The organism is Bacteroides fluxus YIT 12057 (assembly GCF_000195635.1).
GTDB classification, from domain to species: Bacteria; Bacteroidota; Bacteroidia; order Bacteroidales; family Bacteroidaceae; genus Bacteroides; species Bacteroides fluxus.
Window position 1 is genome coordinate 57,672 of sequence record NZ_GL882611.1, and the last position, 57,671, is coordinate 115,342.

The following is a 57,671-nucleotide window of genomic DNA, read 5'->3' on the forward strand; positions in this document are numbered from 1 at the left end:
CCGTTTCGGCATCAACCTGCATCTGGAGTATTATGACGATGATGTGCTGAGTGGCATTATCCGCCGTTCGGCAAGCATCCTTGATGTGCCTTGCTCTGCCCGTGCGGCGGCAGAGATTGCGGGACGCAGCCGTGGTACGCCGCGTATTGCCAATGCGTTGCTGCGCCGTGTGCGCGACTTTGCCCAGGTGAAAGGTTCGGGGAGCATCGACACGGAAATCGCGCAGTTTGCCCTTGAAGCTCTGAATATAGACAAGTACGGTCTGGACGAGATAGACAATAAGATACTCTGTACCATCATCGACAAGTTCAAAGGTGGTCCGGTGGGATTGACTACCATTGCCACAGCTTTGGGCGAAGATGCAGGTACGATAGAGGAAGTCTATGAACCGTTCCTGATAAAAGAAGGTTTCCTGAAACGCACTCCCCGTGGACGTGAAGTGACGGAACTGGCTTATAAGCATCTGGGAAAAAGTTTGTATAGCAGCCAGCGCACGCTGTTTGGTGACGAATAAAAGACTCGAGGAATGAGTAACTTGAAATCATTGGCAAAAGAAACGGCCATCTACGGGCTGAGCAGTATCGTGGGGAGATTCCTCAACTACCTGCTGGTACCGGTATATACCATCGCCTTGTCCGCACAGTCGGGAGGTTATGGAGTTGTGACAAACATTTATGCATGGGTAGCTCTGCTGCTTGTGCTGTTGACGTGCGGCATGGAGACGGGGTTCTTCCGTTTTGCCAATAAGGGAGAGGACGATCCGATGCGGGTCTATTCCACCACGCTTCTCAGCATCAGTATCGGTGCATTCACATTCCTTGCCTTGGGATTGTTGTTCCTCCAGCCTGTAGCCGACTGGCTGGAGTATGGCGAACATCCCTGGTACGTAGGCATGATGATGATTGTGGTGGCGATGGACGCCATTCAGAGCATTCCCTTCGCTTACCTGCGCTACAAGAAACGGCCTGTCAAGTTTGCGGCACTCAAACTGCTGTTCATCTTTCTGAACATTACCTTGAATTTGATTTATTATGTCTGGATGAAAGGAGACGATGTGGCATACGCTTTCCTTTTCAACCTGGTATGTACTTCCACCATTATGCTTTGCATGATACCGGAACTGCGTGGCTTTGCTTACGTACTGGACCGGAAGCTGCTGAAGCGGATGCTTGCCTACAGCCTGCCGTTGCTGGTACTGGGCCTTGCAGGCATTCTGAACCAGGTTGCGGACAAGATAATCTTCCCCTTTGTCTATCCCGACGAGGCTGAGGCTACCGTGCAGCTCGGCATTTACGGGGCTGCGAGTAAGATTGCCATGGTGATGGCGATGCTTACGCAGGCTTTCCGTTATGCCTACGAGCCTTTTGTCTTCGGCAAGAGCCGCGACAAGGACAACAGGCAGGTATATGCACAGGCCATGAAGTTCTTTATCATTTTTACATTGCTGGCTTTCCTGGCGGTCATGTTCTACATGGATATCCTGCGGTATATCATCGGCAGGGACTATTGGCCGGGCTTGCGCGTTGTACCTATTGTGATGGCGGCTGAAATCTTTATGGGCATTTACTTCAACCTTTCTTTCTGGTATAAGCTGATAGACGAAACCCGTTGGGGAGCCTATTTCTCCTTGATAGGCTGTACGATATTGGTGGTGATGAATGTGCTTCTCATCCCTAAGTATAGCTATATGGCATGCGCCTGGGCAGGTTTCTGCGGGTATGGCGTTGCTATGTTGCTGTCTTATTTCGTAGGGCAGAAGAAGTATCCCATCCAGTATGACTTGAAGTCCATCGGCGCATACGTGCTGTTGGCGGCAGCGCTCTATGTAGCTGCGGAATATGTGCCCATAGACAATGTCTGCCTTCGAATGGTGTACCGCACCGTCTTGTTGCTGGTCTTTGTGGCTTATATTGTGAAGTGCGATTTGCCGCTTGGAAATATTCCTATAGTAGGCAGATTGTTTAGGAAGTAAAGAAAAATAAAACAGGAGAGTCCTCTTTTGAATAAATATTATAAGCACTATTATCGTAAATACGTATGAGTAAATGTTTAAAAATATCTCAATGGCTTAAGAGTGGAGAGTATCAAATAGAAATAGATGCTCTTCTAACTAATATTATTCGTAAGTCAGAATTGGCAGAAAGTGAGGCTGAGACTTCCGCTATTTTTGAAAATGAAATCTATTACTTCATGCGTAGCAAATTTGCGGTAGATTTACACTTTCAAAAAGAGACTCCCGTTGAAGGTGTTGTACATACCTTTGGTAACTCGTTACAACGGACGAGCGGTAAAGGGAGGATGGATGCTGTTGTAAACAATCTTGTTATAGAATACAAACATTACAGTAAGCTGTTTAAGAGTAAAGACAAAGACAGGAAGAAGGCTTTTAAACAAGTCAGTGATTATCTGTATGCTCTTTATGACTTGAAAAAAGAGAAATATGATGCTATTTTGACCGATGGATTATCTGTCTCTTATTTTTCTTTTGTAGGTGATACTGTACAGCATACTGCTTTGCGGACAATTACAACAGAGGATATAGATACCATTGTTAAAGCAATACTGAATAATAAGTCTAAAAAGTTCGAACCTAAAAACATTGTTCGCGATTTCTCCATCTCTTCCTTGTCATCTTCTGTAACAAGGGATATTGCAAATATTCTTTTCGCGGAACTTGAAGGAAAAATCACAGAACGCTCTATCATGCTTTATGAGGAATGGAAGAATCTGATGCATCTGTCTGTGGATGATAATGGTAAAAGTGGAGACATCGATAAAAGAAGAGCTGACTTGTCTGCTGTATTTTCTTCTACAATCAATGATGTTGATAGGGAATATAAAGCGATATATGCTTTACAAACCACTTATGCTATCATTGTGAAACTGATAGCTTGTAAGGTGCTGGACCGGTTGAATTATAATGCAGAAGCAGATGTCTATCACGATTTACTTTCACTTGATTCCGGTAAGATGCGGAGTTTTTTCCAGAGAATGGAAGACGGGTATTCTTATTCTAATATGGGCGTTCGCAACTTTTTGGAGGGAGATTTCTTTTCTTGGTATGCTGATGAAGCTCAGTGGGGAGACAAGCTTTATGATGCGCTGTTGAAGTTGATGGTAAATATAGACTATTATTCCTCATTCTCTCTAAATGTCCGATATGCACCTATAGATGTGTTCAAGGATTTATATATGAGTATTATTCCACAGTCCATCCGCCATTCTATGGGGGAATATTTCACACCGGAATGGCTGGCAGACAGTGTTGTGGAGAAAGCAATCGGGTATGTGGGTAATTCCCGCTGGAAAGCCATTGACCCTTGTTGTGGCTCAGGTATTTTCATCATAACTTTGATAAAAAAACTGGTGGGAGATATCTCTTTAGGAGAACTTACCCGGAAGAATAAGGAACTTTTGCTTGAAGAAATCATAAATAGGGTATATGGCATTGACATAAATCCGCTTTCGGTCTTGTCTGCCAGGATAAGCTATTATCTGGCTATTCACCAATTGGGCGATGTGAAGGATGTGGAGATACCTGTCTATTTGGGTGATTCCGCCATTACTCCGGTTATGCTGCAGATTGATGGGATAGCGTGTTACTCTTATTCAGTGAATAACTTGAAATGTGGTAGTTTTGATGTGGTACTTCCCAAACGTTTTGTAGAAGAACCAAAATTCGGGGAGGTTATGAATAGGCTTCAGGCGTTGGTGAAGGCTGAAAGTACATCAGTGTTGACTCACGTGCTTCTTAACGAATTCACCGAGGAAGAACGCAAATCCAAGAAAATAGTATCGTATATAGAGGCTTTGTCCGAAAGTCTGGTCTATTTGCATAAGAACAAGTGGGATGGTATTTGGATCAGGATTGTGACAAATTTCATGTCCATTGCAAGGTTAACCTCGTTTGATATGATTGTGGGTAATCCACCTTGGGTGAAATGGGAGCATTTGCCTGCTGCATACACACGAAAAATAAAAGAATTTTGTGATATAAGACATATCTTTTGTAATGATGGCGGCTTGTTTGGTGGGGCACAACTGAACATTTGTGCTCTTATTGCCAATGTGTCAGCTGCAAATTGGTTAAATCAGAACGGCGTTCTTGCTTTGCTTATGCCCGATAGTATAATGTCCCAGAATTCTTATGAAGAGTTTCGGAATTTCTATGTGGATTATGCGCGGAAGAGACGTTTGTGGTTACGCTCATTGGATAGATGGATGTCTCCTTTGCGTCCATTTAAGGTTGGAAAGAAATCGGTAATGCAAGATTTCAATACTTATTATTATACTGCCAAAGAGATGGATTATTTGGAAGGTGTACCCATACGGATGATTGGCAAGGGGGTGAAATATAGTGATGTGGGTATTTCCGGATGCAGTAACTTTGCGGATGCTTCCCGTTTCTTGACTATTGAGAACGGAATGGCAAAGCAACTTTCTTGCCAATCTACGGCTTTCACATACATTTCCGATAAATTCGATTTTAGTGAAATCATAGGTGAAACTTCTTACCAGTATAGAACGGGGGTAGAGTCTACTCCTTTTGAGGTGTTCAAACTGATCGGTGAAGGGGAGTCGGATAAGGAAGGGCACTATCGTTTCAAGAACAAGACTTTGAAAACCTCTAAATACAAAGTAGATGATATGCCTAAAGACGGGTGGGATCTTCCGGTGGAATATATATACCCTATGGTGGAAGGTCCTGCTATCCGTCCGTTTCAATATACTTGTGGGAATAATTTCCATATCGTACCTTATGATAGTGGGGATTAAAAAAAGCCGGTTTCCATGGAGAAGCTGTTGGAACGAAATGCTGCGCTTGCCCTCTATTTTGCTAATCATAAACATATTCTGGATATGCAGTCCGAAAAGAGCAAAGTGATGCACTGTGGGGATGAGTTTTATGCCTTGTCTAAGATAGGTCCTTATACTTTTGCGCCTTATATGGTGGCTGCGCGTGACAATTCCAAGTTTTGTGCCAGTGTGATTAGCCCTACGCAGACTCCTTGGGGAGAATGGAAACATTCCATTTGCGTGAAGCATACTATTATAATTAGCCAAGACATTAGCGGTAATAACATTACGGAAGATGAAGCTCATTATGTCAATGGTATTTTAAATAGTAGCATTGTGCGTGAATATATTCATAGTACGTTCAAAACGAATGGATTCAGTTTGAATAAAGCTCATCTGTGCATCCCGAAATATGAAATGGGCAATGTCAGATGTATGAGGATATCTCAGCTTTCTAAAGAGGCAACCGGAAACGAAGCTAAGAGGGAAGATATAATAGCATTGCTTACGAAAGAATATGTACGACTCTGCAGAGAAACCAAAAAGAGTAGAATCATTTAAAGATACATCACTATGGATATTGAAAATTCCTCTCGAAACTTTTCCGCCGTCAAGACCTTCTTGAAAGAGTATCTTGATTTGCGTAAGGATAAAGACAACGAGCTTGAGACAGTGGACTCCATCAAGAAGGGAGTCGAATTCAAAGGGGCCAACCTGTGGATTTTGATATTTGCCATATTCATGGCCTCGTTGGGTTTGAATGTCAATTCAACGGCCGTGATTATCGGCGCCATGCTTATTTCTCCTCTGATGGGGCCTATCATGGGAGTGGGGCTGTCAGTGGGGCTGAATGACTTCGAACTGATGAAGCGCTCACTGAAAAGCTTTCTGATAACGACTCTTTTCAGTGTGACTACAGCTACCGTATTCTTTCTCGTGAGTCCCGTTGCCGAAGGACAGTCGGAATTGCTGGCACGTACGTCCCCCACAATCTACGATGTATTTATCGCTTTGATGGGTGGTTTGGCGGGAGTAACGGCACTCTCCACAAAGGAGAAAGGCAATGTGATTCCCGGCGTTGCCATTGCTACGGCTCTGATGCCGCCTCTGTGCACGGCGGGCTATGGCCTGGCTACGGGTAATCTGATCTATTTCCTCGGTGCATTCTACCTCTATTTCATCAATTCGGTGTTTATCAGCCTGGCTACCTTTGTGGGAGTGCGTGTGATGCATTTCCAGCGCAAGGAGTTTGTCGATAAGAACCGGGAGAAGAAAGTGCGTAAATACATTGTTCTGATAGCGGTTATCACCATGTGTCCTGCCGTGTATCTCACTGTCGGTATCATTCAGGATACTTTTTTTGAAAGCGCCGCCAACCGTTTTGTCAACGAGCAACTTTCTTTTGAAAATACGCAGGTGCTCGACAAGAAGATACAGCATGAAGGCAATCACCACGAGATACGCGTGGTATTGATAGGGCAGGAGGTCCCCGAGGCTTCTATTGCCATTGCACGCAGCAAAATGAAAGATTATAAACTGGACAACACCAAACTGATAGTCCTTCAGGGAATGAACAATGAAGCGGTAGATATATCTTCTATCCGTGCCATGGTGATGGAGGATTTCTACAAGAACAGTGAACAACGCCTGGTAGAGCAGAAACAGAAGATATCGGATCTGGAAAGCAGTCTGGAAAGGTATAAATCTTTCGATGAATTGGGCAAAACCATCATACCGGAACTGAAAGTGCTTTACCCTTCGGTGAAGACGGTCTCCATTTCCCATGCCATTGAATTGACTGTCGATTCGGTACGGGTAGATACCGTGACCCTTGCCGTGCTGAAATTTGGCAAGCATCCGGATGTGCACGAGAAACAAAAAATTACTGAATGGCTCAAGGCACGTACAGGTGCCAAGAAATTGAGGCTGATTACTGAATAATATAAAGAACGGACCGGAATGAGACTGAGACTTACGCTAATAGCGGCCTGCTGCCTTTTTACACTGGCAGGACGGGCAGATGAAGGGATGTGGATGTTGGGCAACCTGAATAAACAGACCCGGGAGACAATGAAAGAAATGGGTTTGCAGATGCCTGCAAGCAAGTTGTATAGTTCCAAACGCCCTTCTCTGAAAGATGCCGTGGTCAGCTTCGGCGGCTTTTGTTCCGGAGTCGTGGTGTCGGAGGACGGATTGGTGTTTACGAATCATCATTGCGGGTTCAGCAGCATACAGCAGCATTCCACCGTAGAGCATGATTATCTGAAGGACGGCTTTGTGGCGCACAGCAGGAGTGAGGAGTTGCCGAATCCGGAACTTTATGTACGCTTCCTGTTGCGTCAGGAAGATGTGACCAAACGGGTACTGGATATCGTGAAACCCGGTATGGATGAGACAGAACGTTCCAATGCGATAGATTCGGTGATGCTGGTTATCGGTGAAGAGGTTTCCCATAAGGATTCCACGCTGACAGGCATCGTAGATGCGTATTATGGCGGCAATGAATTCTGGCTTTCTGTCTATCGCGATTACAATGATGTCCGTCTGGTGTTTGCCCCGCCTTCCTCGGTGGGCAAGTTCGGTTGGGACACGGATAACTGGGAATGGCCGCGCCATACGGGGGATTTCAGCGTTTTCCGTATTTATGCCGACAGGCATAACCGTCCTGCCGATTACTCTCCTGACAATGTGCCCTATCATCCCGAATATGTGGCGCCGGTTTCACTCGATGGTTATCATGAAGGCTCTTTCTGCATGACCTTGGGATATCCCGGCAGTACGGAACGTTATCTGTCTTCTTTTGGCATTGAGGAAATGATGAATAATTCCAACCAGGCACAAATCGATATACGTGGCGTGAAGCAGGCCATTTGGAAACGTGAAATGGACAGCCGGGACAGCATTCGCATCAAATATGCTTCCAAATACGATGAAAGCTCCAATTATTGGAAGAACAGCATCGGTGTGAACCGTGCCGTCCGCAAGCTTCATGTACTGGACAAGAAACGCGCCATGGAGCAGGAACTCCGCCGCTGGATTCAGCAGACACCCGGAGAGCGTGAGCGGCTTCTGCATCTTTTCTCCGATCTGGAACTGAACTACAAGAACCGCCGTGAGGAAAATCATGCGCAGGCCTACTTTGTCGAGTCATTTCTGAATGGTCCTGAACTGATACAACTGTCATTGTCCATTCTGAATTTCGATTTCGAAGGGGAGGAAAAGACGGTTATCGCCAATTTGAAAGCCATCATTGAGAAATATGCCAACCTCGACCTGGACATTGACAAGGAGGTTTTCACCGCCTTGCTGAAAGAGTATCGCTCACGGGTAGAGGCCCAATATCTTCCGGAGCTTTATCAGACCATCGATACGTTGTACGACGGCAATGAACGTTCGTATGTGGATAGCCTTTATGCCCGTTCGGAACTGACTACTCCCCGTGGACTGAAGCGCTTCCTGGAGCAGGACAGTACGTATCATATCTACGATGACCCTGCCATTACTTTGGGCATTGACTTGATAACCAAGTTGTTTGAAATGAATATTCGGATGCAGCAGGCATCCGGTGAGATTATCCGTAACGAACGTCTGCTGAATGCTGCTGTACGGCGGATGTATGCTTCCCGTAATTTCTATCCGGATGCCAATTCTACCATGCGTCTCAGTTTTGGTACGGTATGCGGATACACTCCGTTTGACGGGGCGGAATATGATTACTATACAACTACCAAAGGTATTCTGGAAAAAGTGAAAACCCATGCCGGTGATGTGGATTTTGAGGTACAGCCGGAACTGCTGTCTCTTCTTTCGTCCGGTGATTTCGGAAAATATGCCGGTGAAAAGGGGGAGATGAACGTTTGTTTCATCTCAAACAATGATATTACCGGCGGGAATTCCGGCAGTGCCATGTTCAATGACAAAGGAGAACTTTTAGGACTGGCTTTCGACGGCAATTGGGAGGCCATGAGCAGTGACATTCTCTATGAACCGAAGATGCAGCGCACCATCGGGGTGGATGTGCGCTACATGTTGTTCATGATTGAGAAGTATGGAAAAGCGGGGAATCTGATTGAGGAATTGAAGATGAAGACTGCGCCAAGATGAGCTTCCAGGCACGGATTACACGGATTTTATTAGTTGATCCGTGCCCCGGATGCGGTCATCGAATGCCGACAGTGCCGCTTTTGCCCCTTCACCCATGGCAATGACAATCTGTTTATAGGGAACATTTGAAACGTCTCCTGCGGCATATACTCCCGGAAGTGCGGTACGGCAGAAGGCATCTATCTTGATTTCACCTATCGGTGTCACGTCCAATACATTGCGGAAAGGAGCGCTGTTGGCTGCCAGGCCAATCTGTACAAAAATACCGTCCAGAGGATAATCGCGTTCCTCACCGGTGAGGCGGTTCATGACGCGGATAGACGTTACTTTTTCCCCGTTTCCATCGACTTTTATGGTCTGTGACGAGGTGAAGATTTCTACATTCGGCAGGCTTCTTGCCTTCTCTTGCAGCACTTGGTCGGCTTTCAGCGTATCGGCAAACTCAAACACAGTCACCTTCTTGCAGATGCCTGCCAAGTCGATGGCAGCTTCAATCCCCGAGTTGCCTCCACCGATGACCGCCACATGCTTGCCTTGATAGAACGGTCCGTCGCAATGCGGGCAAAAGGCTACACCACGCCCTATGTATTCCGCTTCGCCCTCTACGTTCAGTTTGCGCCAACTGGCGCCTGTGGCAATGATTACCGAGGGAGCTGTAAATGTTTCTCCGCCGGCGGTGAAGATTTTCTTTTCTTTGCCTTGAAGCTCTGCTTTCTCTATCTTGCGGTTTTCAAAGATTTCTACCGGATAGTGCCCTATATGGTTTCTGAGTGCACCGGCAAGTTGTGAACCTGTTGTTTGCGGTATGGAAATAAGGTTTTCGATACCCACGGTTTCCTTTACCTGCCCACCTATCTTTTCGGCGATGATGCCCACGCGCAGCCCTTTGCGGGCAGAATAAATGGCTGCTGAAGCTCCTGCCGGACCTCCGCCAAGAACCAAAGTGTCAAATTCCCTTTGAACGGGTTCGGCATCTTCCTGCGGCAGGCTGCCGAAGGTCTCTTCCAGCTTCTGTAGAAGTTCTCCCAAAGAGCCGCGCCCTACGTGAAATTGTTTTCCGTTGGCATAAACGGACGGTACGGCTTGTATTTTGAGGGTGTCTGCTTCTTCCTGGAAGATGGCTCCGTCTATGGTGTCATGTGTGATTTGGGGATTCAGCAATGCCATGATATTGAGTGCCTGCACTATGTCCGGACAGTTGGTACAAGTCAGCGATACATAGGTTTGCAGGTGTATGGGCCCTTTTAATGCCTTGATACGGCGGCTGATGGCTTCATCCGGTAGATTTTTGCCCTTTCCATCGGCATTCAGCACGGCAAGGAGCAGGGAAGTGAACTCGTGGCCGCCTGGAATCGCCCGGAATTTAATTCCGGTTTCCTTGTTTTCTTTCAGGAGGGTAAACTCCAGTTCGGGTTCACCGGTTTCTGTCAATTGGCAGGACAGTTGCCCGGAACAACTTGCCACATCATTCAGGAATCCGATAAGTTCTTGAGCTTGCTCCTGCTTGGGATTGTAGGTAATGTGGAAGGTATAGCGGGCTTCCAAATGCTGGAATACGCTCCGCACCTGGTCTAATATATTGGTTTCTAACATGTGGATGGGTTTTAGATAAGTTTCTTGTATGAAAAACTCCCGTCCCCACGAATGGAAACGGGAGTTCCCTGCTGTGGGGATTAGATTTTGCCTACGAGATCAATACTCGGCTTCAGGGTTGCGCTGCCTTTCTTCCATTTGGCGGGGCAAACCTCACCGTCGTGTGTAGCTACGAATTGTGCAGCCTCTACCTTGCGCAACAGTTCGTCTGCGTTACGTCCGATGTTGTTGTCCTGGATTTCGGCAATCTTGATTTTACCTTCGGGATTTACGAGGAATGTGCCGCGATAGGCCATGCCTTCGTCTTCAATCATCACGCCGAACGCACGGCTCAATACACCTGTCGGGTCCGCCAGCATCGGGTATTTGATCTTACGGATGCTTTCGGAAGCATCATGCCATGCCTTGTGTACGAAATGTGAGTCTGTACTTACAGAATATACTTCTACACCCATTGCCTGGAACTGGTCATATTTCTCGGCGATGTCCACCAATTCGGTAGGACATACAAAGGTAAAGTCTGCCGGATAAAAGAAGAAGATGGCCCATTTGCCTTTTACATCTTCGTTGGATACTGTCTTGAAACTTCCGTTCTGGAAAGCCTGAACTTTGAATTCAGGGAGTTGAGAGTTGATAATTGGCTCCATAATTTTACTTTTTAATAGGTTTAGCTTTTTGTTATTTCTTGCTTTCTCTGCTTGCAAAAATATAGCATTTTTTCCCGGTAGAACAAGAAATCCTATTGAAAAGTTTTATGAGCTGATAGACGAAATCTATACAAGTACCTGTGTTGGCTTCACAGCCAGCATTTCCCGGGGTATTGCGGCTTGTATCTCCTGTGTCAATGCCTGCAGCAGAGTGAAGCGGACAAAGTTCCGGTTCGTCAGCATGACAATCTGCCGGGTAGGGCAAGGTATGGCAAAAGGGCGTACCAGTTCTTTCTGTGTTTCATTGAGCTGCAAAATGGCCAGTTCCGGGATAAAAGTCACTCCTTTGCCGCTCTCTACCATGCGCATGAAAGTTTCCATGCTGCCCAGATGATAGGCGAGCTGGCTTGCGCGTGCGGTCTTCAATTGACAGAAGCGCACCAGTTGGTCGCGGAAGCAATGCCCTTCATCCAATAGCCAAAGCTGTTCATTGGTTAAATCGGAGGTACGGATGACTGTATTTCCTGAAAGGGCATCTTCGCGGGAGACATAGGCGAAGAATTGTTCATAGAACAGGGAGGTTTGAAGGAACTCTTCCATACCTGCAAGGCTTGCCACGATACCTGCGTCTATTTCTCCGTCCTGCAGGGATTTCTTGATATCATTTGTCTTCATCTCGATTACCCTGATATCCAGTTGCGGATATTTTTTCATTAATTGCGGGAAAAACCGTGGCAGGAGATACGGGGCAATGGTGGGGAGTATTCCTAATGTGAATGAGCCGGTGAGCGAATGTTTCTCTTCCTCTATAATGTTTTTTATACGATTGGCCTGAACCAATACATTTTGGGCTTGTTCTATGATGCGGATACCGATAGGGGTGGGGCAGACGGGTTGTTGGCTGCGGTCAAAAATCTTGGTGTCCAGCTCTTCTTCCAGTTTCTGTATCATGGCGCTCAAGGTGGGCTGAGTCACGCGGCAATATTCTGCGGCTTTGGCGAAATGGCGGAACCGGTTGACTGCAAGGATGTATTCCAATTGTTGTAAAGTCATGGTAAACAGGAATTTTGGTTGTTATATATAGAATGAGTCTATGCAAAGATAGAAATTATCTGTTTGACAAGCATTTGTTTCCCCCTTATCTTTGCAACAAAACAAAAATAGTATAAACCCTTTAAATAACAAAATCATGAAGACTTTAGATTACTTACACTTGAACGATGCAAAGGTTGCTAACGTAATATCAGCCTTGAACCAGTTACTGGCAGATTTCCAGGTACATTATACAAACCTCCGCGGTTTCCATTGGGACATCAAGGGACACGGTTTCTTTGTGTTGCACGGCAAATTTGAAGACATGTATAACGATGCCGCCGAAAAGGTGGATGAGATAGCAGAACGTCTTTTGATGTTGGGCGGTACACCGGAGAATAAATTCAGTGAATACCTGAAAGTGGCCAAGGTGAAGGAGATTTCCGGCATTTCTTGCGGCAGCGAGGCTGTTGACCATATTCTGGATACTTACAAGTACCTCATCGGTGCAGAGAGAAAATTGATTGACCTGGCCAACGAGGCTCATGACGACGCGACTGCCGACCTGATGACCGGTTATCTGAAAGAACAGGAAAAGATGGTATGGATGCTGGTTGCTTTCAGCACAAAAGCTTGTGAAAAATAAGTAAGTGGAGAATTGACAGAGTAAGGGGTGGTAAAGTGATGCTTTATCACCCTCTTTTTTGTTGGTTCACTACTTTATTTTAACTAGTTTCGGGACTTAACCCATAGTTAAGCGTTTGTTTAACCCCTTTCTTTTTATATTAGCAGTCAAATAATGTTTAACCACGCTTATTAATAACAAAAGAGTGATATTTATGAAAAGATTGATTTGCTGCTTTTATCTTTGTCTGTTACTTGTCTCGTGCAGACAAGATGTACAACCGTCATTGGTTACCTTGGTGAATCCCCTGATGGGTACGTCATCTACTTATGAGTTTTCTCATGGCAATACTTATCCGGCTGTTGCCGTTCCTTGGGGAATGAATTTTTGGGCTCCGCAGACTGGAGAGAATGGGAGCGGATGGATGTATATGTATACGGACAGTCTGATAAGAGGATTCCGGCAAACCCACCAGCCTAGTCCTTGGATAAACGATTATGGGACTTTCTCGATTATGCCTCTGCTTGGAGAGGTCGTTATGGATCATAGGAATCGCGGTGTATCTTTTGATCACGCCAATGAAGAAGCTGCTCCGAACCACTACCGGGTAAAGTTTAACAATGGGGTTACTACGGCCTTGTCCGCCACTTCACGTGGTGCGGTATTGGAAGTAACCTATCCTTCGGAAGAAGGACAATATGTAGTGGTTGATGCTTATCAGCACGGTGGAAGTATAACGTTGGACAAGGAGAAAAATTGCATTTATGGTATTACCCGTTATAATAACGGTGGGGTGCCTGATAATTTCGGCAATCATTTTATTGTAGAATTTGATAAACCTGTCATAGAATCCGGTTCCGACGAGAATGCTTGTGCTTATGTCAAGTTTAATTTGAAACCGGGTGAAAAGCTGACTATACGTACAGCGTCTTCTTTTATCGGGCATGAACAGGCACGTTTGAATTTTATGCGTGAAGTGGCCGGACGGTCGTTGGAAACAGTGTCAAAAGAAGCTGAAAAAGTCTGGAACGAACAGATGGGACGTATCAAAGTAGAAGGAGGGACTATAGAACAGCAAAAAACATTCTATTCTTGCCTGTACCGCACCTTACTCTTCCCGCGTGAGTTGTACGAGTTTGATGAGAACGGGGAAGCCGTTTATTACAGTCCTTATGACGGACGCGTACATAAAGGATATATGTACACCGACAATGGCTTCTGGGATACTTTCCGTGCAGTACATCCCTTATTTACTTTGATATACCCGGAAGTGAGCGGGCGTATAATGCAATCTATATTGAATGCTTACGATGAAAGTGGTTTTATGCCCGAATGGGCAAGTCCGGGGCATCGTGGTTGTATGATAGGAAACAATTCCATCTCTTTGCTTACCGATGCCTGGATGAAAGGGATACGTACTTTTGATAAGGATAAAGCGCTGGAAGCCATGCTGCATCAGACGCAGGCACGGTCGGAAGAAATATCTTCGGTGGGGCGTGACGGCTATGCCGAATATGATAAGTTGGGATATGTTCCCTATCCCGAAGTGCATGAGGCGACTGCCAAAACGCTGGAGTATGCTTATGCCGACTGGTGTCTGGCACGTTTTGCCGAAGAGACCGGAAACCGGGAAGTAGCAACGGAATATTACAAGAAAGCCCAGAACTATCGTAATCTGTTCCATCCGGAGAAAGGCTTTATGTGGGCGAAGTCGGCTGACGGCAAATGGCGCGACAACTTTGATGCAACGGAGTGGGGAGGTCCTTTTACTGAAGGATGTTCCTGGCATTGGACTTGGAGTGTGTTCCACGATCCGGAAGGACTGTCGGCTCTATTAGGTGGGCATGAGCCGATGGCTGCCCGTCTTGACTCTATGTTTGCGGCTCCCAATACCTTCAATTACGGTACGTACGGCTTTGTGATTCATGAGATAGCCGAGATGGTCGCCCTGAATATGGGGCAGTATGCCCACGGTAACCAGCCTGTGCAACATGCCATTTATCTGTATAATTATGTAGGTCAACCTTGGAAGGCCCAGTATCATAGCCGTAATGTCTTGAACAAACTCTATAATTCCGGTCCGGAAGGTTATTGCGGTGATGAAGACAACGGGCAGACGTCAGCTTGGTATGTATTTACGGCACTTGGTTTCTATCCCGTGTGTCCCGGTGCATCGGAGTATGTTCTGGGTAGTCCGTTATTTCCGAAAGCTACGCTTTCATTGCCCGGAGAGAAGACATTCACGATACATGCTGAAGGTGTATCAGATGCCAATTGCTATATTCGTTCGGCTGTGTTGAATGGGCAAGAATTTACTAATAACTATTTAAAACATAGTGAATTGACTGGAGGCGGTGAGTTCCGTCTGGTTATGGATAGTATTCCTAATAAAGAAAGAGGCGTTTATCAAAAAGAGTTCCCGTATTCTTATAGTAAATAAAGTTTCTGATGAAAACCTTGTCAAGAGCAGATTTCTATATTATTAACGGTTGAAGGGACCTTCATCTTGCCGTTGAGGCAGATAAGGTATTTTCGGAACAGACCATCAGTTTGCCCTGAACGCATCATGTGTTTCATGCAAACAGATGGTCTGTTTGTATGAAATGGATGGTCTGTTTGTATGAAACACATGATGTAAATGCCGTAAGTCCAATATTCAATTCTCGAACTTTGATGACAGGATATGGCATTTCCCTACTTCTGAGGCATGATATTCTGTTGCCGGGAGGGGAGTACGGAATCAGGGAAGTGGGGGGAATAATGCTTGAAATGGTATGAGATGAAGATATACGGATACAAATATACTACATTGAAAAAGCGAAGTCAAGTGTTTCGGCTTTTCTTATAAAGAATAGATTGACTTTTTTTCAAAGAATCTGATTATTTGATTCCCTCAATGCGGAAAGAATACGAATATACACTATCTTTCTTTATCTCATACTTCGGACGGGGTATAAAAATACAAAAAACGCCGGAATAAACGAATATTATTCCAGCGCTTCATAAATGGAGTGAATTCTGTTTTAAGTGTTTTCGGATATTTTTCCTCTATTTCTTTTTCGGTGTCCTTCTTGCCCAACCCTCTTCGCTGAAATCGGGTTCTGCATCTTTAGGGCCGTTATTGTTGCCTTGGAAGAATTGTCTCCAGTCATCTTTTTTGCCTCGGGCTTGGGTATATCCACGTTCTTCGCGGCTGGATTTACTCTTTTTCTTGTCGGCAGAGGCAGTTTCGGACTTTTTGTTGCGCTTGCTGTTGGCTTCGCCGGTCTTTTCATCTTTGTAACTGCGCTTCTTGCCGCCGAATTCCTTTCTACCGTAGTTGCCTCCTTCTTCTCTGCGGCTGCCTCTTGAGGTTTCCTTGCTTTCTTCTCCGGCAACCTCGACAGCTATCTTGCGTCCGTTCCAATTGGCACGGTTCAAGGATTTCATCACGTTCTGGGCTTCTTTTTCTTCCACCTCAAAGAAGGAAAATTTCGGCATCAGGTCGATACGTCCAAGTTCGACACGCCCGCGGGTATTTTTGTTCAGCAAGCCGATAAGTTCATTGGGGAAAAAGTTGTCCATCTTGCCCAAGTTGATGAAAAGGCGGGTATAGCCCGGCTGTGCCTGGCGGCCACCGTCTCTCCGTTCTCTCCGTACTCCATCTTTTCCGCTACGTTCGCTGCCGTTGGCTATCTCTATTTCTTCACGGTCACGGTAGTATTCCAGGAAACGGTTGAATTCATGGGAAACCATACGTTTGATAAGATCCTCTTTACTCAGCCAGTCCAGTTTACGATAGATGTCGGGCATGAAGTCACCGATTTCGTCTTCGTTGACTTTTACCTTTTCAAGTTCGTCTATCACCTTCAGCAATTGCTTTTCGCAGATTTGTTTGCCGGTAGGCATCTCTCCGGCAATGAATTTCTTGCCGATGATACGCTCTATTTCACGCAGTTTTCCTTTCTCGCGTAAGTTGATGATGGCAATGGAAGTTCCTGTCTTTCCGGCACGTCCGGTACGTCCGCTGCGGTGGGTATAACTTTCCGTATCGTCGGGCAAACCGTAATTAATGACATGAGTAAGGTCGTCCACGTCCAGTCCGCGTGCAGCGACGTCTGTGGCAACCAGCAGTTGCAGGTTGCGGATACGGAACTTCTGCATCACGGCGTCGCGTTGCGCCTGGCTTAACTCACCATGCAAGGAGTCGGCATTGTAACCTTCCTGCATCAGTTTGTCGGCAATTTCCTGTGTCTCCTTACGGGTACGGCAGAAGATGATGCCGTATATTTGCGGATTATAATCCACAATGCGTTTCAAGGCAGCGTATTTATCTTTGGCATGTACACAGAAGACCACATGCTTTACATTGCTGGTACTTTCATTCTTGCGTCCGATGGTAATTTCTTTGGCGTCACGTAAGTATTTCTTGGAGATACGTGCGATTTCCGGACTCATGGTGGCAGAGAACAGCAGTGTGTTACGCTCTTGCGGCACATCGGCAAGAATGGCATTGATGCTGTCTGTGAATCCCATGTTCAGCATTTCGTCCGCTTCATCCATTACTACGTTCTGGATGGTAGAGAGGGAGACGGTCTTGCGTTCCATCAAGTCGAGCAGGCGTCCCGGAGTGGCTACAATGATATGTACGCCTCGTTTCAGGGCACGTATCTGGCTCTCTATGGACGAACCGCCATATACGGGCAACACCCGCAAACCGTCGATGTATTTGGAATAATCGTTTAAGTCGCCCGCTATCTGCAGGCAAAGTTCGCGCGTGGGGCAGAGAATAAGAGATTGGGGAATTCTGTTGTTGACGTTAATCTTCTGTATGAGCGGCAGACCGAACGCTGCGGTCTTTCCTGTTCCTGTTTGTGCCAGTGCTACTACATCATTATTTTCTCCTAAGAGGTAAGGTATTACTTCCTCTTGTACCGGCATGGGCTGCTCGTAACCCATTTCTTCAATGGCACGGCGTATCTCCGCCGACACACCGAGCTCTTCAAATGTCTTCATTAAATCTTCTGTATATCTTTATATTTCGGGCACAAAGATAGTGATAAACAATGGATAATTGATAATGAATCGTTGATAATTATGCTGTTACCCCTTAAATAATCCGTTGTCAATGATTAATTATTCGTCAGAAGAATGCTTTGCAGCTTTTTTATCTCTTCTTTGTCCAGTCCGATACCTTTCTGCAGATAGGTGGCTATATCTCCATATTCCCGTTCGGCTTCTTCCTTGGCGGCATTCAGAAAATCTTCTCTGGCGGAGAACAAGGTGGTAATGGCTTCCTGTGAGCGTGCCGGAAGCTGATAGGCATATTTTGAAGCAGCCGGAATGTTGAAATAGTCATTGCTGAGCCGGTAATCTTCCATGATGATGTCCTCGTTTACGCCGAGGGCGGCGAGTACCAACGCCGAGACGACACCTGTACGCCCTTTGCCCGAAGAACAGTGGACAACGACGGGATAATTGTTCTTATCCAGCAGGATATCGAAAATCCGGCGGTATTCCTTGGTATAATTGCCGATGAGATCACGATTCATTTGTTCTACCATTCGATAGACGGTGTCGCTTTTAATTTTCTGCTCCTGGATACCTTTCAGAATATCTTCCATATCTCCTGTTGCAATGGGGATGTGGATCACTTTAAATTCTTTTTGCAGAGGATCCTGCCTTTGGGACTCAGAACCGGCACGCAGGTCTATAATCGTCTTTATGCCGATATTCTTGAGTTCCCTGCGTGAGCAGTATGCCAGGCTGTCTATTTCGGCCGAACGGTAGAGCATGCCCCAACGTACCTCCTTGCGGGTGGTATAGGACGGATAGCCTCCCAGGTCACGGAAGTTCTGGATACCTGGAATATTGATGTTGCGTGTGGCAATCTTTATCCGGTACTTGTCACCGAAAACAAGACTATAGTAGTACCGTTGGGTGGGATCGGTAGTGATGACAGTCATCTTCAGGTCGGAGATATCGGCCATCGCGACAGGAACGTCTTCCGGAATACGATCAGGATCGGTAGAAGCATATACCTTTACACTTCCCTTGATGGGGGGAGTCATTTCCCATTTGACAATACAATTTCCTACATTGTTTTCTTCACAGACAACGGAAATGCGGGGAGCAGTGCCGCTGCAGGAAGGAAGCAATACCACCAAGGCCAGTAAGTTCAGCAGATTCTTGTACATAGTATGTAAACTCTCTATAGTCGTCAATCACAAATATATGATTTTTCACGACAGAGAATACTTGCAATGCAAAGGTTTTATATTTCTTTTTCTAACATTAATTTTTCTGCAAACTCTTTTGATACTGAATTACTGAAGCTTTTGCATACTTCTGCCGCAAAGTCCATACCACACCGGATAATTTTATCCCACGTACTTTCGTCTATCTGGTTCAAGTCTTCATACCGGACATCGTATTTCAACAGGCCGTAGATAATACCGGCATTGAAATTATCACCTGCGCCGATGGTGCTGACTGCTTCCAACGGGGGGATAGGATATTCTTTGGAAATGCTCTGAGTGCGCAACGAAATCTGCTCTGCGCCTGCCGTACAAAGAAAATTAGGACAATAGAACTTGATTTTATCCTTATATATCTTGTCGGCCTCACGCAGGTTGTACATATAAAAGAAATCTTCCTGCGAGCCGCGTACGATATTGGCATATTCCAGGTTCTCGATGATGGTAGGAGCCAGTTTGATAGCTTCTTCCTTGTGTGAGGAACGGAAGTTGGGATCGTAATAAACGATAGCTTTTTTTTCACGAGCCTGGTCGAGCAATTCCAGAACTTTGTCACGCAATACCGGATTCAGTGCGTAGTAGGAGCCGATAACGACAATGTCATCTTCTTCCAGTTTTGGATAGACTACGTCCAGGCGCTGTTTGGGATAGTTTTTATAAAAGATGTATTCCGCATCGCTTTGGTTGTTCAGAAAAGCCAGCGACACGGGAGATTTTCCGTCGGGGAATACATTGACATGGTCGGTAGGTATATGGTTGTCCCGCATGAATTGCAGGATGATATTGCCTACATGGTCATTGCCCGTTTCGCTGATAAAGCTGATGGGAATGCCCGCCCGTCCTAAAGAGACGATACCGTTGAATACAGAACCGCCGGGAACTGCTGCCGTGGGTTGGTCACCGCGGAAGATAATGTCCAATATGGTCTCTCCGATGCCGATTACTTTACGCATAATGATCGTGATTTTTCTCCGAGATAACCGCCGTGATGGCGTTTTGAATAGTCTTCAATTGTAAATCCGGTTTCTTTCATGGTCTGTACTACCAGTATGTCGCCGATTACGGTCATTGCGGTAGTCGAGGTGGTAGGAGTCATGCCCAAGGTACAGACTTCGTCCGGGTGTCCGGTGCTGAGGCATACGTTGGATTCGTGCGCCAGTGGACTGTCCGGGTTTCCGGTAATCACAATGAACTTCAGATCCGGGTTCAGGTTATGTGCCAGACGTGTCAGTTCCACGATTTCACGAGTTTTGCCTGAATTGGAAATAAGCAACAACAAGTCGTTTTCCTGAAGGATGCCGAGGTCGCCGTGCTGTGCTTCACTGGGGTGCAGAAAAACGGAAGGAATTCCTGTCGAACAGAAGGTGGTAGCAATGTTCATTGCTATTTGTCCTGCTTTACCCATGCCGGAAGTCACTAACTTTCCTCTTTTGCGGTGCACTTGCTCTACGATCAGTTCTACTGCTTTTTCGTAAGCGTCCGTTACGGGGATGTTCAGTACGGCTTGTGCTTCTTTTTGCAAAAGCTCTTGAATGGATGCAATCATTATGCTTGAATTTTGTTAGTAGTTAGGTTATAGCCTACAAATATCCGTAATTTTCCATAAATGGCAATAAGTTTTATTGTATTTTTGCAGCCTCAAATTGTTTGGAACGTCAGAATGAAGAAGTTAAAAGAGGAAACGTTATTGGCTTTCAACCAATATACCCTGCCCAATGGATTGCGCATCATCCATGAACCGTCACTTTCCAAAGTGGCTTATTGTGGATTTGCCGTAGATGCCGGTACCCGTGATGAACTTGAAAATGAACAGGGTATGGCGCACTTTGTGGAACACCTTATCTTTAAGGGTACTAAAAAGCGCAAGGCGTGGCATATCTTGAACCGGATGGAAAATGTGGGCGGTGACCTCAATGCTTATACCAATAAGGAAGAGACGGTCATCTATTCCGCTTTTCTGACCGAACATTTTGGCCGCGCCTTTGAACTGTTGACGGATATTGTATTCCATTCCACTTTTCCGCAGCGGGAGATTGAGAAAGAGACGGAAGTCATAATAGATGAAATACAGTCTTATGAGGACAACCCTTCCGAACTTATTTTCGATGATTTCGAGGATTTGATATTTCGGGGGCATCCCTTGGGACGGAATATTCTCGGTAATCCGGAACAGCTGAAAGCTTTCCGCAGCGAAGATGCGGTTTCGTTCACTTCCCGTTTCTACCATCCTGGGAATATGGTCTTTTTCGTATTGGGTAACCTGGACTTCAGGCAGGTGGTGCGTTGGGCAGAGAAGTTATTGCTTGATATTCCTCCGGTTCCGGTGGACAACCGCCGCTTGCCTCCTCCTCTCTATGTACCGGAACACCTTGTGGTGCATAAAGATACCCACCAGGCACATGTGATGATCGGTAGCCGGGGATATAATGCCTATGATGACAAGCGGACGGCACTTTATCTGCTGAATAATATCTTAGGTGGTCCCGGTATGAACAGTCGCTTGAACGTATCTCTCCGAGAACGTCGCGGATTGGTCTATAATGTGGAATCCAACCTTACCTCCTATACTGATACGGGTACATTTTGTATTTACTTCGGATGTGATCCTGAAGATATGGATTACTGTATGCGCTTGGTTTATAAAGAACTGAAGCGTTTGCGTGATGTCAAGATGACTGCATCACAACTTGCTGCTGCCCGGAAACAACTGGTCGGGCAAATCGGGGTGGCTTCGGACAATAACGAGAACAATGCCTTAGGTATGGGAAAAACTTTCCTTCATTATCACAAATATGAAACTTCCGAAGCGGTGTTCCGCAGAATAGAGCAACTCACTCCGGAAGTTCTTTTGGAAGTGGCTAACGAGATGTTTGCCGAGAATTATCTTTCCACCTTGATCTATCGGTAAGCGGAATATAATCCGAAAGGTAAGGCCCTTCCGAATCTTTGTTTTGAGGAGGAGTTCCTATTTGAACACTTGAGTCACCGGACGTCCTATCCATACTTGGGGCTGTTGCAGCCCGAAGATGTGGGCAATGGTGGAAGCTACGTCATATTGCATCATGCTTTCGTGGAATTCCAGACCTTTCTTCACATTTTTGCCGGAGATGATGAAAGGAGTCTGCATTTCCTGCATGGTCTTGCCTCCATGTCCCTTGTTAATGCCTCCGTGGTCGGCAGTGACGATGAATATGGTTTCCTTCAGCATGCCTGCATCTTCAACGGCTTGGATGATACGTCCTACATAGGTATCCAGTTCCTTCAGTTTGGCATAATACCCGGGTGTGTCATGCCCTGCCTGATGTCCCACATGATCCGGATTGTCGAAACAGACGGCAAGCAGTACCGGCTGTTTTTCCTTAATATATTTTTCGGCCATGTTGCATAGGGCTTCAGGGTATTTATTGTAGTCCGGCGCTTGTGCATGATGGCTTAACGCCAATGTATCGACAAGATATTTAATTCCGCTCCATTCATACAGGCAGCCTATTTCTGCTTCCGGCCGGGCGTCACGCAGCACTTGGAAGATGGTAGGGAATATGCCGTGTTCGTTTAATACGCGTGAGGGTAATTCGGGAGTCTTGGATCCCCATTCTGTATATCCGTGCAGTTCGGGTCCGGCTCCCATGAACATAGATGCCCAGTTGATGGCACTGGAGGATGGCAGTGCGGAGCGTTTTTCAAGCGTGTAGGAACCGTCTGCCATTAATTGTTTGATATGGGGGATGTCTGCTTTCGGGACACTATAGGCTCCCCAACCATCCAGACCGATTAAAACGACGTGTTTTGCTTTGCTTTTTGCTTGGCAATGAGTGGATACAAGACATACTGCGATAAGAGATACAAGCAGTGTAATGGTTACTTTTTTCATAATTTACTTTTTTGGTTTGCCAAAGGTACGTTTTTATTTCATTTTATTTGCATTCTGAAAAAAGTTGTTCAGAACTTTTTTCAACGTTATCCAACCGTTTCATACTGAATTCACAGCCGCAATATTGTTGGTTGTAGAAGTCATATTCTTTAAGAAGCTGGTTTCTTCGGTCTTGAAGTCCGCCTTTGCGCCAGTTCTGTTCCCAGAATATGGTACCGGGATAGAGAGTTGCGGCATGTCTGCCGGCTTCATTGATTTGTTCCAGGCTTTTCCAACGGGAGGAGGCAAGGGTGGTTGTGAATACGGAGAAACCATGTCCGGACGCATAGCGGGCGGTTTCTGTCAACCGGAGGGTAAAGCACTTCAGGCAGCGGCCGCCACGTTCCGGCTCATTTTCCAGGCCGCACATGGTATTGCGCCAATGTTCATAATTGTAGTCGGCATCTACAAAATCTAGTCCCAGATTCTGGACATAACGGATGGCCTCGGCTTTCCGGATTTCATATTCTTTTTGAGGATATATGTTAGGATTGCAATAGAATACAGTTGGGCAGATGCCGTTTGCCAGCATACATTCAATGATGGCGGAAGAACAGGGTGCACAGCAGGAGTGCAGGAGGACTTTGTTGTCACCGTTGGGTGTCTTTATCTGTAGCATATTCCTTTTATATTGAGGCCTCAAAAATACAAAAAAATCGGGTTGGTCCACAAAGTTGGCACTACTTTGATCCGGTTATACTTTCAGCTTGATTTTTCCTTTCGCTAGCAGGCCGGCCAGCCAGACAACGATGAACGAGAACACCAATGACTTGAGCAGTCCCGGTACGCCGCTTCCCAATACTTCCGGATAATGCAGGTGCAGCAGTTGCTGGACGGGATACCACACGTAGGGAATGGTGTAGCAGGTCAGTGTCGCTGTACCGGCAGGCTTGATAATGTCGAACCAACCGTTTTTTCCCTTTACGTCCGTCAGCCAATAGAAGAAACCGAATAGCGGGAAGAATGTTGCAAGGCAATAGAACAGCCAGGTAGGGGTGGCTTGTATTTTTGAGATAATCCAGTACGGATGTGAAACAAGGGCAAGTATGAGCATGCTTGCACCCATTACGCAAAGCATACCGATGAACCGTCCGGGACGTCCCTTGTCGGCATACCGTTGCATCAACAGGGAGGTCAGTACACCGGACATGCCGAAGGCGTGCAAAGTCCAGTCACTGGGAATAAACGGCAATAGGATGATGCGGCTGCCATATTCTCCTGGAATCAGTTGGGAATGGCTGAGCACGGCAAGCAGTACCACGGCAAACCAGGCAATGGCATTGCTGCGCAGGTTCTCACGGGTAAACAGATAGATACCTGCGCATACGGCATACGTCCAGCCTATCAGTCCAAGAATACCCCACCAGCCTATGTGGAACGGTTTGCCGTTCATGTCTTTATAAAGGACGAGAAAAGCGAGCAATAATATACCCGCTACTTTCATTGCGGTGAAAAGGTGTTTTTTACTTCCTTCGGCTTTCGGATAGACTCCCCATACCAAGAAGAAACCGATGACCATCAGGATGGAGAACCAGGAGTGTGACAGCCCGCCTTCTATGCCACCGCTGTTCAGCGAGAAAAGTCCCATGGCAAGGAGGGCGATGGTGCGCCAGAAGATATGTGAAATCACTTGAAGCGTGGTGTTTCCCTTTTTGTAGCGGTTCTGTATGGCGAGGGATACGGACATGCCCATACAGAAAAGGAATGCAGGGAAAATAGTATCGGAGAATCCCAGCATGTCTTCGTCTATCTTGGCGTGCATCAGCCAGTGGGGAACATTTTTCAGACCGGGGATGTCATTGACGAAGAGCATGAGGAACATGGTGAGTGCACGGAATACATCAACCGCAGCCACTCGTTGTGGTGTTAAGTTTTTCATAAATGTGATTATTTTTTGGGGGTTGAAATCGCAAATATAGGAAACTATTTTTTCTGATGCTACAGCTTTGCGGTATTTCTTAGTATATTTGTTGCCATGAAAGGGAAGCTGCTGTTGTTTTTTCTTTTTTGGGGCATAATTGTGCAGAATGTGGTGGCTTCTGCCGATAAGTTGCCGGTTGTTGCATTGATGGGTACTCTGGATGAGGCGGTCAGTGCGCACGAACATTATGTGGCTATACGTGAGTCCCGTATTGCCCGGTTGAAGCGGCAACTGGCGGATACGGACACGGCAAGTACCGCTTTTTTTCGATGGAATGGGGAAATATATAAGGAATACAAGGCGTATATCTGTGATTCAGCCATCTATTATCTGAATGTAAATTTGGCTTGGGCGGAACGTTACGGACAGAAAGACGCCGTTCATGAAACCCGCTTGGAGCTTGCCTATCTCATGGCTTCTGCAGGGATGTACGAAGAAGCTGCCGAGTTGTTGGGACAAATAGATAAAAGTACGCTGCCGGTGCGTCTCTTGCCGGAGTATTACAACTGCTGCCATAAACTTTATGTTGAATTGAGTCTTTATACTTTGGATGATACTTTCAGGAAGCATTACCGGGAGCAGGCGGTTTGTTACGATGATTCGCTGATGGGAGTCCTTTCTATTACCTCGCCTCTTTACCTGGAACGGAAAGAGGCAAGGGAAGCGGAGGCCGGTAATATGGATGAAGCGTTAAGCATAAACGATTTACGCCTGGCAAATGTGGATCTCGATACACCCGGATATGCTTTGGTGACCTACCACCGTTCCCTGCTGTATCGCCAGATGCAGAACAAGGAAGAGGAAAAACGTTATCTGGCATTGTCCGCGCTGGCCGATATTCGCCTTTGTATCACAGACCATGCTTCGCTTTGGACGTTAGCCGAACTGCTTTATGAAGAAGGGGATATAGAACGTGCCTATCGCTATATCCGTTTTTCGTGGAATGAGACCAACCGCTATAATGCCCGTAGCCGCAGTTTGCAGACTGCAGGCATTCTTTCGCTGATAGACCTTACTTACCAGGCTATGCGTGAGAAGCAGAATGACCGGTTACGGCTATATATCTGGCTGATCAGTACCTTGACCTTGCTGTTGATTGCTGCCATGGCCTTTATTTACCGGCAGATGAAGCGTCTTTCCCTTGCCCGTAATCATCTGGAACAGGCAAACGGGCAGTTGCGTATATCCAATCATATCAAGGAAGAATACATAGGCCGTTTTATGAACTTGTGTTCTGTTTATATCAACCGCTTAGACGCATATCGTCGCATGGTAAACAAGAAGATATCTGCGGGGCAGACTGAAGAGTTGCTGAAAATGGTACGTTCGCGCGAAGTACTTGATACCGGACTGAAGGAGTTATATGCTAATTTTGATACTGCTTTTCTGCATCTTTTTCCCGATTTTGTCGAAAGATTCAATGAACTGTTGAAGCCCGAAGAACGAATCGTGCTTCGCAAGGGTGAGTTGCTAAATACCGAGCTGCGGATTTTTGCCTTGATTCGGTTGGGTATTGAAGACAGTTCGCAGATTGCGGAATTCCTCCGTTACTCGGTCAATACAATCTATAACTACCGGGCCAAGGTAAAAAATAAGGCTTGTATTTCAAGGGAGGACTTTGAGACACACCTTATGCAGATACGCTGATGATACGTCAAATAGAGATTTTATATCCACTTTTTATCTTTCGTTATTATTAGTTATATGCTTGTTTATTAGTTGTTTATAGATATTTTATAATTCACATTCTCCACCTATTGCAGATTCGTTGGTACGGGGTAACTTTATCTTTCCTAACTTTGGAAAAGTTTAAGTAACCTTTAAAAGCGATACCATGAAATTGAAATTAACTTTTTTGCTTGGATGCTGTGTATCTGTCGCGGCTATGGCCTGTGCCAATGGTTCTTCTCCGGCGGTGGATACTCCTCCCGAACCCGTTATCTCTCAAGACGGTGTAACTGCGTATATTTCTACTGCCGACCGTACGCAGGTGTTCAGTAAAACTACTTTAAAGTTTTCCGGCAAGCCGAAGTTTGCTCCTGTCATCACTTTGAATCCGGCTGTACGTTATCAGTCTATGGATGGTTTTGGCGCTGCCGTTACAGGTTCCACCTGTTATAATCTGATGAAGATGGCCCCTGCAGACCGTACTGGTTTCCTAACTGGGACTTTTTCTGAAAAGGACGGATTGGGCTTCAGTTATATACGTATTTCAATAGGATGTTCCGACTTCTCGTTGAGCGAATATACGTGTTGTGACAAGCCGGGTATTGAGAATTTCGCCTTGCAAAGTGAGGAGAAGGAGTATGTGATACCTATTGTGAAAGAGATTTTGGCAATCAATCCTGCTATCAAAATATTGGGATCTCCGTGGACTTGCCCCAAATGGATGAAGGTGAATAATCTGGAAGAAAAGAAACCTTTTGACTCCTGGACAAGCGGTCAGTTGAATCCGGACTGCTATGCGGACTATGCGACTTATTTTGTGAAGTGGGTACAGGCCTTTGAGAAAGAAGGTATCCGGATTTATTCGGTTACTCCTCAAAATGAACCGTTGAACAGGGGTAATTCCGCTTCTTTGTTTATGGGCTGGAAGGAAGAGCTGGCTTTCGTGAAAGAAGCTCTCGGTCCGGCTTTCAAAGCTGCCGGTCTGGATACGAAGATTTATGCTTTTGACCACAATTACAATTATGATAACATGGCAGACCAGGATGATTATCCTGTCAGAATGTATGATGATGAAGTGGCCGCTTCTTTTTTGACCGGTGCGGCTTATCATAATTACGGCGGCAATCGGGAGGAATTGAATGATATCCGGCGTCAACGCCCCGATAAGGAGCTGATCTTCACCGAAACTTCCATCGGTATGTGGAATGATGGGCGTAATTTGAAGAAGCGTCTGATGGACGATATGCGTGAAGTGGGCCTCGGTACTGTGAACAATTGGTGCAAAGGTGTTATCGTATGGAACCTGATGTTGGATTCGGAACGTGGCCCTAACCGTGAAGGAGGTTGTCAGACTTGCTATGGCGCAGTAGATATTGACCGTTCAGATTATAAAACCATCACTTACAACTCACACTACTACATTATCGGGCATTTGTCATCGGTTGTAAAGCCGGGAGCGTTCCGTATTGCAAGCAAGGCCGATACCACCGATGGCCTGATGTACTCGGCTTTCGAAAATCCCGATGGAACGGTGGCTTTTGTGCTGTTGAACCAGAATGAAGACATTGCACGCATAAGCCTGACGGTGGACGGAAAGAATTATATAAACTGTGCGGTACCTGGCAAATCTGTTGCCTCTTACCGTTGGAAAAAATAACACTAACAACCAAAATTACCATGAAAAATTTATTAGCGACAACTATTTCCGTAGCCCTACTGTCATTGGGCGTGATGGGATGTAGCGAGAAGAAAGCAGAGGAACAAGTGACGTCCGCTGCCTTTGTAACCATTCAAGGACCGGACTTGATAAAACCGGACGGCTCGAAGCTTTTCATTATGGGAACCAACTTGGGCAACTGGCTGAATCCGGAAGGTTATATGTTCAAGTTCAACAAGACCAATTCGGGACGTTTCATCAACGAGATGTTCTGCCAGCTGGTGGGACCGGACTTTACTGCCGAATTCTGGAAAGCATTCAAGGATAATTACGTGACCCGTGAGGATATCCGTTTCATCAAGAGTACGGGAGCCAATACCATTCGCCTTCCTTTCCATTACAAATTGTTTACAGACGAGGACTATATGGGACTGACGGTCAATCAAGACGGATTTGCCCGTGTGGATAGCCTTGTAAACTGGTGCCGTGAATCCGACTTGTATCTCATCCTCGATATGCACGATGCTCCCGGCGGTCAGACGGGTGACAATATTGATGACAGTTATGGCTATCCGTGGCTGTTTGACAGTGAAGCCAGCCAGCAGTTGTACTGCGACATCTGGCGCAAAATAGCGGACCGTTACAAAAATGAGCCGGTAATCCTTGGCTATGAGTTGTTCAACGAGCCCATCGCTCCTTATTTTGAGAATATGGAAGAACTCAACGGAAAGTTGGAAGACGTGTATAAGAAGGGGGTAGCTGCCATCCGCGAGGTGGATAAGAACCATATTGTTCTTTTGGGCGGCTCGCAGTGGAACGGTAACTTCAAGCCATTCAATGACTCTAAGTTTGATGACAAGATCATGTACACCTGCCACCGTTATGGGGGTGAACCTACTCCGGCGGCCATTCAGAACTTTATCAACTTCCGCGACAGTGTGAACCTGCCGATGTATATGGGCGAAATCGGCCACAACACGAATGAATGGCAGGCTGCTTTCTGCCAGACTATGCGTGACAATAACATCGGCTATACCTTCTGGCCGTATAAGAAAATGGATGGTTCTTCGTTCGTAGGAATCACTCCGCCGGAAAACTGGGCGAATATTGTATATTTCTCCGAAGCACCGCGTGCCACGTACAAAGAAATCCGTGAGGCACGTCCCGAGCAGGCCATGGCTCGCAAGGCGATGATGGACTTCATCGAGGCATGCAAACTGAAGAATTGTGTGGTTCAAGAGGGGTATATCCAGTCATTGGGGATGAAGTAGCAAGCGCTGCGCCGGCGCAGCAGTCCGTATAAATTCCCGGAAAATGAAACTCCGGGAATTGGTATGGAAGAGGTAGGGATTGAACGGTACACACCGTAGGATTAAGTGCCTAAAAACACAGTATGCTATGGGTACTCACCCTACGACTGTAAGGACTTCACTCCCTATGTGTGCAGGGGTAAGTCCTGTTCCCTTGTATGCCGGAAATTATTGATGGCATGAACTGATTTTGATGGCTAACATAATAATTTAATTATATGACAATGAAAAAAGCATTATTGGGTTTGGCTCTGGCTGCTGCCGCACTGCCTCTTTCGGCCCAGCAGAAGCCCGTCTATCTGGACGCAAGCAAACCTATTGAAGAAAGAGTGGAAGACGCCTTGAGCCGTCTGACCCTGGAAGAGAAAGTGAAGCTGACCCATGCGCAAAGCAAGTTCAGCAGTGCAGGTGTGCCCCGTCTGGGCATTCCCGATGTATGGACGGACGATGGTCCCCACGGCATACGTCCCGATGTGCTGTGGGACGAGTGGGAACAGGCCGGATGCACTAACGACTCCTGCGTGGCTTTCCCCGCCCTGACCTGCCTGGCAGCAACGTGGAACCCCGAAATGTCCCTCCTTTACGGACAGAGCATCGGTGAAGAGGCACGCTACCGCAACAAGTCGGTCTTGCTGGGTCCTGGTGTCAATATTTACCGTACACCGCTTAACGGACGCAACTTTGAGTATATGGGCGAAGACCCTTACCTGGCCGGAAAGATGGTGGTGCCCTATATCCGGGGCGTACAGCAGAATGGCGTTGCCGCTTGCGTGAAACACTTCGCCTTGAACAACCACGAAGTAAACCGCCACAATACCAACGTGATTGTAGATGACCGTGCCCTTTATGAAATCTATCTGCCTGCTTTCAAGATGGCTGTGCAGGAAGGCGGAGCATGGAGCATCATGGGTGCTTACAACCTTTACAAAGGCCAACATCTTTGTCACAACCAATACACATTAAACGATATATTGAAAGGCGAATGGGGCTTCGATGGCGTAGTCGTTTCCGACTGGGGAGGTACGCATGATACCCGGCAGGCCATTGCCAACGGGCTGGATATGGAATTCGGCAGTTGGACTAACGGGCTTTCAAACGGTGCCAGTAATGCATACGACAATTATTATCTGGCAAATCCTTATTTGAAACTTATCCGCGAGGGTAAAGTAGGTACCAAGGAACTGGACGACAAGGTACGTCGTATCCTGCGCCTTATCTTCCGTACGGTGATGAATCCCGACCGTCCGTGGGGAAGCATGCTTTCTCCGGAGCATTACGAGGCTGCCCGCCGCATCGGTGAAGAAGGAATCGTATTGTTGCAGAACAAGGGCAATGTGCTTCCGATAGACCTGGACCGGGCTAAAAAGATTGTTGTTGTGGGTGAGAATGCCGTCAAGATGATGACTGTAGGCGGTGGCAGTTCTTCCCTGAAGGTGCAACGCGAACTCTCTCCGCTGGACGGCATCAGACAGCGTGTGGCAGGCAAGGCCAAGGTGGTCTATGCCCGTGGCTACGTGGGTGATGCAAGCGGTGAATACAACGGTGTGGTGACGGGACAGAATCTGAAGGACGACCGCACTCCCGAGGAGTTGATAGCCGAAGCCGTGAAAGAAGCCCAGGATGCCGACTATGTAATCTTCATCGGTGGCTTGAACAAGAGCAACGGCCAGGATTGCGAGGATTCCGACCGTGAAGGTCTGGGTTTGTCCTACGGTCAGGATACCGTTATCTCTGCACTGGCAAAGGCGAACAAGAATTTGATTGTTGTCAACATCTCCGGCAACGCTATCGCCATGCCTTGGGTGAACGAAGTGCCTGCTATCGTACAGGACTGGTATCTGGGTTCCGAAGCCGGTAGCGCCCTTGCCGCCATTCTCATGGGTGATGTGAATCCCAGCGGTAAACTTCCGTTTACTTTCCCTGTGAAGTTGGAGGATTGCCCGGCTCACAGTCTGGGTGAATATACCGGCAAGCGGAGCAAGGACATCATCGACATCAAATACAATGAAAGTATCTTTGTAGGCTACCGTTGGGCCGATAAGCAGAAGAAGGTGAAACCGTTGTTCCCCTTCGGCCACGGTTTGAGCTATACCACTTTTGAATATGGCAAGCCCGTAGCCGACAGCAAGACGATGCAGGCTGACGGTACTCTGACTGTAAAGGTGACGGTCAAGAATGTGGGAAGCCGTGAGGGACAGGAAGTCGTCCAGATGTATATCAGCGACAAGAAATCTTCTCTGCCACGTCCTGTTAAGGAATTGAAGGGTTTCCGGAAGATAAAATTGGCTCCGGGCGAGTCAAAGGAAGTAGTCTTTACTATTGACAAGGAAGCTTTGAGCTTTTTTGATGACGCACAACATGCATGGGTGGCCGAACCGGGTAAGTTTGAAGCCATCATTGCCGCTTCGGCAGCTGATATCAAGGGGGTAGTTCCTTTTGAATTGAAATAATGTAGGTTGCTGTTTTTGTGTATATAATACTAGAATAATTGAACGCAGAGACATTAGGGTACAGAGTCCCTTTGTGCCTCTGCGTTTTTCTTTTCTATATATCGTCTATGTTTTAGTGAACAAGATAATTCTGTTGAAATCTGAATCATATAGGTAAAGAAATAGGTGAGTTATAGTAGGTAATTGCTAAAATTCCTCTAATTTTGCATGCTTCGTCTATAATGACTAAGGTTTTCACTCATATAAAATCAAAAGATTTCTCATGGTTAGTAACATGAATTGTATCAGTTGTCCGGAAGAGAATGCGCTACCATACGATGCTACAAATGCTGCTAGTATATTTGAATATAGCAAGGGTCTGTTAGGTAAAACACTGCGCGAATTTGCAGGTGAGGGATATATACATAAAAAAGGTAAGGGGGGAATTGGTCAAATGGTCGAGAACCTTTATTTTTTACTTGAGACCAATAATAATCCCGAAGCGGATTTTTCGCAGGCTGGAATGGAGTTGAAATGTACTCCCTTAAAGCTCGGAAAGAATAAAGACTATCTTGTCAAGGAACGCCTTGTTTGTAATATGATAAACTATTGCGATATTGTAAATGAAGATTTTGAACATTCGCATTTTTATCTCAAATGTCAATTGATGTTGTTATTGTTCTATTTATATCGTAAGGGATATGATAATCTGGATTTGGAATTTGTCTTTTCTGTATTATGGAAACTTCCAGAGAAGGACTTGTTGATTATTCGACATGATTATGAGTTGATTGTAGATAAGGTTAGACGTGGTGAGGCACATTTGTTATCCGAAGGTGATACGATGTATCTTGGGGCTTGCCGGAAAGGACAAAAAGGAGATAGTTTGATGGAACAACCGAATTCGGGAATTAACGCTCCACGACGTGCTTTCAGTTTGAAAATGGCCTATATGCGTACTGTTTTGCAGTATGTTGTGAATGTAGGCGAAAAGGCTGTGGCTAATTTTGGATTGCCCAAGAAGTCATTGCTTACTTCTCAGGACCTGAGTAAAAATAGTTTTGATGAGATTGTCTTAAAACGTTTCAAATCGTATATAGGTAAGAACTATGAGGTTATTGCCAAGGATAAGAATGTTAATCTTTCAAATAATCCAAAGAATAAATTTGCAATGATTGCCAATGCTGTTGTTGCATCTGGTAAATGCTCAAATGTCAACCGTTCTGAAGAGTTTCTGAAGGCCGGGCTTATGATGAAGACTGTTCGGGTACAGGCCAGTGGTATTATTAAAGAAGCCATGTCGTTTGAGAATATTGACTATATGGAGGTTGCCGAATGCGATAATTGGTATGAATCTAGGCTCTATGAGCTATATTCAAGTCGATTTTTATTCGTTGTTTTTAGAGAACAGCATAAAGGGAAAGAAGATTATGAGCTTGATGACGTTTTCTTTTGGACTATGCCTCAATCTGACTTGGAATGTGCTGAGGTATATTGGGAACATATCAAGAAGAATATATTGGAGAGCCATATCTCAGAGGACTATTGGTGGAAAGCTTGCGATAGGAAAAAATTTCATGTACGACCAAAAGCTCAAAAGGCAAAAGACATTGCACCTACACCTGACGGGAAGGGGGCAAAGAAGTTTTGCTATTGGTTTAATAATGATTACCTAAGAGAAATTGTAGAACAAAGACAGAATGAAAAACGGTAAAAATGAGTAATCAGATACGTGTTGTAGAACTTTTTGCGGGTGTAGGAGGCTTTCGGATTGGCTTGGAAGGTGCATCGGATGCTTATCAAACCATCTGGAATAATCAATGGGAACCATCGACCAAACGCCAAGATGCTTCATTGGTGTATAAAGCCCGTTTCGGCAGTAAAGGGCATTCGAATCGTGATATAAATACGGTACCGACGAAGGAGATTCCCGATCATGACCTTTTGGTAGGTGGTTTTCCTTGTCAGGACTATTCTGTGGCTGCCACTTTGAGCCGTTCCGGCGGCATTGAAGGGAAAAAAGGTGTGTTGTGGTGGCAGATTTACCGTATTCTTGATGAAAAAGGCGAGAGACGCCCTGATTATCTTTTCTTTGAAAATGTAGATAGGCTGATAAACTCTCCCGCAACCCAACGGGGGCGTGATTTTGCCATTATTCTTGCGTCGTTGTCCGACCTTGGTTATATGGTGGAATGGCGGGTAATTAATGCAGCTGATTATGGGATGCCGCAGCGTCGTCGTCGGACTTATATTGTGGGGTATCGCAAGGGTTCGGTCGTGGCAAATCGTGTTGAAGGAATGGAAGATTGGGTACTATATGATGGGGTAATGGCTCAATCTTTTCCTTTCAAACAAAAAGAGAAGACGTTATCCGTCTTTGATATTGAGGGGAGTGTCCAGGAGATTTCGGCTACTTTCAATCAAGAAAAGGGAGAAAGCCCTTTTGGCAATGCAGGTATGATGATGGATCGGCATGTGTTTTCTGCAGATGCTATAGCTATGTATGAGGGCATTTTCCAGACATTAGGCGATAATCTGGTCAGTGAAGAATTTGTTCCGGAAGATTTCTTTATTTCTGAAGAAGATTTGTCTAAATGGCAATACGAGAAAGGTGCGAAAAAAATAAGTCGTGTTTCTAAGGAGGGATATGAGTATGTCTTTTCTGAAGGAGGAATGGCTTTCCCCGATTGCTTGGATAAACCGTCGCGTACGATGATTACTGGCGAAGGAGGGGCTGCTCCGTCTCGTTTCAAACATGTGGTACAGACCCCTTCCGGGAGATTTCGTCGCCTCATCCCCATTGAATTGGAACGGTTGAATATGTTTCCCGATAATCATACATTTCATCCTGAAGTTTCGGATGGGCGTCGTGCTTTTCTCATGGGGAATGCACTTGTATGTGGCATTGTTGAACAAATAGGGAAAAGCCTTTATCGGTTCATTTATGACGAAGCTCCCATGTCTTCACGTCCTATTTATATACAACGTGATGCACATCCGATGTTGGATTTAAATCTGTTTACTGAGGACACGAAAAAGATTGTTGTAAATGCTCCAAAGAAAACATATCTCCTTGATGGAACGAAGCGTCTTCTTATTGGTTTGGTCAAATTGGACAATCAAGATTATTTTTTGAATGGAATCCCCACAAAGATATATTATACAGGGAAGACAAAATCTTTTCCGTCTACTATTTCTCTGAATAAGCTTTACTATTTTATGCCATATATAAAAGGTAAGGGGGTTCGTGACCTCTATCTTATCCGTATAGCTCGAATTGGAAGCAAGGCGGAAATTTATAAAGAAAGTAGGGATACTGAACCGAGATTGGTATTGGAGTTGGAATTCTTGGAAAGTCTGCCTGAATATAAGCCTATCAAACTCGCTATATTCAATACATATACAGATACTGTTTTAGGTCGAGTGATTGGATGATTTGAAATGTTTGTTATTCGCTGTTTCTTGTTATTTTGTCCTTAATATATTTGTTTTATAAGGATAGTATAGATTTTATATAGGATGAGACTAAGCTAGTGCTGTTTCTCTGTAAGTTATTAGTTTTTAGGTTGGGTTTGGATAGCTCTTTATTAAGGAAGCTCTTCCGTCCATTATTCGTAAGTTTAGAATGGGGAGAGCTTCCTTTTCTTTTTTGTACTTGTCACATTTTGAGTCTTATTCGTACAGCAATTTGGCTATTCCCATTTCCAGTCCGCGAAGTTCTGCCAATCCGCGCAGACGTCCGATGCAGGAGTATCCGGGGTTGGTTTTCTTCTTCAGGTCATCCACCATCTGATGTCCGTGGTCGGGACGCATAGGGATGGAGACTCTACGGCGTTGTTGCAGTTCAAGGAAGGCTTTCATCACATGAAACATATCCACGTTGCCTTCCAGGTGGTTGGCCTCGTAGAAGTTGCCTTCGGCGTCGCGTTGTGTGCTGCGCAGGTGAACGAAGTTGATGCGGTCACCGAACTGCTCCATCAAGGCGGCACAGTCATTGGCGCTGCTTACGCCCAAAGAACCGGTGCAGAGACAAAGGCCGTTGCTCTTGTTGGGTACGGCATCAATGAGAGCCTGGAAGTCGGCACCACAGCTCATAATACGTGGCAAGCCCAGGATAGAGCAGGGAGGGTCGTCCGGATGGATAACCAACTCTACGCCGGCTTCATCGGCAACAGGACATATTTCACTGAGGAAATAAATCAAGTTGGCACGAAGTTTTTCGGGGGTGATGTCTTTGTAACGGTCCAGCTCTTTCTGGAATTGTTCCAACGTGAAGCTTTCTTCCGAACCGGGCAGGCCGGCAATCATGTTGCGGATCAACAATTGTTTGTCGGCTTCTGTCATTTGTTCGAAACGGGTTTTTGCCTTTGCCTTCTCTTCCTCCGAATACTCTGCTTCGGCACCGGGGCGTTTCAACAGGAAGAGATCGAAAGCAATGAAGGCCGCACGTTCGAAACGGAGGGCGCGGCTACCATCGGGCAGTTCATAAGCAAGGTCTGTACGAGTCCAGTCCAGTACAGGCATGAAGTTGTAAGTCACAATATTGACACCGCATTGACCAAGGTTGCGAAGGCTTTCCTTATAATTGTCGATGTATTTCTGAAAGTCTCCTGTCTGGGTCTTGATGTGTTCGTGTACAGGTACACTTTCTACTACGGACCAACGCAGGCCAACGGCCTCAATCATTTCTTTCCGTTTCATGATTTCTTCCACTGTCCACACTTCACCGTTGGGAATGTGGTGGAGGGCATTGACGATGCCGGTAGCTCCGGCTTGCTTAATATCCCAGAGGCTTACGGGGTCATTAGGACCATACCAGCGCCAGGTTTGTTCACATAATACCATAATGTATGAAATTAAATCCTCACCCCCCGGTCCCTCTCCGAAAGAGAGGGGAGAGAGGTGGGTGGGGTTATTATTGTTTCGTTTTTTGGGTCTTTCCGTCTTAATTGACTTTTCTCCTTACTCATTCTTAAGTAGATATCCGTACTACTTAAGTTCCCCTCTCTTTCGGAGAGGGGTTAGGCCCTTAAATGGAGAAAGCGTCGAAGCCGCCATCTACAACAGACAATGCTCCGGTTACAAAGCTGGAAGCATCGCTGATGAGGTAGTGAATCGTACCGAACAATTCCTCGGGTTCGGCAAAACGCCCGCAAGGGGTATGGGCAATGATGGTCTTGGCACGGTCTGTGTAAGAACCGTCTTCATTGGTGAGCAATGCACGGTTTTGGTTAGTCAGCAAGAAACCGGGAACGATGGCATTGACACGCAGTTCGGGGCTGAACTTGGTTGCCAGTTCCGTAGCCATATAGCGGGTATAGTTGGCGATGGCTGCCTTGGCAGAGCCGTAGCCTACCACACGGGTTAGCGGGCGGAGCGCTGATTCGGAACAGAAGTTCACGATGGCGCCCTTCTTGTTTTTTGCCATTACATCTACAAAGACCATAGTGGGCAGGATTGTACCGAAAAGGTTGAGGTCAACTACCTTCTTGAAGGCATCTACGTCTAGGTCGAGTACAGTCTTGTCCGGTGCGATAGTGGCGCCCGGCATATTTCCTCCGGCAGCGTTCAGCAGGATGTCGATGGTGCCGAAACGTTGGAGGATGGCTTTTTTGTTTTCTTCCAGTACTTCTTTGTTCAGTACGTCAGTTACCAGGAACAGAGCTTCGGATTTCTGGTTGAGTTCGGTTTCCAGTTGTTTTCCGAGTTCTTCCACCCGGTCCAGAATTACAATTTTAGCACCTTGCTCTGCCAGATAGTTGGCAATGCTTTTTCCTAAAATACCGCAACCGCCAGTGAGGACGATAACTTTCCCCTTGATGTCAAATAAGTTTTTCATGATTCGTTATTTAAATTAATTACTCTGTGTTTTTATTAATCAACTCTGCAAAAATACGGATTAATCTGTGCCACCCCTTATCTAATTACGTATAAAAATTATCTAAATGTTCAATACTGGCATAAAAATACATTTTTGGCGAAATTGAATACGATTGTACGTTGCTTGTATTATCGGGCAATGGAAATGAAGGCGCTTTTTAGCGTGCGCTTGCTGTCGCAGGCACTGACGACAACCGGTGCATTTCTTTTGCTGACGCAGATACTTGCCAATCCGTTGGCAGCTTGTATGCGGCTTGACCCCCTGGCGGTTCCTTGATTCCGGAGCAGTGCTTTGCTGTCTGTACAGCCGAATTCTATAAAGTTACGGGCATCCAGGCAACGTACACCGTTCTTATCCACCAATTCCGCCTGTACAAGTACGGTTTCCGGATCAAGCGCGGTTTGTGTAAGGCGTATTTCTGCCGGTTTTTCCCAAGTTTGTGTCTGATAGACCTGTTGGATTTTGTCGTTGAGACGGAACTTGCCGTGATACCCGGTAGCTTCAATATCATTGTCACCCTCTTTCAGTACCACATTCCAGTGGAAGCCGGCTGCCGGAAAGTCCTGGCAGTTGCGTTTCTTCCGTCCCTGTGAAACGCCGTTGACGAACAGTTCCACTTCGGGGCAGTTGGAATAGACAAGGATTTCTTTGGTTTCCTCAGGTTTGCCCCAACGTACGGGCCAGGTATGTCCGTAGATATGCAGCATCGGTAGGTTGCTCCAATAGGACTGGAAGACGTAATAGCTTTCTTTGGGAGTGCCGTCGCGTTGTACCACCCCTTTCTGGTTGACATAAGGTATGGGATTCTGCGGGCGTAATGGCGTGGAGAAGTCCTTGAATGTCCAGAAGGCGCTTCCTGTCAGCCAAGGCATGGTTTCCTGTTCCTTCAGGTGCCAGTCGAAGAGACGGATGATGTAGCTTTCGCTCCAGTCGCCGTTCCGATCGCCTGCTTCGATGTCGAAGGAGGAGCGGTTGGCGGTGATTTGCTCTTCCGCATGGCGTCCGGCATGGCTGTCGCCTCCCCATTCGGCATGTATAAAACGGGTAGTGCCCTTCATTCCGGCTGCCTCCATTTCATGGTAATCGCGGAAACGGCGTCCATACCAACCCGCCCAGATGGTAGGGGAGTAAACATCTACGATATCTTTGCAGAAGTCACAACGTCGGATGACGGTGGGGCGCGTCGGGTCCAGACGGTGGGAAAGGGCATTCAATTCGCTCATGAAGGTGCGTATGCTGTCCTTGTGGAAAGATTCAAAATCGCCCGGCCAGTCGTTCTCGTTGCCCATTCCCCAGAGAATGATGGAAGGGTGGTTATGATGTTGGTTAATCATGTTGGCAAGCATGCGCCGTGCCTGTTCCCGGTATTTTTCCCCGCCGAGTCCACCGCGGCACCAGGGTATTTCTTCCCATACCAGAAGTCCCAATTCATCGCAAAGGCGGAGAATGAGATCCGATTGCTGGTAATGTCCCAGGCGGATAAAGTTAGCACCCATCGTTTTGATTTGCTGCATTTCCGTGCGCATCATTTCCTCAGTGAGTGCGGCACCTACTCCGGCATGGTCTTCATGGCGGTGTGTGCCGCGTAGCAGTAAACGCTTGCCGTTTAGGTAGAAAGGACCTTTTTCCTCAAAGCGGAAATGGCGGAATCCGAAACGTTCGGTAGTGCGTAGCGTATCTCCATTGCCTGTGATTTCTATGATGCAGGTATAGAGGTTAGGAGAGTCCGGTGACCACAATTTCGGGCGCTTTAAGGTGAATCGGCAGGAGGAAGCTGCCGCCTGTGAAGGTGCAGGGAGTAATACCTGTTTTATTTCCTTGCCTTCGGGTGAAAGAATCCGCAGGTCCATCTTTTGAGGTGCATGCTCGGTCATTTGCAGTTCTATGGAGACCTCGCCCTGTTGGCCCTTTTCATCCGTACTTGCGTTGATGCGGATACGTTCCGGGTGGAAGGCAGGTACATAGACTAGGTTGACATAACGGTACAAGCCACCATAGAGATTGAAGTCGGACATATCGGAGGGAATCATTTCTGTGTCACGGCTGTTGTCGCAACGGATGGCTATGGGTATCTTTCCACCGAAGCGTTCCCGGCAAACCGGGTTGGAGCGGAACTGCTCCACGGCATCTGTAATATCTGCTTTCCACTCATCGTAGCCACCGGTATGGGAAGCTATTTGGGTGGTATAGACATATACTTCCGTTTTTTGCCCCGCACCTTCGAATTCCAGATAGACACGTCCGCCTTTGTAGGGGTTGTCTATGTTGAGCGTCGTGCGGTACCAGCCGGGGCCTTGATAATAGTTCACGTCCGGATCCACGGCATCTTCCGCATTGAAGCAATGAGGGAGAGTGACTTCCTGCCAAAGTGGTACGGTTTCGGGCTTTCCGGCTCCGGTAATGGGGCGCATCACCTCCCAAATGCTTCCCATATCTTGCCGGATAAACTCCCAATGTTCTGTAAGGCGTTGTTTACTGTCGGTAGGAATGAGTGCGTATGCTTGTAGTAACAGGCTGCTGAACAGAAAACTAAGTAAGATTCGAAGTGTTCTCATAATGCTTGGTATGTAGGCTGCTATTTTATATTCAACGCTTCTTTACGTGCCAATGCTTCCAAGTAGAAATAGTCGGCATAGTTCAGAGGAACATCAATCTCACTTCCTCCGGGATGATGTCCCGTAGAGTGGAGCAACAGGAAGCCATAGTGCGTATCCGGTGCTGCTTGGTAGTGCTTGTGGAGGTTGCTTACGATTTTGTCGGCAACGGTCTTGTATTGTTTTCCCTTTTCCGGAGAAACATACGTGCACAGTTCATAAAGTCCGGAAGCGATAAGGGCGGCGGCAGAAGCATCGCGTGGCACGTCCGGATTGATCTTTTCGGGAGTACAGTCCTTGATGATATCCATTTTCATGTCCCAATAGGGTACACCGTCTGCCGGCATGTTGGGCAGATTCAGGAAGAAATCGGCGATGTTCTCGCTCTGTTCCAGATAAGCGGGATCTTTTGTAAAACGGTAGCACATGGCAAATCCATATAGTCCCCAGGCCTGTCCACGGCTCCAGAACGAATCGTCTGAATTACCTTGATGGGTACACTTCATGCGGACTTCACCTGTTTCCGGATCATAATCTACCACGTGATAAGAAGAGTAGTCCGGACGGAAATGGTTCTTCATCGTTGTATTGGCATGGTTCACGGCCACTTTCCAGTAAACGGAGTCTCCGGTAAGTTGGGTAGCGCGGAACAGCATTTCCAGGTTCATCATATTGTCGATGATGACCGGATATTTCCATTTGTCGCGGTTGTGGTCCCAGGACCGGATACTTTTCACTTTCGGACTATAGCGGGTAATCAATGTTTGGGCACTCTGTAGCACCACGTCCAGGTAGGAACGTTCGCCGGTCAACTCGTATGCTTTGCCGAAGCTGTCGTACATCATGAAGCCCAAGTCATGGGTACCTTTGTGCCATTTGGACTCTTCGATGGGCCAGGTCCATGAGATGGCAGACTGGCGCCAATAGTCGTTGTGCGTATAGGCGTACATCTGCCACAAAGAACCGGCAAAGAATCCCGAACACCAGTCGTGGGGATGTATCATAGCCAGTGAACCGTCCTTATGGATGCTTCGGGGGATGACACGGCGCTTGGCGGCATTCTTCTCTTCCTTTTTGGCCTTGTCGGCACATTTCATGGCCAGCTCCAGCTGTCCGGCGGCAAAGGCATAGGCATGGTCTGTTTCGGTAGCTTTTACATACAGAAGATTGAAACTGTCCTGCGGTTCCAATATGCGGTGTGCATAGTAAAGTTGTAGGTAGTCTTTGCGTGCGGGGTTCAGATAAGTGGCTGTACGGTAGAGGTCCTTGCAGAGGTTTTGCTGGGAGTGTTCCCACCCGCTGATCTGCTGGTAGGGCCATTCAACGAGGCTTTTTCCCACGTATGGAGCGAGGAAATCCATGGCTTTGTAGAAGTTTCGTCCATCGGTTGACGTGGCGTTGTCAATGTTGCTGCCCAGTTTCTTTGCCATCAGCATGATGTCAATGAAATGTGTCAAGTTGTATTGGGAATAGTGGAAAGCGAGGGTACGGCGCAATTCGTGCGGTTGGCGTCCGTCGGGTTCTATCTGTGGGAAGATACGTCTTTCGGGGAAAGCGTCAATGACTCTTTGTGCCTGTTTTTTGTTGCCGGTGTAGAGGGAAAAAGCTATGATTTGTGCATCATAGGCTACACTGTGGTTGTTGGCGCCGGTAGCTTCTTCCTTGCCTTGTTGGCTGGTCAGCATCCAGTCCGTCAGTCGGGTAAACCACGCTTTCAGCTGTTTGCTGTCTTTGGCGGTGAAGGATTTCGACTGTTCCAGCAGAGCGACGGCATCCAGCATCTCTACGAAAGAGTAGGTGTCTATCAGTCCATAGCAACGGCCTTTATCATTGTTGTGCCCCGGTGTCACCTGTGCATATTCCAGGTTGGGATTCATCCGGGTAGCCTTGTTGAGGAACCACACGCGGATAAGTTCGGTTGCTTTCCGGGCATATTTCTCATCCCCACTGAAATACCAGGCAAGTGCCAAGGTCGTGATGCGGTTGGCGGTTACTCCAAGGCGGTTGCGGTCCAGCTTGTTTAGTTCCGGGTTCGATACACCGTCACGGTTGATGTAGGGCAGTCCGTCAGGTTTCGTGGGGTCGGGCCAATAATAGCGGGCCTGGCTCATGTAGTCGTGCTTGTCACCGCTGGCTGGTGTCTTTTCCTTCATCATGACGGAAAGGGGCTGTGTATCCAATGTCTGGTCTGCTTCCTCCTTCAGTGCCTGATAGGCGGTTGCGTAGAACGGTTCCCCGATGGATTGTTTTACGTTGGCAAGATGTGTCGTGTCCCAAATGGACTGGGCCTGCGTGCAGGGCGCCAGAAACAAGATGGCGAGTGTCCATTTTACTGCTTTCAGTTTCATGATATTCTGCTTTTTTATATGGATTAGTAAATATTACGGAGTTTGATGCCATTCAGGAAGCATTTGCCGCTGATGGCTTGGAAACGTATTTCAAGGCTGTCCGCTTCGTTGTTGACGATGTATTTCTTCCGTAGGGCATGGAAATAACCGCTTTCTTTACAGGGTGACAGGCTCTCTTCAACGGGACTTCCGTTGACGGAAATGCCAAATGCGCTCTCGTGGTTTTCTTGTGCTCCGTCACGTCCCAGCAGATAGGCTGCCGAGGAGTTCTGGCGAAAGATATCCGTGAAGAGGAGTTCTATTTCATAGACCCCTTTGGGCACGTCGAATCGGTATCCTTCAATGCCGTTTCTGAGGGTCTGGAACAGGGGGCCGTCAGCAGTGTTGTGTATTTCAGTTTTGGTGTCTTGTTCCTCACCGCCGATGTATCCCCAACTTCCGGGTGTATAAGGCTGGTCGGGAAGCCAGGTCAGTTGGCTTTCGTCGGAAGTGAAGAAGCACCGGCTTCCCACATTTATGGCCAGTTCCAGGTTTTTTAGGTTAGTTGCATTCAGTCGGGCAGGAACCGGGCGGAAATTTACTCTCAAACCGTCTTGTACCATCGTTCCCTGATAGTTGCCTTGTGCCAGAAGAAGAGGTTCCTTGTTGCTGAATGGAACTTCGAAGGTGGCGGTGTAATTCTTTGTTTGCTGCTTGCCTATGGACTTCCCGTCGATGAAAAGCTCTACTTCGGGAAGATTGGAATATACCTTTACCGGCAACAGGACAGGGGTATCTCCTTGCTGTACGCCACTACGGTGTGTCCAGTCACGGCTGGCAATGTGCAATACGGGAATGTCCTTACGCCAGGCCGCTTGATAGTAATAATATACATCTTTAGGAGTGCGGTCGGCATACACCAATCCTTTGTTATTGATGCGCGGCATGGACTCGTCGCGCAGGGCCGAACAGAAGTCGATGAAATTCCAGTGGGTACCGCCGCAAACGTAAGGGGTGTTCTCCAGTACCGGAAGATAGTGCTCAAGGTATTTCTGTTGGTACTCGATACTGAAATCAAACGCACGTGGGGTAAGTGAATGCAGTCGCCTGTCCGATCCTGCACCGTATTCGCTGACAATCATCGGATGGGTGGGGTAGTCCCGGTGTTGTTGTGCCAGGTATTTCTCGAATCCAGTGACGTCGCCTCCATACCATCCCTGGTACAGGTTCCATCCTACGATATCGGTGATGTTGCTTATGCCGGTCTCGTTATAGCTGTTGCTGCCATGGAATGCCATGGTGCTGACGCGCGTAGAGTCTTCCTCCTTGAGTACCTTTTCCAGCCTTTTGGCAAGTGATGATGCACGCTCTATGGCGGGTTTCAACTCGGCTTCGGTTTTGTATTTCCGTTGGGTTACGAGCAAGATCTCGTTCATGTATCCCCATGCAATGATGGAGGGATGGTTATAGTGCTGGCGAATCATTTCGCGCAGGTTACGTTCGCAATTGTCTCCATATCCGGGAGTCTCGGGCACGATGTCGATGATGGGGATTTCTTCCCAGGCCAGCATACCGAGTTTGTCGCACATCTCCAAGAGAGCATCATCTTGAGGGTAATGGGAGACACGGATAAAGTTGGCACCCATCTCTTTCATCAGTTTCATGTCACGGCGGTGCATTTCGTCGGTCAGCGCCACACCGATGGGTTTCTGGTCTTGGTGGCGGCAGATACCGCGAAGCTTGTAGGGTTTTCCGTTGAGGAAGAATCCTTTATCGGCATCGAAGTGGAACCACCGGAAGCCGGTGTGATGGTTGCTCTGGTCCAGGACCACTTTAGTCTTGCGGTCACGCAAGGTGGTTTCTATCCGGTAGAGGGCAGGTGTTTCGGGAGTCCATAACCGGGGATACAGGATGGGCGATGCTGCATTTTGGAAAGCGTAGGTCTCTCCGGGTTTCAGTTGTATGGACTTCTTTAGTGTCTGCAACAGGGTACCGTCCGGTTGGTAGATGGAATGGATGAGTTCCAGGTTTGCCTTTTCGCGGGCGTCATTCTTAATCTCACCGCGGATGGAGAGGGTGGCTTTCTCCTCAGACACTTGGGGGGTGCTGATGAAGATACCGTCCGAACCGTGGTTGGTTAAGTTAAAATGTTGGTCGGGTACGGCAGTGAGCCACATATCCCGGTAGATACCACCGAAAAAAGTGAAATCTCCGGAGATGGGAGGAATGTCCATTCGGGCGTTATCCACGCGGATAGCCAGGACGTTGGGTGAACGGAAAGAGAGGAAGGGAGTGATATTGAACGTGCAGGCGGTGTATCCTCCCGCGTGTTCGCCTATGTTTTTGCCGTTGATGAAAAGGGTGGCTGCCTTGCTGGCTGCATCCAGTTTCAGAAAGACCTGTTTGCCTTCCCAATCTTTGGGGAGGGTGATGCGGCGGCGGTACCAACCAGTTCCGCGATAATAGTCCTTTTCCGTATAGGCGTCGGTATTCCAGGTATGCGGCAGGTGGATGTCTGCCCATTGGCTGTCGTTGAAAGCGCTGTCCGCAGCGGAAGTGCATTCGCCTTTCAGGAATTTCCAGCTGTCGTTGATGGTTTGGGTTTCATGTTGTGCGTGTGCAGGTGATAGAATAAATAAGGATAAAGCTGTTGCAGCCATCCAATGGCTGATTTTTTGTCGGGATGTGTTTTTGTCTTTTTTCATGGTAATATGTTATAAATGAAATCACTGCCAAATCTACTAAAAAGAGGCGGATATCGAAAAAAAACAAGGAATTATCCGCCTCTTTAGCTGAACCTGAACTTACAATCTTGTTCGATTTGAAAAATAAACCTATAAAAACTTACTTTATTCTTATTGATAACTTTTGTATGAAGCCTTTTTATTCTAATTTCATCTGATATAGCGAAGATACAGCCGTGATATAAAGTTTGTTTCCCGTAACCAGCAAAGACGTGGGACGTTCGGGAGTCTCTATCGTCTTTATAAGCTTGCCTGTAGGGTCAAAAACAGAAATATCTCCGTTGGCTACATATACATTTCCGTTTGTGTCGGTAGCTACGCTCCGGTCGCCTCCATCGGCAAAGATGCGGCAATTCTGCAGAAAACCGTGGGCATCTATATCAGCCCGGATAACCCGTTGGTGGTATTCGTCCAGTACATAAACCGGTTTTCCCGGAATGCTTTTTATCAAGGAAGAACAACGGAACAGGTCTTCATAATAGGGAATGATGGTGACACCGTCGGGAGCCACAAAACATTGTTCCGGCTTCTTGCCGTTGTAATACTCGTTTTGGGTGATGGTCCGGTTGCCTGGATAGTAAACTAGCCCGGGTGCAGGGAACTGTTTCATGTCTTCCAAGGGCAAGATCCGGAAACTGTCATCCGGATTGTCGGGATGTATGGCATAGACTTTGGGTACATAGTTAAAACCCCACAATCCTCCCGCGCCTTTCCAGCCGAACAGAGGACGGTTGCCGTTGCGGGTGTCGTCATTGTGGTAACCCGGTTGGGAGATGTATTTGGTGACGACGAGCAGGTTGTCTTGCGTGTCGCAAGCCAGTGCTACCGCATTCCAGGGAAAGTCGGCGATGGATGTCACCTTCCCGCTTACAGGGTCTAGCTTGTAGATGCGTCGCATGCGGTGCTCACAGAAATAGATGTTTCCCCGGCTGTCTTGTGCCAACCCGTCTATAAACTCAAATCCGGAAACGATGGGTTCCATTTTTCCTGTTTCTTCACTGAGCGTATATTTACGGCTTTCCTTGCCGGTCAGGCAGAGGCGTGCAAGTTCCCAACGGCGTGCTTCACGGCGGGTGTTGACATCGTACAAGCTGGCGTTGGAAGTGAATTTTATGCGGGCGTGTGCATAGTTGTGAACGTTGAGGAACTCTATGTTCTCACAGTTCCAGGTACGTATGGCTGACGGGTAGGATTTCAACATGCGTGATACACGGTAGGAATAGAAATTGGCGAACACCAGATTTTTGCAGTCAATCAAGTCCAAAGGTTGCGTATCAATACCTTCAGCTTCCACTTCGAACTGGAAATCATAGATTTTCCAGTTGGCTACATTGCGGAAGATAGCTTCGTTGCGCAGATGATGTTCCAAAGACATTCCGTAGATGCGCCCCGGTGTTTCCGTATGACTGATGTAGAGTCCTGCCGAGCTGTATTCGTTGGCTGTCCATATATCCCGGAATGCGCCTCCTCCGCCATTGGTGATCCATAGGCTCCAATGTTGGTTGTCCCAGGCACGGGTAATGAGGTCATGAGTTTCGGGGGTGACGGGCATAGGCTCTTCCAAAGGATTGCCGGCACTTTGTCCGTTATGGAAAAAACGGGATTTGTCATGTCCGCTGAATTTGACATCGTACATGTAAGAACCTTCTCCTGCCATCCATTTGCAATTGACGGCCCGGTAGTTGTAGGCATCGGCGTTCAGGAAGATACCGCATACAATGTTTTTGCCGCCTTTGGGAGTAGTCAGTTGTGCTTGTGGGGCACCGAAACCGCTGAATGCGGGATTACCGCCCAACGTCAGCAGGATAGTGGTACCAGGATGCAGACCTACCAGATTGGTGTTCTGTTTCAGGGTCAACGGTTCTTTTACCACATACCAGCCTTGAGGGATGTAGATGTGGGCATACTTTTCTATTGCTTCCTGGAAAATGTGCGTATCATCGCTGAAACCGTCTCCTTTGGCACCCAAGTCGCGTATGTTGACCCATTGTTCCGTAGGTGGGAGCGTGGGAGTGTCACTGGCATCTAAAGGAGTGATGCCCTTGATGGGTTCTACCTCGGCCAGGCGTACTATTTGAGGAGTGTCCTCCAGACTGTCGGCATTGAATCCGAACGTAAAGCGGGTGACCCGGTAGGTCTTTCCCTTGCCGGATACCTGCTTGTTTATAGAACGTTCCAAAGCAAACAGGGGAACGTTCTTGCATTGTATATTTCTAAGATTGATTTGTGTTGCTGCATTTCCTGCATCTGTCAGGATAACTCCCGTACGGCGTACGTTTTCGAAGATACAATCTTCCATGAATAATCTGTCGGGAGCCTTTTCTTTGATTTCTACGGCTACGGGTACATTCTTGACCCGCATGCGGACAATGGTCAGTCCGCCTTCGTTAGTAAGGATGGCACTTTTACGTTGTCCTTCGAAGTACGAGTTCAACAACATAATAGGCCATCCGGGAGCTGACTTATCCGTATCGATTCCATACTCTCCTCCATAGATGGCGACATTCTCCAGGTGATTTCCGGCATCTGCAATACCGGCACGCCCTTTTCCCACATGGATGGTTACATTGGAAATGGAACAATGCTGTGCAAAATGCGCTCGGATACCGGTTGCGTTGGGATTGCCGTCTTCAATTCGGATATCTGCATTCAGCATCGAACTGTAGAAAGTGCCTGCATTGGCATCACTTACACGTCTTTCCGGGTGATAATTCCCGCCGATGAACCAGAAGAGATATTTCCCTTTGCCCGTTTCGCGGGTTACTTCCTGGAAACCGGGTGATTGTCTGGCAAGAACGAAAACCGGGCGTTTACTGCCATAACCGATGATGCGGACACCTGAGGGTACATAAATCGTTTTACTGAGCTTATATACACCTTCGGGAACGAAGAGGATACCACAACCGTTTTCTTTCTGTTTGGCCTGGTTCAACGCCTCTTGCAAGGCATTGGAAACATCCAGGCTCCCGTCTGCTTTCAGGTCGAAGTTCTCGGGAGTAAAATATACGGCCGCCTCGTCCGCCGGCCTGTCGGTAAAGACAGACCGGGGATTCTGGGCAGATATTCCTCCGGAGAGGATTACCATGAGGAGTAGAGTCAATGTTTTGATACGGTTCATGTTGTATATTGAAAATTAGGATTATAAAGGATAACGTTTGAGGCTTATTGTCATTTTTCCGCTGCCGTCGACATTATTTACATAAACATAGGCAGCCCATTTGCCGTCGGCAGTTTTCATAAATGCACTGTCATCCTTTTTTAGGTTCAATATATAATTCATAGCTCCATTTAAATCCAATGTCTCGAAATCGATATCATCTACATAAACCGCTGGGTTGCTTCCTTTCAACTGGGCGTCATGCACATTGGCACGTTGTTCCATAGGGGTATTGTTGGTAGCGCCTGAAGGAACAATGCCGCTGATTGCAATGAACTTGGGATCCGTTGCGGGAGATACAAAAGAATGTGCATAATCAAAGCCATTCAGCTTATCCTGATAGTTGTAGATGAAGTCAATCTTGCCAGACAGATTTTGGGCGTTTACTTCTTCCTTGGTATAGGCCTTCATGTCTTCGATGGAGAAATAGCAAGCACCTTCGTTCTCCAATTCGATGAGACGCTTCATGTCCATCTTGGAGATTTTGTAGTCAGGAGTTCTATAGGACACCCGGTCGCCTGTGCTGGAAATTCCGGTAAAGGTAATACTGAATGTTTTGCCTTTCGCCTCTTCGGGTACTACGTAATTGTAGCGCAAGGTAGCGGCAATCAAGTCGGTCTGGCTGGTTCCTACGGCAATGGTTGGATTGATGTAGTGGGCATCTACTTTCTCCATCATATTGGCGATAGAGGTATTGCCGTCCGTGGAGGCATCCTTGACGGTCTGGATAGGAACATCTTCCCCTGCACCGTAGTGAACGCCGTTGACGTCCATTCCTGTCTGTGCAGTAAACCAAGAATTCAATTCGAATCCAGTACCTGCCGCTCCGGCAATTGAAGCGACAGCTTCAGCCTTGCTTATTCTTCCATTGGTAGTTCCCATGGCATAAGCAAATTCTATTTTTTCTCCGGCTATGGCAGGAGAAACTGTCTTTTTGATCATGTCATTCTTGATGGCAGACTCGTCGTCATCGCTGCATGCGAAACAAGAGAGAGCAAGAAAGGACAGCATTGCATATTTTAATAGTTTCATAACAAAGTTCTGTTTCTTAAAGATTTATACTGGTTGATTATTCTCCTTGCAAAGTGATGGTAACCGTGTAGGTCTTTTTCACTTGGCGGTTACCGGAAATTACCGTGTATTGGCGGGGCTGGCTGAAATCAGTCCATACTCCCATGGCAGGAGTTACGATACAGTCTTTGGCAGTACCGCATTCCGGTTTCAGTTTTGTCATGTTGGTACCGAATTTCGCCACACCTGTAATGGTATTGTTTTCATCGTCAATGGTGACACCGCTTATCAATACGTCACGGTCATCCGGTCCTCTCAATATAAGTGAAGATATGTAACATTCTTCACTGTCTGTAAGCAGCAAACCATTCTCATCTACCGGATAGTCATTGCATGATTGAGACAAAAGACATATTATGATAAATGTCAAAAATTTATATAGGCTTTTCATATCATTCTTTTTGTTTTTAATAAACTTTTTGGTTATTGCTTATCTCCATGGAGTATTCTGAGTCAGATTCGGGTTGCGGTTTCTTTCACTTTCAGGAATCTGGTAGATATAGCTCTTTTGGAAATTGAGTTCAGATGCATTCTTGAACTCATCACGTATGCGTGAGCCGTTGGTATCGTATAAAGTAAGACCGTCACTGTTTGCCTCTCCCCAAATTTCATGAGTTTTTCTCCAGCGGCGGATATCGAATGGACGCATGCCTTCTGTTGCCAATTCTACAATACGTTCTTGTTCGATTGCATTGAAGAATGCCTCTGGAGTGGCATATTTGTCGGAAGTCAATGCGGGCAGATTACCACGGCTGCGGATTTTGTTCAGTAAAGCTATACATTCGTCCGTAGGTCCGGTTGTTTCGTTGACTGCTTCTGCATACATCAGATACACGTCAGCCAGACGCATCAGGTAGAAATCCTGTGGACCGTCTGTCCGTTCCCAACCGGCTTCCTGGCGTATCCATTTACGATAGATATAACCGGTTTGATTGCTGGCGTCGTTATTGATGTAACCGTTGGCTTCATTTCTTTCGCCAAACATCCAGACATATTCATCACCCATTGTCAAGCCGTCCGTTGATATCTTCTTGTAGGATTCGCCATCCCACATGATAGTCGATTTCATACGCCAGTCACGATTTTCATAGCTGGCACGGTTACGTGCTCCATTGGGTAGTGTGGCGTCTTTGGACAAGACGAGCTCATCACAGAAATCACCGGTAATGGTGGATTGGTAACGATTTACCAGACGGACAGTAGGCATAATCCAACATTGTGCATTACCGGTAGTACGGGTACCGAAGTCACGGAGCAAGCTTTCACCTTGACTGAGAGAAGGGCCGCCATAGGTAATGGAGAAGATGATTTCCGGGCAATTTTCATTGTAGTATTGGAATAATTCCCCGTAGTTCGGCTTTTCATAAGTACCGGGGTTTCCGTCTCCTAATATGGTCAGGCCGTAATCGTTGATTACTTTGCTGAAGTCCGAAGCCGCCGCAGCATAGTAGGTTTGGGCTACACTGCTGCTTGGTTCAAAACCTTCCAGTTCGGGCCATCCGTTTTTGTGCCAGCAGGCGTAGTATAATTCTATTTTAGCCTTGAATGCCAATGCTGCAACTTGTGTGGCACGTCCGTATTTGTCACCATAGCTTACGGGGAGTTTTTCGGAGGCATTTTGCAGGTCTGTGATCAGTTCGGGAATGATTGTGGCAATGGGAGTACGCGTTAGAGAGCATGCTTCGTCGTTGCCGCTGAGCACGTGGCGGTAGTAAGGAACATCACCCCAGTTCTGGACCAGGCGAAAGTAGGCCAATGCACGCAGGAAGTAGTTTTCGGCATTGATGGCTTCCAAAGAGGCTTTGACAGAAGCATTCTGTTCAGCCTCTATCATTTGCTCTACATAGAATATGGTATAATTGGCACGATTGATTACTCTATATGCATTGTTCCACATGCTGGAAAATCCGCTGCCGGGTGTGCCGGGACCCCATGAAGATATATTACCGACACTTTTGCCGCGGGTATTCTGGAATTCACCGTGGCCGTCATAATAGTAATCGGTTGCATACAAAGTACGCAATGCATTGTAAACACCGTAGGTAGAGGACAAAGCGTCATCTGTACTTGTCCAGAAGAGGTCCGAAGATACTTCTGTCGTAGCAGGGCGGTTCAGCAGGTCATCTATACAGGAAGATGTACAACCAAGCAGTCCGGCTAATGCTATATATTTAAGATATTTCATATTCTTACTTATTTGTTGAGTTATCAGAATTCAATATTCAAACCGATTGAGTAGGTCTTGACCAACGGATAAAGGTCATTCCCGTGAGGCTTCTCGGGATCAATACCTTTCCATGGAGTCAAAGTGAAAAGATTTTCACCGGATAAGTAGATACGTGCACGGTTGAAACCGATTTTCTGCATGTAACGTTCAGGAATAGAATACCCGATCTGCAGATTCTTTAAACGGAAATAATTCGTGTTGTAAGTCCAATATGTGCTTTCTTCACGGTTTTTGTTACCGCCGCTACCGTTTAGCAGACGAGGCAGGGAAGCGCCACGATTGTCCAGTGACCAGCTGTCATTCCAGTGGAATTGTTGGAACGCATAACGGTTATCCGGGATTTTGGTATTGTTTAAGTCATCCAGCCATACATCAGACCGTCCATAGTTGCCTTGGAATAGGGCCTGGATATCAAAACCGTTATAAGCACCGGTCAGCGTAATGCCAAATTGTCCCATGGGAGTGTCACGGTATTTGTCGGTATAGGCTTTTTTGTCAAGGTCACTGATCTTACCGTCACCGTTCAAATCCTTGAGTATGATATCACCCGGAGCATTGTAGGCGTCTCCTTGGTAAGGAGCATTATAGAGCTCATTCCAGCTTTGTACCAAGCCTGGATATGCCTCATAGATATAGAGGAAATGATAAGGCATATCAAGCATGATCCAACCGCGATTCAGGTAATCTCCCCATTTCTCAAGTTTGTTGACATTGTAAGAAGCGTTTACGTTGATGCTGTAGTCGAATTTACGGATACTGGAACGCCAGTTTAAGTTAACCTCGACACCACGGTTTCGCAGGTCGGCAACGTTGATATTGGGGGCAGAATAGCCGGTCAATAAGGAAGATATGCTGGAACCGCGGATCATACCGGTGGTAAAACGGTCATACCAGTCAAGTTCGGCTGTTAATTGATTGTTGAAGAATCCTAAATCCAGACCGATATTAATGACACGGGTTTCCTCCCAGGAAAGATCCTTGTTAATCATTTTATTGGCACTGAATCCGGTAGCGAGACTGCTATTCCCAACGATATAGTTGGTAGTTCCCATCGTTTCTTTTTGTTCGTAACGTCCTACACCGGAATTGTTACCCAAAGAACCATAAGAAGCACGGAACTTGGCGTTGCTGACTACTTTCTTCAATGGGCTGAAGAAGGCTTCTTCCGAGATGCGCCAACCTACGGCAGCTGACGGGAAGAATCCCCACTGATGTCCCTTGGCAAAACGGGAAGAACCGTCGGAACGGAAGTTAAATTCGAACAAGTATTTATCGAATAAAGTATAGTTGACACGGCCAATGAAAGAACGTAAGCCTTCGGACTCTGAGTTTCCACTGTTAGTCTGTACTTCTTTGGAAGCGGCATCCAATTCTTCAAGGCTGTTGTGTAAACGGTTCTTGCGGCCTGCGTTTAAATTGCGATGGAACCAGTATTCCTCGGCGGCATTGAACATGGCAGAAATATGATGTCCTTTAAAAATTTCCTTTTCATAAGAGATGCGTCCCTGAAACAATGTTTTATGGCCTTCCTGATTGGAGTTGTTGATGACATCACCGGTATCCGGCATGGTACGCGCTACGCTATTGGTCTGGAAGTTCATTTGATTCACTACGTTCTGGATACTTTTGCTGAACTGGTTATAATAACGCAGGGCATAGCTGACATTTAACTTCAAGTCCTTGATAGGTTCCCATTCCAAGTAAGCGTTTCCATTGAACTCTTTGCGGGAAGTGTTGGTACGATAAGCTTCGTATTCGGCAATGGCGTTACCGGCGGAAGCTGATTCTCCATAGGCCATGGCGCCACCGTATTCCCCTGTTTCGGGGTGTTTGTTCAAGATACCTGAGATGACGTACTTCAAACCGGCCGTTTCCAGACCGGCACCGCGGGGCGTCTGACGCTCTGACCAGCTACCGTCTGTCTTGATACCTACTTTTACATTGTCACGAATCTTATAATCCACGTTCAGACGCATATTGTAGCGGCTGTAGTCATTGTGGATTTGCAGGCCTTCTTGGTCCAGAATACCGATTGAAGTATAAAAGTTCATTTTATCCGTACCGCCGGATGCAGAGACTGTGTGATTCATAATGGCGCCTGTGCGGAACATTTCGTCGAACTGGTCGGTATTCGGGAACAGTATCGGATCAACCAGTCCCATCGCCATCCATTGTTCTACTGTACCTTGGCGGAAACTGGTAGATTTATTGCCGGTTGCCGCAGAACGCATCTGCATTGTCAATGCACGGCTATAATCTGCCAGGTAGTCGTAGAATTCTACCGGACTTGACCAGGCATAAGAACCGTTATAGCTAACCTTGGCCTTGCCTTCCTTCGCACCTCCTTTGGTGGTAATTAAAATGACACCGTTGGCAGCACGTGAACCGTAAACAGCCGATGAAGCCGCGTCCTTTAGAACAGAAATGCTTTCAATGTCGTTCATATTGATACGGTTGATATCGACGTCCGGCATTCCGTCAACTACAATCAACGGATCGGAATTGTTGATAGATCCCAGACCGCGTACTTTCAATGAAGCACCGTCACCGCCGGCAAAACCGGTTGTCTGGCTTACTACCAAACCCGGAACCAATCCTGAAAGGCTGGAAGATACGTTCGTTATGGAACGGCTGGCTATTTTCTCGTCTACTTTTACCGCTGCGACAGAACCGGTCAGGTTTACTTTCTTTTGAGTACCATAACCTACTACCACAACTTCATCCAGTGTTTGAGAGTCTTCTGCAAGAGTTACTACTATATTAGTTCTGCCATTTAAAGCGACTTCTTGTGTCGTATATCCGATGAAAGATACTACAAGTGTCGCGTTGGATGGAGCTTCGATGTTAAAATGTCCGTCAATGTCTGTGATTGTGCCGCCAGTGCCATCTTTGATCTTGATATTGGCACCGATAACAGCCTCTCCTGTATTGTCTTTTACAGTACCGGTAATTCTGGCATTTTGCGCCGTGATACTTCCGATACCGATAAAAAGCAATAGGAATACAAATAAATGTTTCATATTAGGCTAATTTTGAATGAATAAATTAAAGGTTAATTCTGATGGAAGAAGATGTACCTGCCATCATCTTCTGAAACATTACAAGTTGTATTTAACCGTTTTCTTGTAATGGATAAAATGTGTTCTCATAGGTGTTGTCTCATAGGCATCCTTTCTTTTTAGGGTTATCGAAATCAATTTTGGTTCTTAAAATTCAGAATGGATGATATACATTCTTTTATAAACTGCAAGCAAATATATGCGGATATGGCATTCGTATTTTGAAAAAGCCTACATCACAACTACATCAAATCTTATATTTTAATACATCTTTACTTTCTCAACTAATTTCTATGTGGTTGATTATTAGAGATATTTTAGAAAAAACACTACTGGTGGTGTATTTGTTAAAGACTGTACAACCTTATCTTAATCCGAACGAAATATATTATTTTTGTTCAAAAACATAAATGTTAGTACCTATGAAAACACCTTATTTTATACTTACCTTTTTATTGTTTGTAACTATACCGCTGAGGGCTGAATGGCAAAGGCCGGTAACTAACTATACCCGTCATACCTATAAAGGAGGGAACCAGAACTGGATGTTACAGCAGCATGAAAACGGTTGGTTGTATGCAGCCAATAATAATGGTTTGTTGGAGTTTGATGGTTTCAGCTGGAATTTGTATCCTATACGGAATGCCAAAGCGCGTGCCATGAAAATAGGTATGGACGGTCGTATTTATATCGGTGGAATCGGTCGTTTTGGATATTTTACTCCCAATAGGTTGGGAGGATTGGACTATACTTGCCTTTCAGACAGTTTACCTCCTAATTCAGTAGTCGGTGTTATATGGAATATTCTGCAGGATAAGGATAAGATCTATTTCCAGTCAGACCGTAGTCTGTTTTGTTGGAAAAATAACCGGTTGGAATACATAGAGTCTGCCGGAGAGATATATACTTCCGCTATTCTGTATAATAAGTTTTATGTCGGTGCAGCGGAGGGTATTCAGGTAATGGAAAACAAACATTTCAGGTTGATACCGGGATCGGAGACTTTAGGCAGAGTGTCGAGCCTGTTGCCTTATAATGGCAATATCCTGATAGTGACCCGCTATAACGGCTTATTTATCTATGATGGGGAGAGCATTCAAAGACATGCTTGTGTAGCTGATGACTTTATGCGGCGTAACCGTATTTTCTGTGCGGCACTTAACCGGTCCTTGCTGGCACTTGGTTCCGTGCAGGACGGAGTCTGTCTCTTGGATATGGAAAAGGATGAGATAAATGTGATTTCCATCAATAATGGCTTGCAGAACAAGACTGTGCTCAGTATGAGTTTTGATGCACGGGATAATCTTTGGCTGGGGCTGGATAATGGCATTGACTGCATTCATTTGAGTTCCCCCGTCTTTTCTTTATATGGCAATAAACCGGTGATAGGTTCAGGATACTCTTCTTGTCTGTATCAGAATAAACTGTACTTGGGAACCAATCAGGGACTCTATAGGACTGTTTCCCCCGATGAACTGAACAAGGAAATACCGATGGATTTTATACCGGGAACCGGTGGGCAGATTTGGTCATTTCTACGTTATGACAATAAACTGTTCTGCGCTTCGGACAATGGTGTCTATATCATTGAGGGGGATAAGATTGACCATCTGGACGGGCTTCGGAGAGTGAGGATTCTGGTTCCCCTGCATAATCGTCCGGACGTGTTGATAGCCGGCACCTATGGTAAATACAGCGGCTTGCACCTTCTGGAAAAGATTGCCGGCCATTGGCAAGTTGTTTGCAGGCTCAAGAACTTTACTTATGCAGCCAAGAGTCTCATGGCAGAAACTTCAGGCAATGCATTATGGGTAACCAACAAGGACCGTGGAGTTTGCAGGTTGGGTTTGTCGGATGATTTGAGAGAGGTAGTCAGTCTGAAAAAGTATAATCATAAGTTTTTCCCTTCTGGCTATGATACTTATCTGGCACGGGTCAATAATGAGATTGTTGTGACTTCTTATTATGGCTTATGGCGTTATAACCGGGCAAAAGACTGTCTGGAAGAGTATTTTGAGTTGGAAAACATGCTGGACGGTAAAGGAGCCTACACGTATATGACCATGGATATGGCCCATAATCTTTGGTATGTGTCGGGTGGGGCACTGAAACTGTTGCGGTATGATGCTGTGAAGAATTCCTATTCCAGGGATCCCCATGACATTTTTTTGAAAGGTTCCCTGATTGAGAACTACGAACATGTGGATGTATATGGAGAACAGGCCATAGTGGGTACGGAAGAGGGTTTCTCCTTGGTACGTTCTTCGTCTATGGCAGTCGGCAAGGAACTGTCGTCTTTACAAATACGCCGGGTGTATCTGACCGGACGGAGGGATTCACTGATATATGGCCGCAGTTATCGTTATGAAGATACACCGGTTATTATTCCCTATAATCATAATTCCCTGCGTATAGAATATAATGTAAATAACTATGACGCTGCCCGTTCAGCTCTTTTTTCTTACCGGTTGAGTGAGGGAGGCGATAAGGGAGAATGGAGTGAATTCAACGAGAATAGCGTGAAAGAGTTTACGGGTTTGCACGAAGGACAATATGTGTTTAGTGTCAAGTTGATGACCGAAAAGGACCAAGAGCCCGTAATGACTTCCTTTGCATTTGAAATACTGCCTCCCTGGTATCGTACCTGGTGGAGTCTGATGATCTATGTTGCCGCCGCCTGTC

At 46.5% G+C, this 57,671-nt stretch carries 36 protein-coding genes (2 of these 36 cut by a window edge); 16 read left to right on the plus strand and 20 right to left on the minus strand.

Annotation, left to right across the window (positions count from 1 at the left end; all coding sequences use genetic code 11):
* From ruvB to HMPREF9446_RS02500, 6 genes are all read left to right on the plus strand, one after another.
* Window positions 1-514: the 3' portion of a Holliday junction branch migration DNA helicase RuvB gene (gene ruvB / locus HMPREF9446_RS02475; RefSeq protein ID WP_009123817.1), read on the plus strand. The gene continues 524 nt to the left of window position 1, outside the view; the window shows 514 of its 1,038 coding nt (coding positions 525-1,038); its start codon lies off the left edge, out of view; the stop codon is at window positions 512-514.
* 12 nt (window positions 515-526) lie between these two features.
* Entirely contained in the window at window positions 527-1,972 is a 1,446-nt protein-coding gene (locus HMPREF9446_RS02480; protein ID WP_009123818.1) for a lipopolysaccharide biosynthesis protein, read from the plus strand.
* 65 nt (window positions 1,973-2,037) lie between these two features.
* Entirely contained in the window at window positions 2,038-4,776 is a 2,739-nt protein-coding gene (locus HMPREF9446_RS02485; RefSeq protein ID WP_009123819.1) for an Eco57I restriction-modification methylase domain-containing protein, read from the plus strand.
* A gap of 15 nt (window positions 4,777-4,791) precedes the next feature.
* Window positions 4,792-5,358 carry a hypothetical protein gene (locus HMPREF9446_RS02490; protein WP_009123820.1) on the plus strand — a complete coding sequence of 189 codons (567 nt, stop codon included), beginning with the start codon at window positions 4,792-4,794 and terminating at the stop codon, window positions 5,356-5,358.
* Window positions 5,359-5,370: 12 nt separating this feature from the next.
* Window positions 5,371-6,738, plus strand: a complete 1,368-nt coding sequence (locus HMPREF9446_RS02495; RefSeq protein WP_009123821.1) for a TIGR00341 family protein — start codon at window positions 5,371-5,373, stop codon at window positions 6,736-6,738.
* Window positions 6,739-6,756: 18 nt separating this feature from the next.
* A complete protein-coding gene (locus HMPREF9446_RS02500; protein WP_009123822.1) occupies window positions 6,757-8,901 on the plus strand; it encodes a S46 family peptidase in 2,145 nt (714 codons plus the stop codon).
* 15 nt (window positions 8,902-8,916) lie between these two features.
* Here HMPREF9446_RS02500 and ahpF read toward each other — a convergent pair whose 3' ends face one another.
* The 3 genes from ahpF to HMPREF9446_RS02515 form a co-directional block, all read right to left on the minus strand.
* Entirely contained in the window at window positions 8,917-10,494 is a 1,578-nt protein-coding gene (gene ahpF / locus HMPREF9446_RS02505; protein ID WP_009123823.1) for an alkyl hydroperoxide reductase subunit F, read from the minus strand.
* Window positions 10,495-10,574: 80 nt separating this feature from the next.
* On the minus strand, window positions 10,575-11,141 hold the full coding sequence (gene ahpC, locus HMPREF9446_RS02510; protein WP_039968306.1) for an alkyl hydroperoxide reductase subunit C: 567 nt from the start codon (window positions 11,139-11,141) through the stop codon (window positions 10,575-10,577).
* 126 nt (window positions 11,142-11,267) lie between these two features.
* Complete coding sequence (locus HMPREF9446_RS02515) at window positions 11,268-12,194, minus strand: hydrogen peroxide-inducible genes activator (protein ID WP_009123825.1); 927 nt, start codon at window positions 12,192-12,194, stop codon at window positions 11,268-11,270.
* A 136-nt stretch (window positions 12,195-12,330) separates the two neighbouring features.
* Here HMPREF9446_RS02515 and HMPREF9446_RS02520 point away from each other — a divergent pair, with 136 nt between their 5' ends.
* Both HMPREF9446_RS02520 and HMPREF9446_RS02525 read left to right on the plus strand, forming a co-directional pair.
* On the plus strand, window positions 12,331-12,819 hold the full coding sequence (locus tag HMPREF9446_RS02520) for a Dps family protein (RefSeq protein WP_009123826.1): 489 nt from the start codon (window positions 12,331-12,333) through the stop codon (window positions 12,817-12,819).
* Between the two features lie 187 nt (window positions 12,820-13,006).
* Window positions 13,007-15,238, plus strand: a complete 2,232-nt coding sequence (locus HMPREF9446_RS02525; protein ID WP_087943529.1) for a GH92 family glycosyl hydrolase — start codon at window positions 13,007-13,009, stop codon at window positions 15,236-15,238.
* Between the two features lie 608 nt (window positions 15,239-15,846).
* Here HMPREF9446_RS02525 and HMPREF9446_RS02535 read toward each other — a convergent pair.
* The 4 genes from HMPREF9446_RS02535 to HMPREF9446_RS02550 form a co-directional block, all read right to left on the minus strand.
* Window positions 15,847-17,793, minus strand: coding sequence for a DEAD/DEAH box helicase (locus HMPREF9446_RS02535; protein WP_009123829.1), 1,947 nt, complete (start codon window positions 17,791-17,793; stop codon window positions 15,847-15,849).
* A gap of 116 nt (window positions 17,794-17,909) precedes the next feature.
* A complete protein-coding gene (locus tag HMPREF9446_RS02540; protein ID WP_009123830.1) occupies window positions 17,910-18,974 on the minus strand; it encodes a tyrosine-protein phosphatase in 1,065 nt (354 codons plus the stop codon).
* A gap of 77 nt (window positions 18,975-19,051) precedes the next feature.
* Window positions 19,052-19,987, minus strand: a complete 936-nt coding sequence (locus HMPREF9446_RS02545; RefSeq protein ID WP_009123831.1) for a carbohydrate kinase family protein — start codon at window positions 19,985-19,987, stop codon at window positions 19,052-19,054.
* On the minus strand, window positions 19,975-20,580 hold the full coding sequence (locus HMPREF9446_RS02550; RefSeq protein WP_009123832.1) for an SIS domain-containing protein: 606 nt from the start codon (window positions 20,578-20,580) through the stop codon (window positions 19,975-19,977). Before HMPREF9446_RS02550 ends, HMPREF9446_RS02545 begins: the two co-directional genes overlap by 13 nt.
* Window positions 20,581-20,694: 114 nt before the next feature.
* Between HMPREF9446_RS02550 and HMPREF9446_RS02555 the strand changes: the two genes are divergently transcribed.
* Entirely contained in the window at window positions 20,695-21,942 is a 1,248-nt protein-coding gene (locus tag HMPREF9446_RS02555; RefSeq protein ID WP_039968311.1) for a M16 family metallopeptidase, read from the plus strand.
* Between the two features lie 57 nt (window positions 21,943-21,999).
* Here HMPREF9446_RS02555 and HMPREF9446_RS02560 read toward each other — a convergent pair whose 3' ends face one another.
* The 3 genes from HMPREF9446_RS02560 to HMPREF9446_RS02570 form a co-directional block, all read right to left on the minus strand.
* Window positions 22,000-22,905, minus strand: coding sequence for an alkaline phosphatase (locus tag HMPREF9446_RS02560; protein WP_009123834.1), 906 nt, complete (start codon window positions 22,903-22,905; stop codon window positions 22,000-22,002).
* Between the two features lie 43 nt (window positions 22,906-22,948).
* Window positions 22,949-23,563, minus strand: coding sequence for an epoxyqueuosine reductase QueH (locus HMPREF9446_RS02565; RefSeq protein WP_009123835.1), 615 nt, complete (start codon window positions 23,561-23,563; stop codon window positions 22,949-22,951).
* 75 nt (window positions 23,564-23,638) lie between these two features.
* On the minus strand, window positions 23,639-24,823 hold the full coding sequence (locus tag HMPREF9446_RS02570; RefSeq protein ID WP_009123836.1) for a DUF5009 domain-containing protein: 1,185 nt from the start codon (window positions 24,821-24,823) through the stop codon (window positions 23,639-23,641).
* A 96-nt stretch (window positions 24,824-24,919) separates the two neighbouring features.
* On the opposite strand from HMPREF9446_RS02570, the gene HMPREF9446_RS02575 reads away from it, so the two are divergent.
* From HMPREF9446_RS02575 to dcm, 6 genes are all read left to right on the plus strand, one after another.
* Window positions 24,920-26,512 carry a DUF6377 domain-containing protein gene (locus tag HMPREF9446_RS02575; RefSeq protein WP_009123837.1) on the plus strand — a complete coding sequence of 531 codons (1,593 nt, stop codon included), beginning with the start codon at window positions 24,920-24,922 and terminating at the stop codon, window positions 26,510-26,512.
* 187 nt (window positions 26,513-26,699) lie between these two features.
* Window positions 26,700-28,190 carry a glycoside hydrolase family 30 protein gene (locus tag HMPREF9446_RS02580; RefSeq protein WP_009123838.1) on the plus strand — a complete coding sequence of 497 codons (1,491 nt, stop codon included), beginning with the start codon at window positions 26,700-26,702 and terminating at the stop codon, window positions 28,188-28,190.
* Between the two features lie 20 nt (window positions 28,191-28,210).
* On the plus strand, window positions 28,211-29,461 hold the full coding sequence (locus HMPREF9446_RS02585; RefSeq protein ID WP_039968314.1) for a glycoside hydrolase family 5 protein: 1,251 nt from the start codon (window positions 28,211-28,213) through the stop codon (window positions 29,459-29,461).
* Between the two features lie 263 nt (window positions 29,462-29,724).
* Window positions 29,725-31,950, plus strand: coding sequence for a glycoside hydrolase family 3 C-terminal domain-containing protein (locus HMPREF9446_RS02590; protein WP_087943530.1), 2,226 nt, complete (start codon window positions 29,725-29,727; stop codon window positions 31,948-31,950).
* Window positions 31,951-32,224: 274 nt separating this feature from the next.
* Window positions 32,225-33,643, plus strand: coding sequence for a Sau3AI family type II restriction endonuclease (locus tag HMPREF9446_RS02595; protein WP_216593942.1), 1,419 nt, complete (start codon window positions 32,225-32,227; stop codon window positions 33,641-33,643).
* A gap of 2 nt (window positions 33,644-33,645) precedes the next feature.
* The gene (dcm, locus tag HMPREF9446_RS02600; RefSeq protein WP_009123842.1) at window positions 33,646-35,364 is read left to right on the plus strand and encodes a DNA (cytosine-5-)-methyltransferase; all 1,719 of its coding nucleotides are present in this window, start codon (window positions 33,646-33,648) and stop codon (window positions 35,362-35,364) included.
* A 237-nt stretch (window positions 35,365-35,601) separates the two neighbouring features.
* On the opposite strand, the gene uxuA is transcribed toward dcm, so the two are convergent.
* From uxuA to HMPREF9446_RS02650, 10 genes are all read right to left on the minus strand, one after another.
* On the minus strand, window positions 35,602-36,774 hold the full coding sequence (gene uxuA / locus HMPREF9446_RS02605; RefSeq protein WP_009123843.1) for a mannonate dehydratase: 1,173 nt from the start codon (window positions 36,772-36,774) through the stop codon (window positions 35,602-35,604).
* A 184-nt stretch (window positions 36,775-36,958) separates the two neighbouring features.
* Complete coding sequence (locus HMPREF9446_RS02610; protein WP_009123844.1) at window positions 36,959-37,768, minus strand: SDR family oxidoreductase; 810 nt, start codon at window positions 37,766-37,768, stop codon at window positions 36,959-36,961.
* 170 nt (window positions 37,769-37,938) lie between these two features.
* Window positions 37,939-40,365: a glycoside hydrolase family 2 protein gene (locus HMPREF9446_RS02615; protein ID WP_009123845.1), complete on the minus strand. Its 2,427-nt coding sequence runs from the start codon at window positions 40,363-40,365 to the stop codon at window positions 37,939-37,941.
* 20 nt (window positions 40,366-40,385) lie between these two features.
* Window positions 40,386-42,752, minus strand: a complete 2,367-nt coding sequence (locus HMPREF9446_RS02620; protein WP_009123846.1) for an alginate lyase family protein — start codon at window positions 42,750-42,752, stop codon at window positions 40,386-40,388.
* Between the two features lie 23 nt (window positions 42,753-42,775).
* Window positions 42,776-45,436: a glycoside hydrolase family 2 TIM barrel-domain containing protein gene (locus tag HMPREF9446_RS02625; RefSeq protein ID WP_009123847.1), complete on the minus strand. Its 2,661-nt coding sequence runs from the start codon at window positions 45,434-45,436 to the stop codon at window positions 42,776-42,778.
* Between the two features lie 178 nt (window positions 45,437-45,614).
* Window positions 45,615-48,593 carry a glycosyl hydrolase family 28-related protein gene (locus tag HMPREF9446_RS02630; protein WP_009123848.1) on the minus strand — a complete coding sequence of 993 codons (2,979 nt, stop codon included), beginning with the start codon at window positions 48,591-48,593 and terminating at the stop codon, window positions 45,615-45,617.
* 21 nt (window positions 48,594-48,614) lie between these two features.
* Window positions 48,615-49,664, minus strand: coding sequence for a DUF4466 family protein (locus HMPREF9446_RS02635; protein ID WP_009123849.1), 1,050 nt, complete (start codon window positions 49,662-49,664; stop codon window positions 48,615-48,617).
* A 37-nt stretch (window positions 49,665-49,701) separates the two neighbouring features.
* On the minus strand, window positions 49,702-50,094 hold the full coding sequence (locus tag HMPREF9446_RS02640; RefSeq protein WP_009123850.1) for a DUF5018 domain-containing protein: 393 nt from the start codon (window positions 50,092-50,094) through the stop codon (window positions 49,702-49,704).
* A gap of 39 nt (window positions 50,095-50,133) precedes the next feature.
* Window positions 50,134-51,888 (minus strand): RagB/SusD family nutrient uptake outer membrane protein, encoded by a 1,755-nt coding sequence (locus tag HMPREF9446_RS02645; RefSeq protein WP_009123851.1) that lies wholly within the window; start codon window positions 51,886-51,888, stop codon window positions 50,134-50,136.
* Window positions 51,889-51,911: 23 nt separating this feature from the next.
* Window positions 51,912-54,950, minus strand: coding sequence for a SusC/RagA family TonB-linked outer membrane protein (locus tag HMPREF9446_RS02650; protein WP_009123852.1), 3,039 nt, complete (start codon window positions 54,948-54,950; stop codon window positions 51,912-51,914).
* Window positions 54,951-55,399: 449 nt separating this feature from the next.
* Here HMPREF9446_RS02650 and HMPREF9446_RS02655 point away from each other — a divergent pair, with 449 nt between their 5' ends.
* Window positions 55,400-57,671 carry the 5' portion of a ligand-binding sensor domain-containing protein gene (locus tag HMPREF9446_RS02655; protein ID WP_009123853.1) on the plus strand. The gene runs 611 nt beyond the window's last position, so 2,272 of the gene's 2,883 nt are visible here — the first part of the coding sequence; the start codon lies at window positions 55,400-55,402; its stop codon lies beyond the right edge, outside the window.

Bases quoted from the DNA above. Each gene is read 5' to 3' on its own strand.
- ahpF (WP_009123823.1), bottom strand. From the start codon at position 10,494: ATGTTAGAAACCAATATATTAGACCAGGTGCGGAGCGTATTCCAGCAT.
- HMPREF9446_RS02625 (WP_009123847.1), bottom strand. From the start codon at position 45,436: ATGAAAAAAGACAAAAACACATCCCGACAAAAAATCAGCCATTGGATG.
- HMPREF9446_RS02520 (WP_009123826.1), top strand. From the start codon at position 12,331: ATGAAGACTTTAGATTACTTACACTTGAACGATGCAAAGGTTGCTAAC.
- HMPREF9446_RS02590 (WP_087943530.1), top strand. From the start codon at position 29,725: ATGAAAAAAGCATTATTGGGTTTGGCTCTGGCTGCTGCCGCACTGCCT.
- HMPREF9446_RS02485 (WP_009123819.1), top strand. From the start codon at position 2,038: ATGAGTAAATGTTTAAAAATATCTCAATGGCTTAAGAGTGGAGAGTAT.
- dcm (WP_009123842.1), top strand. From the start codon at position 33,646: ATGAGTAATCAGATACGTGTTGTAGAACTTTTTGCGGGTGTAGGAGGC.
- uxuA (WP_009123843.1), bottom strand. From the start codon at position 36,774: ATGGTATTATGTGAACAAACCTGGCGCTGGTATGGTCCTAATGACCCC.
- HMPREF9446_RS02615 (WP_009123845.1), bottom strand. From the start codon at position 40,365: ATGAGAACACTTCGAATCTTACTTAGTTTTCTGTTCAGCAGCCTGTTA.
- HMPREF9446_RS02650 (WP_009123852.1), bottom strand. From the start codon at position 54,950: ATGAAACATTTATTTGTATTCCTATTGCTTTTTATCGGTATCGGAAGT.
- HMPREF9446_RS02550 (WP_009123832.1), bottom strand. From the start codon at position 20,580: ATGATTGCATCCATTCAAGAGCTTTTGCAAAAAGAAGCACAAGCCGTA.
- HMPREF9446_RS02610 (WP_009123844.1), bottom strand. From the start codon at position 37,768: ATGAAAAACTTATTTGACATCAAGGGGAAAGTTATCGTCCTCACTGGC.
- HMPREF9446_RS02635 (WP_009123849.1), bottom strand. From the start codon at position 49,664: ATGAAACTATTAAAATATGCAATGCTGTCCTTTCTTGCTCTCTCTTGT.
- HMPREF9446_RS02595 (WP_216593942.1), top strand. From the start codon at position 32,225: ATGAATTGTATCAGTTGTCCGGAAGAGAATGCGCTACCATACGATGCT.
- HMPREF9446_RS02480 (WP_009123818.1), top strand. From the start codon at position 527: ATGAGTAACTTGAAATCATTGGCAAAAGAAACGGCCATCTACGGGCTG.
- HMPREF9446_RS02645 (WP_009123851.1), bottom strand. From the start codon at position 51,888: ATGAAATATCTTAAATATATAGCATTAGCCGGACTGCTTGGTTGTACA.
- HMPREF9446_RS02555 (WP_039968311.1), top strand. From the start codon at position 20,695: ATGAAGAAGTTAAAAGAGGAAACGTTATTGGCTTTCAACCAATATACC.
- HMPREF9446_RS02630 (WP_009123848.1), bottom strand. From the start codon at position 48,593: ATGAACCGTATCAAAACATTGACTCTACTCCTCATGGTAATCCTCTCC.
- HMPREF9446_RS02500 (WP_009123822.1), top strand. From the start codon at position 6,757: ATGAGACTGAGACTTACGCTAATAGCGGCCTGCTGCCTTTTTACACTG.
- HMPREF9446_RS02565 (WP_009123835.1), bottom strand. From the start codon at position 23,563: ATGCTACAGATAAAGACACCCAACGGTGACAACAAAGTCCTCCTGCAC.
- HMPREF9446_RS02515 (WP_009123825.1), bottom strand. From the start codon at position 12,194: ATGACTTTACAACAATTGGAATACATCCTTGCAGTCAACCGGTTCCGC.
- HMPREF9446_RS02490 (WP_009123820.1), top strand. From the start codon at position 4,792: ATGGAGAAGCTGTTGGAACGAAATGCTGCGCTTGCCCTCTATTTTGCT.
- HMPREF9446_RS02585 (WP_039968314.1), top strand. From the start codon at position 28,211: ATGAAAAATTTATTAGCGACAACTATTTCCGTAGCCCTACTGTCATTG.
- HMPREF9446_RS02495 (WP_009123821.1), top strand. From the start codon at position 5,371: ATGGATATTGAAAATTCCTCTCGAAACTTTTCCGCCGTCAAGACCTTC.
- HMPREF9446_RS02620 (WP_009123846.1), bottom strand. From the start codon at position 42,752: ATGAAACTGAAAGCAGTAAAATGGACACTCGCCATCTTGTTTCTGGCG.
- HMPREF9446_RS02570 (WP_009123836.1), bottom strand. From the start codon at position 24,823: ATGAAAAACTTAACACCACAACGAGTGGCTGCGGTTGATGTATTCCGT.
- HMPREF9446_RS02640 (WP_009123850.1), bottom strand. From the start codon at position 50,094: ATGAAAAGCCTATATAAATTTTTGACATTTATCATAATATGTCTTTTG.
- HMPREF9446_RS02545 (WP_009123831.1), bottom strand. From the start codon at position 19,987: ATGCGTAAAGTAATCGGCATCGGAGAGACCATATTGGACATTATCTTC.
- HMPREF9446_RS02580 (WP_009123838.1), top strand. From the start codon at position 26,700: ATGAAATTGAAATTAACTTTTTTGCTTGGATGCTGTGTATCTGTCGCG.
- HMPREF9446_RS02540 (WP_009123830.1), bottom strand. From the start codon at position 18,974: ATGTACAAGAATCTGCTGAACTTACTGGCCTTGGTGGTATTGCTTCCT.
- HMPREF9446_RS02535 (WP_009123829.1), bottom strand. From the start codon at position 17,793: ATGAAGACATTTGAAGAGCTCGGTGTGTCGGCGGAGATACGCCGTGCC.
- ahpC (WP_039968306.1), bottom strand. From the start codon at position 11,141: ATGGAGCCAATTATCAACTCTCAACTCCCTGAATTCAAAGTTCAGGCT.
- HMPREF9446_RS02575 (WP_009123837.1), top strand. From the start codon at position 24,920: ATGAAAGGGAAGCTGCTGTTGTTTTTTCTTTTTTGGGGCATAATTGTG.
- HMPREF9446_RS02560 (WP_009123834.1), bottom strand. From the start codon at position 22,905: ATGAAAAAAGTAACCATTACACTGCTTGTATCTCTTATCGCAGTATGT.